General features: G+C 65.0%; 49 protein-coding genes, 1 pseudogene and 1 riboswitch (2 of these 51 only partly in view). Of the genes and pseudogenes, 20 read left to right on the forward strand and 30 right to left on the reverse strand.

What is annotated here, in order from left to right; translation table 11 throughout:
- The 12 genes from CLU85_RS22260 to CLU85_RS22315 all read right to left on the reverse strand — a co-directional run.
- Positions 1 to 2884 carry the 5' portion of a molybdopterin cofactor-binding domain-containing protein gene (locus tag CLU85_RS22260; protein ID WP_100412177.1) on the reverse strand. 848 nt of this gene lie to the left of the window's left edge, so 2884 of the gene's 3732 nt are visible here — the first part of the coding sequence; its start codon is at positions 2882 to 2884; its stop codon lies off the left edge, out of view.
- Positions 2881 to 3393, reverse strand: coding sequence for a (2Fe-2S)-binding protein (locus CLU85_RS22265; protein ID WP_100412178.1), 513 nt, complete (start codon positions 3391 to 3393; stop codon positions 2881 to 2883). The genes CLU85_RS22260 and CLU85_RS22265 overlap by 4 nt, the downstream gene beginning before the upstream one ends.
- Before the next feature lie 17 nt (positions 3394 to 3410).
- A complete protein-coding gene (locus CLU85_RS22270) occupies positions 3411 to 4583 on the reverse strand; it encodes an ABC transporter substrate-binding protein (protein WP_198509232.1) in 1173 nt (390 codons plus the stop codon).
- Positions 4584 to 4703: 120 nt separating this feature from the next.
- Entirely contained in the window at positions 4704 to 5435 is a 732-nt protein-coding gene (gene pncA, locus CLU85_RS22275) for a bifunctional nicotinamidase/pyrazinamidase (protein ID WP_100412179.1), read from the reverse strand.
- Positions 5436 to 5507: 72 nt separating this feature from the next.
- Positions 5508 to 6254 (reverse strand): ABC transporter ATP-binding protein, encoded by a 747-nt coding sequence (locus CLU85_RS22280; protein WP_100412180.1) that lies wholly within the window; start codon positions 6252 to 6254, stop codon positions 5508 to 5510.
- A complete protein-coding gene (locus CLU85_RS22285) occupies positions 6251 to 7042 on the reverse strand; it encodes an ABC transporter ATP-binding protein (RefSeq protein ID WP_100412181.1) in 792 nt (263 codons plus the stop codon). Before CLU85_RS22285 ends, CLU85_RS22280 begins: the two co-directional genes overlap by 4 nt.
- A complete protein-coding gene (locus CLU85_RS22290) occupies positions 7039 to 8946 on the reverse strand; it encodes an ABC transporter permease (RefSeq protein WP_100412182.1) in 1908 nt (635 codons plus the stop codon). Before CLU85_RS22290 ends, CLU85_RS22285 begins: the two co-directional genes overlap by 4 nt.
- 174 nt (positions 8947 to 9120) lie before the next feature.
- Positions 9121 to 10326 carry an ABC transporter substrate-binding protein gene (locus tag CLU85_RS22295; RefSeq protein WP_100412183.1) on the reverse strand — a complete coding sequence of 402 codons (1206 nt, stop codon included), beginning with the start codon at positions 10324 to 10326 and terminating at the stop codon, positions 9121 to 9123.
- 75 nt (positions 10327 to 10401) lie between these two features.
- Complete coding sequence (locus tag CLU85_RS22300; RefSeq protein WP_100412184.1) at positions 10402 to 10986, reverse strand: amino acid synthesis family protein; 585 nt, start codon at positions 10984 to 10986, stop codon at positions 10402 to 10404.
- Positions 10987 to 11030: 44 nt separating this feature from the next.
- Positions 11031 to 11672, reverse strand: a complete 642-nt coding sequence (locus CLU85_RS22305; protein WP_100412185.1) for an amino acid synthesis family protein — start codon at positions 11670 to 11672, stop codon at positions 11031 to 11033.
- A 20-nt stretch (positions 11673 to 11692) separates the two neighbouring features.
- Entirely contained in the window at positions 11693 to 12616 is a 924-nt protein-coding gene (locus CLU85_RS22310) for a UPF0280 family protein (protein ID WP_100412186.1), read from the reverse strand.
- Positions 12617 to 12629: 13 nt separating this feature from the next.
- Positions 12630 to 14261, reverse strand: coding sequence for a 6-hydroxynicotinate reductase (locus CLU85_RS22315; RefSeq protein WP_100412187.1), 1632 nt, complete (start codon positions 14259 to 14261; stop codon positions 12630 to 12632).
- Between the two features lie 175 nt (positions 14262 to 14436).
- Here CLU85_RS22315 and fdxA point away from each other — a divergent pair, with 175 nt between their 5' ends.
- The 4 genes from fdxA (at position 14437) to CLU85_RS22335 (ending at position 17640) form a co-directional block, all read left to right on the forward strand.
- Complete coding sequence (fdxA, locus tag CLU85_RS22320; RefSeq protein WP_100412188.1) at positions 14437 to 14766, forward strand: ferredoxin FdxA; 330 nt, start codon at positions 14437 to 14439, stop codon at positions 14764 to 14766.
- 65 nt (positions 14767 to 14831) lie between these two features.
- Entirely contained in the window at positions 14832 to 15608 is a 777-nt protein-coding gene (locus tag CLU85_RS22325; protein WP_100412189.1) for a ferredoxin--NADP reductase, read from the forward strand.
- A gap of 58 nt (positions 15609 to 15666) precedes the next feature.
- Complete coding sequence (locus CLU85_RS22330; protein WP_100412190.1) at positions 15667 to 16383, forward strand: TetR/AcrR family transcriptional regulator; 717 nt, start codon at positions 15667 to 15669, stop codon at positions 16381 to 16383.
- A 69-nt stretch (positions 16384 to 16452) separates the two neighbouring features.
- The gene (locus tag CLU85_RS22335; RefSeq protein ID WP_100412191.1) at positions 16453 to 17640 is read left to right on the forward strand and encodes an amidohydrolase family protein; all 1188 of its coding nucleotides are present in this window, start codon (positions 16453 to 16455) and stop codon (positions 17638 to 17640) included.
- Positions 17641 to 17709: 69 nt separating this feature from the next.
- Here CLU85_RS22335 and CLU85_RS22340 read toward each other — a convergent pair whose 3' ends face one another.
- Entirely contained in the window at positions 17710 to 18510 is an 801-nt protein-coding gene (locus CLU85_RS22340; protein WP_100412192.1) for a glycine zipper 2TM domain-containing protein, read from the reverse strand.
- A gap of 256 nt (positions 18511 to 18766) precedes the next feature.
- Positions 18767 to 19746: pseudogene (locus tag CLU85_RS22345) on the reverse strand (YihY/virulence factor BrkB family protein).
- A 346-nt stretch (positions 19747 to 20092) separates the two neighbouring features.
- Between CLU85_RS22345 and CLU85_RS22350 the strand changes: the two are divergent.
- The 5 genes from CLU85_RS22350 to CLU85_RS22370 all read left to right on the forward strand — a co-directional run bounded on the left by CLU85_RS22350 (position 20093) and on the right by CLU85_RS22370 (position 25942).
- The gene (locus CLU85_RS22350) at positions 20093 to 20866 is read left to right on the forward strand and encodes an SDR family oxidoreductase (RefSeq protein ID WP_100412193.1); all 774 of its coding nucleotides are present in this window, start codon (positions 20093 to 20095) and stop codon (positions 20864 to 20866) included.
- Positions 20867 to 20881: 15 nt separating this feature from the next.
- Entirely contained in the window at positions 20882 to 22108 is a 1227-nt protein-coding gene (locus CLU85_RS22355; RefSeq protein ID WP_100412194.1) for an acyl-CoA dehydrogenase family protein, read from the forward strand.
- Positions 22109 to 22171: 63 nt separating this feature from the next.
- Complete coding sequence (locus tag CLU85_RS22360; RefSeq protein ID WP_100412195.1) at positions 22172 to 23869, forward strand: long-chain fatty acid--CoA ligase; 1698 nt, start codon at positions 22172 to 22174, stop codon at positions 23867 to 23869.
- A gap of 108 nt (positions 23870 to 23977) precedes the next feature.
- A complete protein-coding gene (locus CLU85_RS22365; RefSeq protein ID WP_100412196.1) occupies positions 23978 to 25129 on the forward strand; it encodes a serine hydrolase in 1152 nt (383 codons plus the stop codon).
- A gap of 258 nt (positions 25130 to 25387) precedes the next feature.
- A complete protein-coding gene (locus CLU85_RS22370; RefSeq protein WP_100412197.1) occupies positions 25388 to 25942 on the forward strand; it encodes a shikimate kinase in 555 nt (184 codons plus the stop codon).
- Positions 25943 to 26082: 140 nt separating this feature from the next.
- Here CLU85_RS22370 and CLU85_RS22375 read toward each other — a convergent pair whose 3' ends face one another.
- From CLU85_RS22375 to CLU85_RS22390, 4 genes are all read right to left on the reverse strand, one after another.
- A complete protein-coding gene (locus tag CLU85_RS22375; protein ID WP_100412198.1) occupies positions 26083 to 27267 on the reverse strand; it encodes a GGDEF domain-containing protein in 1185 nt (394 codons plus the stop codon).
- Positions 27268 to 27401: 134 nt separating this feature from the next.
- A complete protein-coding gene (gene metH / locus CLU85_RS22380) occupies positions 27402 to 30140 on the reverse strand; it encodes a methionine synthase (RefSeq protein ID WP_100412199.1) in 2739 nt (912 codons plus the stop codon).
- A 29-nt stretch (positions 30141 to 30169) separates the two neighbouring features.
- A riboswitch (S-adenosyl-L-homocysteine riboswitch) is annotated at positions 30170 to 30272 on the reverse strand.
- A gap of 18 nt (positions 30273 to 30290) precedes the next feature.
- Positions 30291 to 31031 carry a hypothetical protein gene (locus CLU85_RS22385; RefSeq protein WP_100412200.1) on the reverse strand — a complete coding sequence of 247 codons (741 nt, stop codon included), beginning with the start codon at positions 31029 to 31031 and terminating at the stop codon, positions 30291 to 30293.
- A 101-nt stretch (positions 31032 to 31132) separates the two neighbouring features.
- Complete coding sequence (locus tag CLU85_RS22390; RefSeq protein WP_100412201.1) at positions 31133 to 31603, reverse strand: PACE efflux transporter; 471 nt, start codon at positions 31601 to 31603, stop codon at positions 31133 to 31135.
- Positions 31604 to 31678: 75 nt separating this feature from the next.
- Between CLU85_RS22390 and CLU85_RS22395 the strand changes: the two genes are divergently transcribed.
- The gene (locus CLU85_RS22395) at positions 31679 to 32614 is read left to right on the forward strand and encodes a LysR family transcriptional regulator (protein ID WP_100412202.1); all 936 of its coding nucleotides are present in this window, start codon (positions 31679 to 31681) and stop codon (positions 32612 to 32614) included.
- 40 nt (positions 32615 to 32654) lie between these two features.
- Here the strand turns inward: CLU85_RS22395 and CLU85_RS22400 are convergent, their stop codons facing one another.
- Complete coding sequence (locus CLU85_RS22400) at positions 32655 to 33491, reverse strand: MBL fold metallo-hydrolase (protein WP_100412203.1); 837 nt, start codon at positions 33489 to 33491, stop codon at positions 32655 to 32657.
- A 110-nt stretch (positions 33492 to 33601) separates the two neighbouring features.
- On the opposite strand from CLU85_RS22400, the gene CLU85_RS22405 reads away from it, so the two are divergent.
- Positions 33602 to 34603: a GlxA family transcriptional regulator gene (locus tag CLU85_RS22405; RefSeq protein ID WP_232727902.1), complete on the forward strand. Its 1002-nt coding sequence runs from the start codon at positions 33602 to 33604 to the stop codon at positions 34601 to 34603.
- Between the two features lie 51 nt (positions 34604 to 34654).
- A complete protein-coding gene (locus tag CLU85_RS22410) occupies positions 34655 to 35545 on the forward strand; it encodes a PPK2 family polyphosphate kinase (RefSeq protein ID WP_100412204.1) in 891 nt (296 codons plus the stop codon).
- Between the two features lie 58 nt (positions 35546 to 35603).
- Here the strand turns inward: CLU85_RS22410 and CLU85_RS22415 are convergent, their stop codons facing one another.
- Positions 35604 to 36809, reverse strand: coding sequence for a zinc ribbon domain-containing protein (locus CLU85_RS22415; protein WP_100412205.1), 1206 nt, complete (start codon positions 36807 to 36809; stop codon positions 35604 to 35606).
- A gap of 49 nt (positions 36810 to 36858) precedes the next feature.
- On the reverse strand, positions 36859 to 37791 hold the full coding sequence (locus tag CLU85_RS22420) for a zinc ribbon domain-containing protein (RefSeq protein WP_100412206.1): 933 nt from the start codon (positions 37789 to 37791) through the stop codon (positions 36859 to 36861).
- A gap of 295 nt (positions 37792 to 38086) precedes the next feature.
- On the opposite strand from CLU85_RS22420, the gene CLU85_RS22425 reads away from it, so the two are divergent.
- Complete coding sequence (locus CLU85_RS22425) at positions 38087 to 39394, forward strand: Glu/Leu/Phe/Val dehydrogenase (RefSeq protein WP_100412207.1); 1308 nt, start codon at positions 38087 to 38089, stop codon at positions 39392 to 39394.
- Positions 39395 to 39525: 131 nt separating this feature from the next.
- On the opposite strand, the gene CLU85_RS22430 is transcribed toward CLU85_RS22425, so the two are convergent.
- Complete coding sequence (locus CLU85_RS22430) at positions 39526 to 40647, reverse strand: hypothetical protein (RefSeq protein WP_100412208.1); 1122 nt, start codon at positions 40645 to 40647, stop codon at positions 39526 to 39528.
- Positions 40648 to 40907: 260 nt separating this feature from the next.
- Positions 40908 to 42548 (reverse strand): argininosuccinate lyase, encoded by a 1641-nt coding sequence (locus CLU85_RS22435; protein ID WP_100412209.1) that lies wholly within the window; start codon positions 42546 to 42548, stop codon positions 40908 to 40910.
- A 223-nt stretch (positions 42549 to 42771) separates the two neighbouring features.
- Between CLU85_RS22435 and CLU85_RS22440 the strand changes: the two genes are divergently transcribed.
- Positions 42772 to 43668: a LysR family transcriptional regulator gene (locus CLU85_RS22440; RefSeq protein WP_232727903.1), complete on the forward strand. Its 897-nt coding sequence runs from the start codon at positions 42772 to 42774 to the stop codon at positions 43666 to 43668.
- Positions 43669 to 43762: 94 nt separating this feature from the next.
- Here CLU85_RS22440 and CLU85_RS22445 read toward each other — a convergent pair whose 3' ends face one another.
- From CLU85_RS22445 to CLU85_RS22460, 4 genes are all read right to left on the reverse strand, one after another.
- Positions 43763 to 44407 (reverse strand): hypothetical protein, encoded by a 645-nt coding sequence (locus tag CLU85_RS22445; RefSeq protein ID WP_100412211.1) that lies wholly within the window; start codon positions 44405 to 44407, stop codon positions 43763 to 43765.
- 104 nt (positions 44408 to 44511) lie between these two features.
- Entirely contained in the window at positions 44512 to 45948 is a 1437-nt protein-coding gene (gene yegQ / locus CLU85_RS22450) for a tRNA 5-hydroxyuridine modification protein YegQ (protein ID WP_100412212.1), read from the reverse strand.
- Between the two features lie 50 nt (positions 45949 to 45998).
- Positions 45999 to 46937: a tRNA 2-thiocytidine(32) synthetase TtcA gene (ttcA, locus tag CLU85_RS22455; protein WP_100412213.1), complete on the reverse strand. Its 939-nt coding sequence runs from the start codon at positions 46935 to 46937 to the stop codon at positions 45999 to 46001.
- A gap of 181 nt (positions 46938 to 47118) precedes the next feature.
- The gene (locus tag CLU85_RS22460; RefSeq protein WP_100412214.1) at positions 47119 to 48183 is read right to left on the reverse strand and encodes a homocysteine S-methyltransferase family protein; all 1065 of its coding nucleotides are present in this window, start codon (positions 48181 to 48183) and stop codon (positions 47119 to 47121) included.
- 381 nt (positions 48184 to 48564) lie between these two features.
- On the opposite strand from CLU85_RS22460, the gene CLU85_RS22465 reads away from it, so the two are divergent.
- The 4 genes from CLU85_RS22465 (at position 48565) to CLU85_RS23490 (ending at position 52195) form a co-directional block, all read left to right on the forward strand.
- Complete coding sequence (locus CLU85_RS22465; RefSeq protein WP_100412710.1) at positions 48565 to 50133, forward strand: class I adenylate-forming enzyme family protein; 1569 nt, start codon at positions 48565 to 48567, stop codon at positions 50131 to 50133.
- Between the two features lie 30 nt (positions 50134 to 50163).
- Positions 50164 to 51159, forward strand: a complete 996-nt coding sequence (locus CLU85_RS22470) for a tripartite tricarboxylate transporter substrate binding protein (RefSeq protein WP_100412215.1) — start codon at positions 50164 to 50166, stop codon at positions 51157 to 51159.
- An 11-nt stretch (positions 51160 to 51170) separates the two neighbouring features.
- Positions 51171 to 51638, forward strand: coding sequence for a PaaI family thioesterase (locus CLU85_RS22475; RefSeq protein WP_100412216.1), 468 nt, complete (start codon positions 51171 to 51173; stop codon positions 51636 to 51638).
- Positions 51639 to 52006: 368 nt separating this feature from the next.
- Positions 52007 to 52195, forward strand: coding sequence for a hypothetical protein (locus CLU85_RS23490; RefSeq protein ID WP_232727904.1), 189 nt, complete (start codon positions 52007 to 52009; stop codon positions 52193 to 52195).
- 66 nt (positions 52196 to 52261) lie between these two features.
- Here CLU85_RS23490 and CLU85_RS22485 read toward each other — a convergent pair whose 3' ends face one another.
- The 3 genes from CLU85_RS22485 to CLU85_RS22495 form a co-directional block, all read right to left on the reverse strand.
- Positions 52262 to 53245, reverse strand: a complete 984-nt coding sequence (locus CLU85_RS22485) for a tripartite tricarboxylate transporter substrate binding protein (protein ID WP_100412217.1) — start codon at positions 53243 to 53245, stop codon at positions 52262 to 52264.
- Positions 53246 to 53289: 44 nt separating this feature from the next.
- Positions 53290 to 54444 (reverse strand): acyl-CoA dehydrogenase family protein, encoded by a 1155-nt coding sequence (locus CLU85_RS22490; RefSeq protein ID WP_100412218.1) that lies wholly within the window; start codon positions 54442 to 54444, stop codon positions 53290 to 53292.
- 72 nt (positions 54445 to 54516) lie between these two features.
- Complete coding sequence (locus CLU85_RS22495; RefSeq protein ID WP_100412219.1) at positions 54517 to 56076, reverse strand: AMP-binding protein; 1560 nt, start codon at positions 56074 to 56076, stop codon at positions 54517 to 54519.
- 206 nt (positions 56077 to 56282) lie between these two features.
- Between CLU85_RS22495 and CLU85_RS22500 the strand changes: the two genes are divergently transcribed.
- A complete protein-coding gene (locus tag CLU85_RS22500; RefSeq protein ID WP_100412220.1) occupies positions 56283 to 57461 on the forward strand; it encodes a thiolase family protein in 1179 nt (392 codons plus the stop codon).
- A gap of 65 nt (positions 57462 to 57526) precedes the next feature.
- On the forward strand, positions 57527 to 57671 hold the 5' end (the start) of the coding sequence (locus tag CLU85_RS22505; protein ID WP_100412221.1) for an SDR family NAD(P)-dependent oxidoreductase. Its footprint extends 623 nt past the window's final position; 145 of the gene's 768 nt are visible here — the first part of the coding sequence; it begins with the start codon at positions 57527 to 57529; its stop codon lies off the right edge, out of view.

Here is a 57671-nt window from a genome sequence, read left to right on the forward strand (position 1 = left end):
CGGCCCGCACGGCGGGCTGCGCCATCAGGTAGGCGTACAGCGCGGTCAGGTCGTCGTCGCTCATCTTGGCAAACGACGTGTAGGGGAACGCGGGGTAGAGGTGTTTTCCGTCGCGCGAAACGCCTTCGCGCAGGGCGCGCTGGAAGGCGCTGAACGACCACTGGCCGATGCCGGTCTCGGCGTCGGGCGTGAGATTGGTGGTGTAGACGGTGCCAAAGGGCGTGTCCATGGCGCGGCCACCCGTGTTGGGCGTGCCGCCCGGTGCGGTGTGGCACACCACGCAGTCGCCCGCCGCCGCCAGCAGCCGCCCGCGTTCGATGGTGGCGGCGTTGTAGACCGAGGCGCCCGTTGTTGTCTGCACCACCGGTGCGATGGAGGGGCGCCAACCCAGCAGCGCGGCCCCCATGGCCAGGCCCCCGGCGGCCAGGGCCAACGCACGCGCCCAGGGGGTGCGCTGGCGCGGCCAGGTGGCGCTGGCGGGCACGGCTGGCGCTGGCAGTTCCAGCGTCGGCAGCACTTCCGCGGGGTCTGCGGGTTGGCTCCCGCCCGCACCGGCATCGCCCGCGCTTCCTGCACCTGGCAGTGGGTTGAGCCCCGCACGCACCACCTCAGGGGTGAAAGGCGGCGCGCGAAACCGCACGCCCGTGGCATCGAAGATCGCGTTGGCAATCGCCGCTGTACCTGGCACCGACGATGACTCGCCCGAGCCCAGCGGGGCTTCGTCCTGCCGGGGCATGTGCAGGACCTCGATGACCGGCACGTCGCGAAAGCTCAGGATGGGGTAGCTGCCCCATTCGCAGTTGTCCACGGCCTGCTTGACCGGCTCGAATGTGACCTGTTCCTTGAGCGCGCGGCTGGTAGTCTGCAGCACGTTGCCGTGCACCTGCTGCTCCACGCCCGCCGGGTTGATCATGAGGCCCGCGTCGTGCCCCACGACCACACGGCGCACATGCACCTCACCGGTCTTCTTGTTGACCTCCACATCGGCCACCCAGGCCGCCCACGCGGCGCCGAAGCCCGGCCATTTGCTGTGGATGTAGCGCGCGTAGGCAAAACCCTGGCCCTGCACCCAGTCGCCATCTGCCTCGCCATCCAGCCCGCGCTGCTGCGGGCCGGTGCGGCGCAGCCAGCCCGCCTTCTCGGCCGTCGCCTGCACCAGCTCGGCCGCACGCGGGTCACTCAGCAGCTGCAGGCGGAAAGCGACCGGGTCCACACCGGCAGCAGTGGCCAGCTCGTCCACATACGACTCGTGTGCAAAGGAGTTGGGCAGCGCCGACACACCGCGCAGCCACGAGGCGCGCACGATGGGCGCCATGTCGTTGACGGCGACGCGCAGGTTGTCGTAGTCATACGGCGGGCGCGCCGTGCGGTCGCCCATCTCGTAGGCCTGGGCCACGGGTTCGATGGTGCGCGTGAGCAGCAAGGCCAGTGTGGGCGCGCCGTTGGAGGGGTACGAGGTTTCGAAGTCGTACGCCGCCACAGAGCCGTCGGCGTTGAGCCCGCCACGCACCTGCATGAGCTGCGCGGTGCCCTTGGGCTCCCACAGGTGCTCCTGCTCGCGCGTGAGTTGCACACGCACGGGGGCACCCACGGCGCGCGACAACAATGCGGCGTCGGCGGCCACATCGTCGGCGCCGTTGCGGCCGTAGCAGCCGGCAGCCTCCATGCGGATGAGGTCGATGTCCACATCGGCCAGGCCTGTCAGGCGGGCCAGGTCGGCGCGCAGCACGTGAGGGTTCTGCGTGCCTGCCCACACGGTCATGCGCGGTCGGCCTGCGCTGTCGTCGCTGTGCCAATCTGCCACCGCGCAGGACGGTCCGATGGATGCGTGCATCTGGTAGGGCCACACATAGGTGCGTGGCATGCGCTGATCGGCTGCAGCCAGGGCGGCGTCCACATCGCCTTCGTCCACCAGGCGGCGCAGCGTGGCGGGGTTGGCTCGGATGGCTTGCTCCAGCGCCTCGGTACTGTCCTGGCGCGGGAAGCCCGGCCAGTCCTTCCAGCGCACGGTCAGTTCGCGCAGGGCCTGTTCGGCCTGTTCCTCACGTTCGGCCACGATGCCCACGAAGTCGCGGATCACCACCACCGCGCGGATGCCGGGGATGTGGGCGATGGAGGACGCGTCCACCGCTTCGAGCGTGTTGCCGATGAAGTCGCCGTGGTCGGCGCCCGCATAGGGTGGCCGCACCACACGACCATGCAGCATGCCGGGCACGCGCATGTCGTGCACGAAGACCAGTTCACCACGCACCTTGGCCGGGATGTCCACGCGCGGGACCGACTGCCCGACCACGGTGTAGTCCGCCACGGGTTTGGTGGGCGTAGCGTCCGCCAGGTCCAGCACGGTGTGGGCGTTGCCAAGCAACGCGCCATAGGTCACCTGGCGTGAGGTATCGGAGGTGTCTTGCACCGCTCCCGCCTGTACATGCAGTGCAGCGGCGGCCACGCCCAGATGGTCTGCGGCCCGCGCCACCAGCCATTGGCGCGCTTGCGCCGCCGCCGTACGCAATGGTTTGGCATGGATCTGGATGGAGGCACTGGCAATGGTGGCGCCCTGGTTGGGTGCACGCGTGGTGTCACCCAGCACCATGTTCACCTGGACCATGGGCACATCGAGTTCTTCCGCCACGATCTGTGTCAATGCGGTGCGGATGCCGGTGCCCAGGTCCACATGGCCGTTGAGCGCGGTCACGCTGCCGTCGTCCCACACCGCCAGCAAAATCTCCACGCCCTCGGCAGGGTTGCCTGCCACCAGCGCGGGCTGGCCCTTGACCGGCGGCGGCGCGGGTGGGGGGTTGCGCACCACCAGCAGCACACCCTGGGCGGCATGGAAGTCGGCGCGTGTCAGCGCGGCGTGGGCACGCAAGGGCCGTGTGTTGCTCATACCTTGGCCTCACGCATCAGCACTGCAGCGCGCAACACGGCACGGATGATTTCGACATGGGTGCCACAACGGCACAGGTTGGCCGACAGCTCGCTGCGGATGGTGGCTTCATCGGGGTCAGGGTTTCGCTCCAGCAAGGCCACGGCCATCATCACCATGCCGTTCAGGCAGTAGCCACACTGCGCGGCCTGCTCCTCCACAAAGGCCTGCTGTACGGGGTGCAGCACAGCGCTGCCACGCCCACCGCCGCAGCGGGATGGCAGGCCTTCGAGCGTGGTGACTTGGCGCCCCGCCATGCCCTGGGCAGGAATCACGCAAGCCCGCGCGGCCACACCGTCCACCAGCACCGTGCAGGCGCCACACTGCCCCAGGCCACAACCGAACTTCGGGCCGTTGAGCGCCAGGTCATTGCGCAGCAAATGCAGCAAGGTGACCTGCGTGCCAGCGGCAGGCAGCGCGCAAGCCTGACCATTGACGACAGCAGAGTGATGCGGGGTGGGGGCGTTCATGTCTCTTGTGGGTGTCCTCAGCGCCGCAGGCTGCCGCTGCGCGTGTACATCTCCAGGTCCACGAAATTGGAACCGTTGTGGTTGTTCGCGCCGTATTGCAGCGGAAAATCACCGATCTTGGTCGTTCCCATGTCTTCCATGGCCTTGATGAACCCTTCACGGCTGAGGTTGCGCCCCGCGCGCTTGAGGCCTTCCACAAACACGCGCGCAGCGATGTAGCCCTCCAGCATGGTGTAGCTGTCGATTTTCTCGCCCGCATCGCTGCGATCCTTGCGGTAGTCCACGGCAATGGGCAGGCGGCTGGCTTGGGGCGATGGCACGATGCTGGCGGTCACCAATCCTTCGATCCCCCCGTTGAGGCGCTGCGCGGACCCCGGCGCATCGGTGATGCCGACCGAGATGGTGTACAGCGGCGCAGCGCTGCCACTGGCGCGGTAGTCGCGCAGGAACACCTCCACCATCTTGCCGGCCATGATCATCACCACGGCACCGGGCTGTGCCTTGGTGAGTGCTGCAGACTGTGCCTTGGCGTCGGTGGCAGCGATCTCCATGGGCACGGACTCCACCACCTTGACCTTCAGGCCCTGCGCAATCTGCAGGCAGGTATCGAGGTTGGACTTGCCAAACGCACTGTTCTGGTAAATGACCGCTATGTTTTGGATGCCCAGGGTGGCCAGATGTCCCACGATCTTGCGCAGCTCGGTTTCGTAGCTCGCGCGCACATGGAACAGGAAATGGTTGTGGGTGGTGCGAAACGATGTCGTACCCACCAGCGGCGCAAACATCGGCACCCCGGCCTTTTCGGCGATGGGCATGGCGGCGATCAGGTTGCCCGTGGCGACATAGCCAATGAGGGCGAACACCTTGTCTTCCTCAATGAGGCGCGTGGTGTTCTCGGCGGTTTTCTTGGGCTCGTAGGCGTCATCGTGCGAGACAAGCTCCAGCGTACGTCCCAACACGCCACCGGTCTTGTTGACCTTGTCGAACACCAGCGTGATGCCGGCCTTGTAGTCCACCCCGAAATCCTTGGCGGGCCCGGTGAAAACGGCCGACTGCCCCACCTTGATGCGGGTGTCGGTCACCCCGGTCTCTGCGGCTGCAGGCCAAGCCGCCGCCAGAGCTGCAGCCGCCAATGTCGTCAGCATCTTCCGGCGGCCCATGCCACCTTCCTCCATCCCACGAAATTTCATGAAACGCTCCTTACATCAAATGCGCAAGTTTCCCTGCAAGCGGAGCGGGTAGGCAACCATTTCTGCGGGGTGTTGTGAATCTGTCAAACCCTGGTGCCGAAGCACCAGAGCGGTGCGCCGTCAGGCAACATCCATGTCGCTGGACTGGATGCGTTTGACGCCTCTGGCCTTCATGTTTTTCCAGGCGGCGTCGAGCGATCCGTTGAGATCGATGGCGCGGCAGGCATCTTCGACCACGTAGGTTTCAAAGCCCAGGCGTTTAGCATCCAGCGCCGTCCAGGCCACGCAGAAATCGGTGGCCAGCCCGGTGACGAACACGGTCTTGATACCGCGCTGTTTGAGGTAGCCCGCCAGGCCCGTGGAGGTCTTGCGGTCGGCCTCTTCAAACGCCGAATAGCTGTCGACATGCTGATGAAATCCCTTGCGCAAGATCACCTGGGCGGTGGGCAATTTGAGATCCTTGTGCAGGGCGGCATCCTCGGTGCCCTGCACGCAGTGGTCGGGCCAAAGCACCTGCTGACCGTAGCTGAGCTTGGCCGTTTCAAACGGCTTCTTGCCCGCGTGGGTGCTGGCAAAGGAGGCGTGGCCCTGGGTGTGCCAGTCCTGCGTGATCACCACGTTCTCGAACGCCGTGGCAATGCGGTTGATGATGGGCACGACCTCTTCACCCTTGGCCACGGGCAAGGTTCCACCGGGGATAAAACAGTTCTGCACATCCACCACGATGAGCGCAGCCCGCTCACCCGGCTTGATCTTTGCTGCCGCCCATGCAGCAGGAAAACTGGCACCGACACTGGCGAGCGAAAAGGCAGCCGACTGAAGAAGAAAGCGACGACGTTGGGCAAGTTGCATGGTGAACACTCCGGTTGGGAACGCACTGACACATCGGCCATGGCCCGATAAGGCCTTGGCCGGGGAACTTCTTCACACGCTGAGGTAGGCGCGGCGCACCTCTTCATTCGCCGACAGTTCGGCCATCGTGGCCTGGTAGCGGATCTGGCCCTTTTCGAGCACATAGGCGCGGTCGGACACCAGCTCGGCAAAGTGCATGTTCTGCTCGGACAACAGAATGCTCACGCCCTGCTCTTTCAGCTCCAGAATCATGTGGGCCATCTGCTCGACGATCACGGGGGCCACGCCTTCAGAAGGCTCATCGAGCAACACCAGGTAAGGGTTGCCCATGAGGGTGCGGGCCACGGTCAGCATCTGCTGCTCGCCCCCGCTCATGCGGCCACCGGGGCGCTGGGGCATCTCGCCCAGGTTGGGGAAGAGCTTGAAAAGGCGCTCAGGTGTCCACAGCGGCGCCGCCGTGCCATCGGGCCAGCGGCGCTCAGGCTGGCGGCCCACTTCGAGGTTCTCCATCACCGTGAGGTCGGTGAACACGCGGCGGTCTTCGGGCACAAAGCCCAGGCCCAGGCGCGCGGCATCGTGCGGATCGGTCTTGGACAGGTCTTTGCCCATGAACGCAATGGTGCCCTTGCGCTTGGCGAGCATGCCCATCAGTGTCTTGAGCGTGGTGGATTTACCCGCGCCGTTGCGCCCCATCAGTGCCACAACTTCGCCCCGGCGCACCTCCAGGTCCACGTCATACAGGATCTGCGCCGCACCGTACCAGGCCTGCAACCCCTTGGCCTGCAGCAGCACCTCTTTGGATTCACTCGTCATGGTCATGCGGTCTCCGCAGCGGCGGCGGACGCCGCTGTTTTCTTCTCAAAGGTCTTGCCGGTGCCGAAGTAAACCTCCTGCACCTTGGGATGATCGCGCAGCTCCAGTGGCTTGCCTTCCGCAATGAGGCGCCCGCGCGCCAGCACGATCATGCGGTCGGCATAGGCAAACACCACGTCCATGCTGTGCTCGGTGAACAGCACGGCCATGCCCCGGTCGATCACGAGCTGCTTGGTGAGCGCCATGAGTTCGTTGCGCTCCTTGGGCGCCATGCCGGCGGTGGGCTCGTCCATGAGCAGCAGCTTGGGACTGTTGGCCATGGCGATGGCCAACTCCACACGCTTCACATCGCCATAGGCCAACACGCTGCAAGGGCGATCGGCCTGGGCTTTCATGCCCACCTGGTCCAGCAGCGCCAGGGCTTCATCACGCTTGTGGTCGGCCGCCTTGCGCCACATCGCAAACAGGCGGTTGTCGTTGGAGATCAGCGCCATTTGCACGTTCTCCACCACCGTGAGCGAGGCAAAGGTTTCGGCAATCTGGAACGTGCGGCCCACGCCCATGCGCCAGATGTCGCGCGGCTTGCGACCCACCAGCTCCTGACCGTTGAGCTGGATCGATCCCACATCGGCGGGCAACTGGCCGTTGACCATGTTGAAGGTCGTGGACTTTCCCGCGCCATTGGGGCCAATCAGGGCCAGCAGCTCGCCGGCCGCCAAATCGAAGTGGATGCCATCCACGGCCTTGACGCCGCCAAAGGATTTACCCAGGCCAGTGACTTTGAGGAGGCTCATGCCTGGCCTCCCTTCGTGTTCTTGGCTTCGCGCTGGTTGTCAAAGAGCTGCTTGATGGCGCCTGCAATGCCCTGTGGGAACAGCAGCACCAAAATCAGAATGATGGCGCCCAGCATGGCGCGCCAGTAGTCGGTGTTGCGTGCGACGGTGTCGTGCAACCAGGTGAAGGTGACGGCACCCACCACCGGGCCAGCCAGCGTCTGTATGCCGCCCAGCAGCACCATGACCAGGCCGTCCACCGAGCGGCCCACATGCAAGGTTTCGGGCGAGATGCTGCCTTTGGAGAACGCAAACAACGCGCCTCCCAGCCCTGCAAACAACCCGGCAATCACAAACGCGGTCCACTGCATGCGCTTCACGTCAATGCCGATGGCATCGGCGCGCAGCACCGAGTCACGCCCGGCCCGCAACGCGTACCCAAACGGCGAGAACAGCACGCGACGCAGAAGCAGCACGGCGCCCACCACGAGTGCCAGCGTGAGGTAGTAGTAATTGCGCTTGTCCGACAGCCACTCGGCGGGCCACACGCCTGTGAGGCCATTGCTGCCGCCCGTGAAGCCATCCCACTGGTAACAGATGGCCCAGGTGATCTGCGCAAAGGCCAAGGTCAGCATGGCCAGGTACACACCCGAAAGACGCACGCAAAACCAGCCGTAGAGCAACGCACCGGCGGCCGCTGCGAGCGGTGCCAGAACCAGCGCCAGTTCCATGGGTATGCCAGCAGAGCGCACGAGCAATGCCGCCGCATAGGCGCCCAGGCCAAAGTACGCGGCATGGCCGAAAGAGTGCATGCCCGCCGGGCCCATGATGAAGTGCAGGCTGGCCGCAAACAGCGCGGCGATCAGCAGGTCAATCATCAACACCGTGAGATACGGCGAGCCTGTGGTGAGCAGCGGCAGCAGCACCAAGGCAGCGACCAGCGCAGCCCCGCCGATTTTGAACCAGCGTTCAGGTTCGCGCAGCGGCGCTTCGGGCAGACCCGTGTTGCGGCTGGTGCTCTGCGGCCTGCCCATCAGCCCCCAGGGGCGCACCACCAGCACCACGGCCATTACGAGAAATTCCACCACCAGCGTGAGCTTGGAGAACGAGACGCTGTAGCCAAAAATCTCCACCACACCAAGCCAGATGCACACGGCCTTGATCTCGGCAATGAGCAAGGCGGCCACATACGCGCCCGGGATGGAGCCCATACCGCCCACCACCACCACCACGAACGCTGCGCCGATGGTGTTGAGATCCATCTCCAGCGTGGCGGGCTCCCGTGGAAGCTGCAACGCGCCGCCCAGACCCGCCAGAAGGGCACCGAGAGCGAACACCGCCGTGAAGAGCCATGCCTGGTTCACGCCCAGCGCACTCACCATTTCGCGGTCTTGCGTGGCGGCGCGCACCAGCGTGCCCCAGCGCGTGCGGGTGAGCAGCAGCCACAAGAGGCCCAGCACCACCGGCCCGACAACGATCAAAAACAGGTCGTAGGACGGGAATTGCCGCCCCAGGATATTGACGGAGCCAGAGAGCCCCGGCGCACGCGGGCCGAGCAGCTCTTCAGGGCCCCAGAACCACAGCGCGGCGTCCTTGATGACCAGCACCAGCGCAAAGGTGGCCAGCAGCTGGAACAACTCAGGTGCCTTGTAGATGCGGCGCAGCAGCACCACTTCCACCAAAGCCCCCAACGCCCCCACCACCACGGCCGCCAACAGCAACGCGGGCCAGAAGCCCAGGCCCGTGCCCAGCTTGGCCACCAGCGAATAGGCGACGTAGATGCCCACCATGAAGAACGAGCCATGCGCAAAGTTCACGATGCGCGTGACGCCGAAGATCAGCGAGAGCCCGGCCCCCACCAGGAACAGCGAGGAAGCCCCCGCCAGTCCGTTGAGCAGCTGAACGATAAAACTCGAAAAACCCATCTCTGGTCTCCACGGCACGAACTACGCACCGCCCACAAGCATTGATACTGACGCGACCTCAGCGAGGGCCGCCACGCAAGGGCCGCCCCGCCGCGCTGGCGGCGTACCCCTGCTCTCGCCACGCGCAGCGTGGCGGGCAGGGGGGAAGGCCCGCAGGGCCTCAGGGGGGGTCACTTATTCAGGACGCATCTTCTTGACGTCGTCGTTCGAAGGCTGGACCTTGGCGCCATCCACATAGCGGTAGTTCACCATCACGCCCTTGCCGCCCTCATTTTTGGTGCGCCCCACATAACCGCCCATGGTGGACTGGTTGTCTTCGGGACGGTAAGTGATGGTGCCAAACGGTGTGGGCACTTGCAGGCCCTTGAAGGCGACGACCAGCTTCTCGGTATCGGTGGAGCCGGCCTTCTTCATACCCTCTGACAGGGACTTGATGGCGCTGTAACCCACGATGGAGCCCAGGCGCGGATAGTCATTGAACTTGGCCTGATAAGCGGCCTGAAAAGCCTTGTGCTCAGGCGTCTGGATGCCGTACCAAGGGTAGCCTGTGACGATCCAGCCGTTGGGCGCTTCATCCTTGAGCGGGTCCATGTACTCGGGCTCGCCGGTCAGCAAGCTGACCACTTCACGGCCCTGGAACAGGCCCCGGGTGTTGCCTTCGCGTACGAACTTGGAGAGGTCGGCACCGAACAGCACATTGAAGATCGCATCGGGTTTGGCGTCGGCCAAGGCTTGCACCACGCTGCCCGAATCGACCTTGCCCAGCGGCGGCGCCTGCTCGGCCACAAACTCCACATCGGGCTGCGCGGCCTTGAGCAATTGCTTGAACGTGGCCACCGCCGACTGGCCGTATTCGTAATTGGGGTACACCAGGGCCCAGCGTTTTTTCTTGAGCGCTACGGCCTCGGGCACCATCATCGACACCTGCATGTAGGTGGAAGGGCGCAGGCGGTAGGTATAGCGGTTGCCGTTCTGCCAGACGATCTTGTCGGTCAGTGGTTCGCCCGCCAGGAAGAAGAATTTCTTTTGCTTGGCGAAGTCGGTCAATGCCAGTCCGATGTGCGAGAGGAACGAGCCCGTGAGCACATCGACCTTCTCGCGCGAAACCAGTTCTTCGGCAGCGCGCACGGCATCGCCTGGGTTCGCGTTGTCATCGCGAATGATGAGCTGGACCTTCTTGCCCAGCACCCCGCCCGAGGCGTTGATCTCATCGACCGCCAGCTCCATGCCTTTCTTGTAGGGCTCCAGAAAGGCAGGTTGTGCCTTGTAGCTATTGATCTCGCCAATCTTGATGACATCCTGGGCGTACACCACAGGGGCCAGCGTGAGGGCCAGCGCGGCAGCGGCCGTGGCACGCATGAGGTTTCGTCGCATCGTCATGGGGAAACTCCTGAAAGGTGGGGTTGGGAGGGGAGATCGTTGAGGGGTGGGTGATGGTAGTGCGGCGGACAGCGCTCAGCGCAACCCGTCCACGCCCTGGATGTCAGAGGCCTGGAGGCCACCGATGCGCGCCAGGGGGCGGCCGCTGTCGGTCACGACAATGGCGACCACAATTTCGTTGGCCCGCGGTGCATCGGCCACGCGGGCTTCCATCGCGTCGAAGTGGCTGCGCACATAGGCAGCATCCTTGTGGCCCAGGGGCACGTCGATGGCTGTGCCCAGGCCGCCGATCTTCTTGCTGGACGGCACCAAGGCGGCGCCCTTTTCAACGGCCACGCGCAGCGGCGCGCCGAGTTTGGGGTGCAGAATGGCGGCGGCATGCTCCAGCTCGCCCGCCTCGCCCACGATGGCGGCCTTGCCGTAGCTCTGTGCCTGGCCGGGTTCAATGCCCAGGGCCGCAACGCAACGGGCACCCAGCAATGCGCCCAGCTCTTCACCGATGGCCACCAGCTCGTCGAGGTTCTCGACATAGCGGCCGGCGCAGGGGTTTTCGATCACGGCCATGGCCAGTGCCTTGCGCACCGGGGGCTGCACCTCGCGCCCCATTTCCACGCGCACCTCGTCGGTCTGAACGATGATTTTCCGGATCTTGGCGGACATGTGCGGGTACTCCTTGTGTCTTGTGTTTTATGGTTCTTCGGGATTCAGCGCAGGCCGTCCCACTGATTGATGTCGGCGGCCTTGAGCCCCCCCACGCGGGCATGAATGCGCGAGCCCGTGGACATGGCCAGGATGAAGACCACCTCATCCGCCAACGGTGCGCCGGGCACGCGCACTTCGATGGCATCAAAATGGCTGCGCACATAGCTGGCGTTGATGTGGGTGAGCGGAACATCCAGAGCGGCCCCGGGAGCACCCACCTTTTTGGTGGAGGGCACGATGGACAGCGCATTGGCGGGTTGCCCGGTCTTCTTTTCGGCCTGGCCTTTGGCATAGGCATTGCGGTCACCCTTCCAGCCCAGCAGCTCGCGCATGGCGTAGCCGCCTGGCACATGCCACAGGGCGCCATGCTCCAACTCGCCCGCCGATCCCACAATGGCACCCTTGCCGTAGGTCTCGATGCGTTCGGCGGGCACGCCCATGGCCGCAAGCAGGCGTTGGGCCATGTCCAGTCCCACGTCCTGAAGGGCATCCATCATGGGGAGGATGTCTTGCTCGTACCGGCCCGCGTAGGGATTGGTCAGCACCGCACCAATGGCACCGCGCAGCAGCGGCACATCAGCCACCGGCCCAAATTCGTGCCTGATTTCCTCAAGATGGGTGAAAACGCGTCGTATCTGGATCATTTTTGGACCTGTGCAATTCGTTAAGCAAATACTGAACCAACTTCTGTTTCGATGGCGTCGGTTTTAACGGCCGGAGCGCCCGCCAGTTCCCCGCACGGTGTACGGGTGACCGCAAACCGCCCCTGGCAGGCGAGCAGCGCAAACCAGAGCAACCCTTGCGCTTGTAATTCTTGCGCCTTTTGCAGCCCGTGCTGCAACGCTTGCTGAACCTGCTCCTGCGGCAAGGCGGGCACATCCACGGTGACGAGGATGGCTCCAAGATCACTGTCATCACGCACCTGGCACGCCGGCATGCGGCCAATGCGCGCATCCTGCACATTGACGGCATTGGCCACGATGGTCGCTGCTGCATCGGCCTGCGCTGCCGTGCGCGCCAGCACGGTGACGCTGTCGGCAATACCCAGCGACTGGCTGCGCCCACGCCAACCACTGGTGGCCACACCGCGCACCGGCATAGCGCTGGTGATGCCGATCTGCCCATCCAGTACCAGCCCGCTGTGCAGTTGCACAGCAGTCAGCGCCGCGATGTCAGCGTACACCCCCACCGTGACGGACTGGCCGGGCGCCAACTGCAGGGCAATGTCGCCCCCGTTATTGACCCATGCACGGTCAATGCCCTCCTGGCCGTAACACGCCAGAATTTCCTGCGCCACAGAACCAGCCACCGCAGCCATCGGCGTAATGAAGCCTGCACGATAGGGCGCACACGCATCCCACATGCGACGGGCCACCACTCCCTGCAGCACACAACGGGCGCCCACTGGCGCCCGCAAGTCAGGCAGTTCATTCACCAGTTCTTGCAGCAGCCCTTCAAAGCGGTGCCAGGCGCGCTCGTGCGCCTGCGCGACGACGCCGCGCTGCCCCTCGGCCTGGATGACAAGATCCATCGGCCCATGCTGAAAATGCCAGCGGCCATCGGGCAGGGGCTTGCGGCAGGCGCTCATCGTGCGAACCCGATCAGCCCAAGAGGGGCGGGCGGCCCAGCGGCCAGGGATTGGCAGCGGGCAGCGTCTGCCACACGCGCGCCTGGGGCGCTCCATCGTTGTGCCATGCACCACGCTCCAACACATCGCGCAGGCTGCGAATCTGACTGGTGTGCCCACCCAGTGCCTCATAGTCTGCGCGGCGCATGCTGAACTCGATCGGTGCCACGATGGCGGGGGTGGGCACCGTGCCAAAACTGTTGTCCGGCATGCGCAGCACATCCGCCATCACCGTGATGCCGCCGCCGGGCCACACATAGGCAGGGGCACCGCCGCAGGTCACGTTGACCAGCGCATTTTTGATAGAGCGTGTGAGCAGCACCGGGTTTTCAGTGACCCCCGCACGCAGGCTGCCGCCCGCACCGCCCAGGAACAACACCGAGGCCAGCGAGGGTTCGCAGTTTTCACCGATGCGGTCCACGATGCTGCGGATTTCGGCAGGCATCGCAGCCTCTACGGGCACCAGAGATTCGTCAAGCACGTACCAGCTGGCATGTTCTCCGGTGGTGGAAGTCATCAAGAGCCGCAGTCCCGGCCACGCGACGGCCTCGCCCCAACCCTCGATGATGGACAGAGGGTCTGCAATATCGGTGCCGCCCCAGCCCGTGCCGGGGTTGGCCACCTGAAAGTAGCGGCCCGGCGTGGACTTGCGCCCGCGCATCTGGATGCCCGAGGGCTTCATATCCAGACAGCGACCCGCCTGGTGCTCAGTGAGGACCCCGGTGATGTGGTCATCGACCACAACCACCTCGTCCGCGTGGCTGTAAAACTGGCGCGCAAAGATGCCGATGGCCGCCGAACCGCAGCCCACGCGCATGCGCTGCTCTGCCACGCCGTTGACGATGGGCGCGCGGCCCGCCTGGATCACCAACTGCGCACCACCGTCAATGGTGAACTCGACCGCCTGTTTGTTGCCCAGCAACTGCATCATCTCGGCAGTGACGCGGCCTTCTTTCTTGGTGCCGCCCGTGAGGTGGTGCACACCACCGAGCGACAACATCTGCGAGCCATACTCTGCCGTGGTCACATGGCCCACCACCTCACCCTTGCAGCGCACGTTGGCCTGCTCAGACCCGAGGAAACGGTCGGTATCGATCTTCACCTTGAAGCTGCAGTAGCTGAAGATGCCCTCGGTGACCACCGTCACCATGTCGACGCCATCGGTTTGGGAGCCCACGATGAACGGCGCGGGTTTGTAGTCAGGATAGGTGGTGGAGGAACCCACACCCGTGACGAACACCTCTTCCGACAACAGCAGATCCCCTGACCAAGGGGAAGGTGCAGCGACAGGCTCTGTCTCCACACCCTCCTGCGCCTCACCCGCCGCCACGCGGCCCACAAAGGGCACCAGCGTGGCCTCGCCCGCCTCCAGGGTCTTGCGCAGCAACACCACCGGATCGAGTCGCACCAGCACACCCGCATGGTTGGCGTAGCGGTCACAGGCCCCGGCGCGGCCTTCCGATATCTGGCACAACACAGGGCACGCGTTGCACTCGACCTTGGCGACGTTCATGCGCTCGTTGCGAGGCCTGGCGCGCTCCAGCACCTGCGGCAACTCTGGCGCATCCATACCCGGCAACCCATCGGTCTTGGTGTGTTCAGTCATCGTGGCGACCTATTCATTGCATTGTTGCAAGTGCTTGTATGCGCATTGCATTTTGTGTAGCATTCACTTAACTTAAATGTTGTGATCACTACATTTATCGCGAATGTAGCGCAATCGTTCATGGTCCGCAATGGTGTTTTTGCGCCCCCAAAAATGGTGCACGAGGAGCCCCAAAATGACGCACGTAGTGACTGACGCCTGTATTCGGTGCAAGTACACCGACTGCGTCGATGTGTGCCCGGTCGACTGCTTCAAGGAGGGGCCGGAGTTTCTGGTCATCGACACTGATGAGTGCATCGACTGTGCGGTGTGCATCCCCGAATGCCCCGTCAACGCCATCTATGCGGATACAGACCTTCCCGCCGAGTTCGCATCCTTCCTTGAATTCAACAAAAAACTCGCCCCCGGCTTGCCCACAATCACCAAAAGAAAGCCCCCGCTCCCAGATGCGGAACAATGGAGGGTTGTGAGCCACAAGCTTTCCGGCCTGGATATGGGGCTTTAGCGCCCCCGGAGCCCGGACTTCAGCCAGTTTTTTCCTGTTTTTTCAACTTTGTCGACCCAAACACCATGAGCGCCTTTCTCGAAGAACGCGTCCTGACTGTCCACCACTGGACGGACCGCCTTTTCTCCTTCACCACCACCCGCGATACCGCGCTGCGTTTTTCCAACGGGCATTTCACGATGATCGGCCTGCGTGGTGAAAACGGCAAACCCCTGCTGCGCGCCTACAGCATCGTGAGCCCCAACTACGAAGAGCACCTGGAGTTCCTCTCCATCAAGGTGCCCGACGGCCCACTGACCTCGCGCCTGCAGCACATCAAGGTGGGTGACACCATCGTGGTCGGCAAAAAGCCCACCGGCACCCTGCTGATCGACTACCTGCTGCCCGCCAAGCGCCTGTACATGCTGTCCACCGGCACGGGCGTGGCCCCGTTCCTGAGCCTGATCCGCGACCCTGAGACCTACGAGAAATTCGAGGAAGTCATCCTGGTGCACGGCGTTCGTGAAGTGAAGGAGCTGGCCTACCACGACTACCTCACGCAGGAACTGCCTCAGCACGAGTTTTTGGGCGAGATGGTCACCAAGCAGCTCAAGTACTACCCCACGGTGACACGCGAAGCGTTCAAGCACCAAGGCCGTGTGACGACCGTGATCGAGAACGGCCAGATGGCAAACGACCTGGGCCTGCCTGCGCTGAACCCTGTGGAAGACCGCGTGATGATCTGCGGCAGCCCCGAGATGCTGCGTGACCTCAAGCACATGATGGAAGTGCGTGGCTTCAAGGAAGGCAACACCACCAAACCCGGCGACTTCGTGATCGAACGCGCTTTCGCAGAGCAGTGATCACCGGCCAGCCCCAGGCACTTGCGCTGCGGGCTGGCTCCACCCAACAGGACCCGCCATGTCTGCCACCCCCACCAAGACCCGGACTGCGTCCACCCGCTCACCGTCCACCCGCAAAACGGGTGTGCGCGAACAGGCGGCACAGACCACGCGCGACAACATCCTGAAGGCCGCGACCAAGGTGTTCGCGCGCTATGGCTACGAAGGTGGCAGTGTGGAGAAGATATCGAAGGCCGCCAAGTCCTTCGACCGGATGATCTACTACTACTTCGGTAGCAAGGAAGGTCTGTTCATTGAGGTGCTGGAAGAGATCTACCGGCGCATGAACGATGCCGAGTCCAAACTCGCTCTGAACGTGGACAACCCGGACGAGGCCCTGCAGGCAGTGATCCGCTTCGTGGTGGGGTACTACCGCAAGAACCCCGAATTCATCACCCTGCTCAACACGGAAAACCTGCACAAGGGCAAACACATTTCCAAGTCGATGCGGGCCCGCGAATATTCGTCGCCCGCCATCGAGGTGATTCGTCGGGTGCTCGAAAGTGGCCAGGCGCAGGGCGTTTTCCGACAGGATATTTCCGCGAGGGATGTTTACCTGCTGATTGCGGCCACGGGCTATTTCTACATGTCCAACCGGCATACGCTGTCGGCCTTCTTGGGCGAAGACCTGGAGACCCCCGATGCGTTAGCGCACTGGGAGATTTTTGTCATCGATAGCGTGCTGCGCACCGTAGCGCCCGGCCCCAGCCTGCCTCTCGCGCGCAAGGCCGCCTGACCGGACCCTGTTTCACCCACAGAGCCCGGCGCCGGGCTCTGTCAACCACCACCCCCAGGAGGAGTAACCATGGCAGAAGCAGCAGCCGGCGGCAAGTCGGGCAAAGTCGTTATCCAGAACATCGGCCTCTTGCTCTCTGGCGACCTGGACCATCCCATTCTGGACGCCGACACCATCGTCGTGAACGATGGCCTGATCGTGGCTGTGGGCCGCTACAAGGACTGCGACACCGAACACGCACAGACCGTGATCGACGCCCGCCAGACCTGCGTGGCGCCCGGCCTCATTGACAGCCATGTACACCCCGTGTTTGGCGACTGGACACCGCGCCAGAACCAGATCGGCTGGATCGACTCGACCATGAACGGCGGCGTGACCACCATGGTCTCGGCGGGCGAAGTGCACCTGCCCGGCCGCCCCAAGGACATCGTGGGCCTCAAGGCCCTGGCCATCACGGCGCAACGCTCGTTCGACAACTTCCGCCCCGGTGGCGTGAAGGTGATTGCGGGCGCACCCGTCATCGAAAAAGGCATGACTGAGCAGGATTTCAAGGACCTGGCCGATGCGGGTGTCACGCTGCTGGGCGAAGTGGGCCTGGGCTCGGTCAAGGCGGGCTACGAGGCCCAGCAGATGGTGGCCTGGGCGCGCAAGCACGGCATCCAGAGCACCATCCACACGGGCGGCCCGTCGATCCCGGGCTCGGGCCTCATCGACAAGGATGTGGTGCTGGAGGCCGATGCCGACGTGATCGGCCACATCAACGGCGGCCACACCTCGCTGCCCTGGAAGCATGTGTGCGAGCTGTGCGAGAAGTCATCGCGTGCCATCGAGCTGGTGCACAACGGCAACGAAAAAATCGCCATCCAGGCGGCACGTGCAGCCATCGAACTCAAGTGCCCACACCGGGTGATTCTGGGCACCGACGGGCCAGCGGGCTCGGGCGTGCAGCCACTGGGCATGCTGCGCATGATTGCACTGATATCGAGCTTTGCCGACATCCCTGCCGAGCTGGTGTTCTGCTTTGCCACCGGCAACACGGCGCGCATCCGCAACCTCAACTGTGGCCTCATCGAGGTGGGCCGCGCGGCCGACTTCGTGTTCATGGACCGCGCCCAGCACACGGCCGGCGCCACGCTGCTGGAGAGCGTGCAGCTGGGCGACATCCCGGGCATCGGCATGGTGATGATCGACGGCCTGGTGCGCTGCGGCCGCAGCCGCAACACACCGCCTGCGACCGAGATTCCGGTGGTGCTTTAACTCGTACCGAGGCGATAAAAAATCAAAAGCCCGCTTTCGCGGGCTTTTGATTTTCAGGGACTCGCAGGCTCAATAGGTGTCCGACACCCGCACCGCGCCAGGCTGCGACTGGGGGTAAGGGTCTGCAGCGCGTGCTGAACCGCCCTGGTCTACCCGGAAGCCCTTGCCCTGCAGCACCACCGGCGTGCCCACCGCCGTGGCCTCGGCACGCTGGAAGTGACGCACCGAGCCGTCCTCCATGCGCACCGCGATCTGGTAGACCGTGTGGGTGCGGCTTCGCTCTTCCACCTTGTGGCCCACATACCCGCCGCCCACAGCACCGAGCACCGTGGCGGCCGTGCGGCCACTGCCCTTGCCAATCTGGTTGCCCACCACGGCACCCAGTACCCCGCCAGCCACAGCACCCACCCCCGTGGCGGGTGCGGCCTGCTGCACCGCCTGCACGGATTCAACCCGTCCGCAGCTACGGCACACCGGTGTCGCCCCCCGCAGGGGCTGCGCGGGCCCCGCGCCGGTGGGCGCCATCTGACCTCCGACCATCTCGCCGGGGCGGCCGACACCTGCCGTCGCTGGTGGACGCAAATTTGCTCCACTATTCATAGCTGCCTGGGAAGAACTGGAAAGCGCTTGCGGCCGTTTTTCGTCAATGATCTCTGACTCTGGGGTGCGCGGGGCCGCCAACCTCTGCGCTGGCGCCGAAGCTTCGGGCATCCCGGAGGGTGTGCGGTTCTGCACCACCAGAGTGGCCCCCAAGGCCAGCACGCTCACGCCCAGCACACCGATGGCGACCCACATCCATTTCATGGCGAGGCCCGTCGGCGGTACCGCCACACCAGCGGCGGGGGTCGGAGGTTGTACGGTGAGATTCATGGTGATTTCCTTGTATTTTGATGAGCGGTTGGGGCAAAGGGAAGGGAGTGGCCCCGCACGCGGGACATACCGTCAATGGTTCAAACGCCGCGGTGGCCCGAAAGGTACACATGGATCGACCCTTGCACTCGGTCGCTTTGTAAGCGGCGGTAAGCGTCTGTTGCATTCTTTTTTGGCCCCAAAACGTTCATCCAGCGCAAAGGGGGCGCCACCGAGGCTGCGCGCCCATCTCACCCAGCCGGTCGGTTGCCAACATTTACAGCCCCGGCACCCGCGCGCGGGCCGACGCGGCCCACAACGCCCAGGCCGCCGGGCGCCGGGGCCCCGGATGCAGGGCATCTTCCAGTGCCTGTGCGCAACTGGCAGAGAACAGCAGGATGGCCGACGAAAAATAGATCCACATGAGCAGCACCACCAGCGAGCCGGCGGCGCCATAGGCCGACACCACGGCGGCGGTGGACAGGTACCAGGCCAGCATCTGCTTGCCCACAGTGAACAGCATGGCCCCCACCGCGGCGCCCATCACCAGATAGCGCAACGATGGCTTGGGGCCCACGCCAATGCGCATGAGCCCCACAAACAAGGCGACAGCGAACCCAAAGGCCACCGCTTCATTGACGATCTGCAGCAAGGGTGCCCAGGGAGCGAGCGGCGCCATGTGCGCTGAAGCCAGCTGCGCCCCGGCCCAGCCCGCCAGCAGGTGAATCAGCGTCGAAAGCGCCAGCGACACCATGAGCAAGAAACCCAGCGCCAGCACATAGGCCAGCCCCCGCAAGCGCAGCGAGGCCATGCGCCACCAGGCGGCACGCTGTGGCGGTGCAAAGCCGTCGCGGCGCCACAGGCGCTCCAGCGCCGACTGCAACTCCACAAAAACCCCGGTGGCCCCGAGACCAGCACCATAAACCCCACAAGAGACGCAAGACGCCCCTCGGCGGGTGCGCGTGCGCTGGTCAGGGCCTGCCGCACCACATCGGCCACCTGCTGACCCATCACCGACTGCACCTGGGTGACCAGGCTGGCCTCCAGGTAACTGCGGTCCATCCACCAGCCCAGCACGCCCACCAGAAGCAGCAGCAGCGGCGCCAGGCTCAGCATGCCGTAGAACGACATGGCCGCACTCATGCGCAGCCCGTCGGCGTCCAGCCACATTTGCACGGCACGCCAGAAGGGCTGCACCAGGCGCCACAAGGGAGCCAATGGTCGGATCAGGCGATGAAGCAGCGGGGGAACGGTCATCCCACAAGCCTAAGGCCCGTCCGCACTGCCGTCCATCCTCCTTTCCCGGCACAGCGGGTAGGCGCACTCCCACAGGGTGGCTGCTTAAGCCCCACAAAACCAGCGCGCACGCCGGTACGGCCTCTCCACAGCCCGCGCATGGGGCCGGTGCGATGGGGCCGCAGAGTTTCGCAGGTGACAGCGCAGGTTTTACACGGGGCATCGCCACGACTAGCATGAAGCGCTGATGTTCTTGCACCGCAAAACAGCCCTCGCCCCTTCACCGGTCACGCACCTTCGCACCCTGTCCTACCGCTGCACTGCAGCGGCGACCCGTCCCTTCTTATCCCCCACGAAAGCTATTTCCATGAGCGTCAAGCAACTCTTCGATCTCACCGGCCAGGTTGCCCTGGTCACCGGCGGCTCGCGCGGCCTGGGCCTGCAGATGGCCGAAGCCTTGGGCGAAATGGGTGCCAAGCTCGCCATCACGGCGCGCAAGGCCGATGAACTGGCCGAGGCCAAGAAGCACCTGGAGGGCCTGGGCTACGAGGTCCTGACCGTGGTGAACGACCTGCAGAAAACCGAGGACATCCCCGGCCTGGTGGACCAGGTGGTTGCGCGCTTTGGCACCATCGATATCCTCGTCAACAACGCGGGTGCCACCTGGGGCGCCAAGGCAGAAGACTACCCCGATGCCGCCTGGCACAAGGTGATGGACCTGAATGTGAGCGCACCGTTTTTCCTGTCCCGCGAAGTGGGCAAGCGCTGCATGATCCCGCGCGGCAAGGGATCCATCATCGTCACCGCCTCGGTGGCCGCGCTCAAGGGCACCCCTCCGGGCATGAACACCATCGCCTACAACACCTCCAAGGCCGCAGCCCTGCACTTTGCGCGCACGCTGGCTTCTGAATGGGGGCACTACGGTATCCGCGTCAATGCCATCTGCCCCGGATTCTTCCCGAGCAAGATGGCCAGCGGCCTCATTGAAAAACTCGGCCCGACCATGATCGAGCGCACACCGCTGCGCCGCATCGGTGGTGAAGAAGACCTCAAGGGTGCCGTGGTGTTCCTGGCGTCCAACGCCTCACGCCACATCACGGGCGAATCCATCGTGGTGGATGGCGGCGCCAGCCTGATTTGACCCCAAGGATTCCCCATGGATTTCACCTACACCCCCAAAGTCATCGACCTGCAGCAGCGCCTGACGGCGTTCATGGAAGAACACATCTACCCCGCCGAATCGGTGTACCACCACGAGGTGGCCAACAACCGCAAGGCCGGCAACGTCTGGCAGCCCACGAAGGTGATGGAAGACCTCAAGGCCAAAGCCAAAGCCGCCAACCTCTGGAACCTGTTCCTGCCCGAGTCGAACCTGGGCGCGGGCCTGACCAACCTTGAATACGCGCCGCTGTGCGAAATCATGGGCCGCTCGCACATTGCGCCCGAGGCCTTCAACTGCTCAGCCCCCGACACCGGCAACATGGAGACGCTGGCGCGCTACGCCACCCTCGAGCAGCAACAGCGCTGGCTGCTGCCGCTGCTCGACGGCACCATCCGCTCGGCCTTTGCCATGACAGAGCCCGACGTGGCATCGTCCGACGCCACCAACATCGAAGCCCGCATCACCCGTGATGGCGACCATTACCTGATCAACGGCCGCAAGTGGTGGACCTCGGGTGCGCCCGACCCACGCTGCGAGATCCTGATCTTCATGGGCAAGACCGACCCTGACCATGCCAACCGGCACCAGCAGCAATCGATGATCCTCGTGCCCATGGACACGCCCGGCGTGACCATGGAGCGTGCCCTGCCCGTGTTCGGTTATGACCACGCGCCGCACGGCCACGGCGAGGTGAACTTTGTGAACGTGCGCGTGCCCGTGGCCAACATCCTGCTGGGCGAAGGACGCGGCTTCGAGATCGCCCAGGGCCGCCTCGGCCCCGGGCGCATCCACCACTGCATGCGCCTCATCGGTGTGGCCGAGCGTGCGCTGGAGCTGATGTGCCAGCGCGCCCTGGGCCGTGTGGCGTTTCACAAGCCGGTGGCGGACCAGGGCGTGACACGCGAGCGTATTGCCAATGCCCGCATCCTCATCGACCAGGCCCGTTTTCTGGTGCTCAATGCCGCGCAGATGATGGACACGGTGGGCAACAAGGTGGCGCGCAAGGAGATCGCGATGATCAAGGTGGCAGCGCCCAACATGGCCTGCCAGGTGATCGACTGGGCCATGCAGGTGCATGGCGGCGGTGGTGTGAGCGATGACTTCCCGCTGGCAGCCGCCTACGCCCAGGCCCGCACCCTGCGTTTTGCCGACGGCCCCGACGAGGTGCACCGCAATGCCATCGCCAAGGACGAACTGGCCCGCCACCTCAAGCGCGCATGATCGCAACTGTGTACCCTGCGCGAACGCCGATGTCTGAAGCCCGCCCCCCAGGAACCCCGCCGCATGTCTGACCGCCACCAGGCCCACTGGCCCCCGGGGCTGCCCCGCCACCTCACGTTGCCGCAGACCCACCTGTTCCACAACGCCGAGGTGTCCGCTGCGCGCTACCCGGACAAGCCCTTTCTGGTGTTCTACGACACGCAGGTAAGCTTCCGCCAGTTCCAGCAACAGGCCGAGCACATCGCGGGTTTTCTGCAGCAGGTGTGTGGCGTGAAGGCGGGCGACCGGGTGCTGCTCTACATGCAGAACAGCCCGCAGTGGATCCTGGCGTTCTACGGCATCCTGCGCGCCAATGCCGTGGTGGTGCCGGTGAACCCCATGAACCTCACCGACGAACTGCGCCACTACGTGCACGACAGCGGCGCCACCGTGGCCTTTGTGGCGCAGGACCTGCATGCACAGGCCCAGCCGCTGGTGGCGGCGGGTGATGAATGCAGTGCGGGCAAGCTCCAGCACCTCATCGTGGCCGCCTACAGCGACTACCTGCAGGTACCCACCGACCTGCCCGTCCCCGCATTGGTCAGCGCGCCGCGCCAGGCGATCGATGCCCCGGGCGTCACACTGTGGAGCAACATGCTGGCGCAGCAGCGCGCGCCCGGCCCCATCACCACCGGACCCGACGACCTGTGCGTGATGCCCTACACCTCGGGCACCACAGGCCATCCCAAGGGCTGCATGCACACCCACCGCAGCGCCATGAGCACGCTGGTGGGCGGCGCGCAGTGGTTTTCGCGCACGCAGGATTCGACCTACCTCGCGGTGCTGCCGCTGTTCCACGTCACGGGCATGTCGGGCAGCATGAACGGGCCGCTGTTTGTGGGCGCCACCGTGGTGGTGCTGCCGCGCTGGGACCGCGACGCTGCAGCCCAGCTCATGCAGCGCTACCGCATCACCATCTGGCAGGCCATCTCGACCATGGTGGTGGACTTTCTGGCCAACCCGCGCATTGGCGACTACGACATCAGCAGCCTGCAGGCCATTCGGGGCGGCGGCGCCGCCATGCCCAAAGCCGTGGCGCAGCGCCTCAAGGCGCTGACAGGACTCGAATACGTGGAGGGCTATGGCATGTCCGAGACCATGGCCGCCACCCACATCAACCCGCCGCACCGCCCCAAACCGCAGTGCCTGGGCATCCCCGTGTTCGACGTGGATGCCCGCGTGGTGGACCCGGCCACGTTCGCCGAGCTGCCCCCGGGTGAGATCGGCGAGATCGTGGTGCACGGCCCGCAGGTCATGCAAGGCTACTGGAACAACCCGCAGGCCACGGCCGACAGCTTTGTGACGCTGGACGGCAAACGGTTTCTGCGCACCGGCGATCTTGCGCAGGTGGACGAGGACGGCTACTTCTTCATGGTGGACCGGCTCAAGCGCATGATCAACGCGTCGGGCTTCAAGGTCTGGCCCGCCGAGGTCGAGGCCATGATGTACGCCCACCCTGCCATCCAGGAGGTGTGCGTGATCGCCGCGCACGACGAACACCGGGGCGAGACAGTGAAGGCCCTGGTCGTGCTGCGCGACGCCTTCAAAGGCCAGGTGAGCGAGCAGTCCATCATCGACTGGAGCCACGACCACATGGCTGCCTACAAAAGCCCGCGCATCGTGCAGCTGGTGGACAGCCTGCCCAAATCGGGCACCGGCAAGGTGCAATGGCGCGAGCTGCAGGAGCAGGAACGCAGCCGCGCCGCAGGCATCGCGGCATGAGGCGCCCTGCCCTGTGGCGCTGCAAAATGCTCTTATTTTGATAGCTATTCGCGCTTGATTTTATTGCGCTTGCGGCCAAAAATTCTCAAAACCTCTCGTCAGGCACCCATGAACCCCACCGCGCTCGCCCGCCTTCGCTCCGTGCTGCAAACCCAAGTGGACCAGGGCCTTCTGCCTGGCGCAGTGGCCCTGGTGCACCACCGCGGCCACACCGTACTGCACGCGGCCGTGGGCCAGCAGCGCCCGCCCTCCGCCGAGGCGGTGGTGCCCGCCATGGCGCCCGACACCGTGTTCCGTATCTACTCCATGACCAAGCCCATCGCCTCGCTGGTGGCGATGATGCTCATGGAAGAAGGCCGCCTGCTGCTGTCGCACCCCGTGGCGCACTACCTGCCTGCGTTTGCCGGGCAGCAGGTGTATGACCCCGCCAGCGGAACCACCACACCCGCCGGACGCGAGGCCACCGTGCACGACCTGCTGCGCCACACCGCCGGCCTGAGCTACGCTTGGGAGCTGGGCACCGTGCCCGACGCCTACCGCGCTGCGCGCATCGGCTCGCGCCGCCACAGCAATGCCGAGCTGGCCGCCGCACTGGGCCCGCTGCCACTGGTGCACGCGCCCGGCAGCTGCTGGGAATACAGCCGCGCCACCGACGTGCTCGGTGCGGTGCTGGAGGTGATCGAAGGCGCGCCTCTGGGCGCCATCCTGCAACGCCGCGTGTTTGACCCGCTGGGCATGCACGACACGGGCTTCTCGGTGCCCCCAGCGCAGCAACATCGCTTGGCCGAACCCTTCGCGCGCGACCCGCAGACCGGCCTGAATGTGGCACTGATCGACGTGACTGCACCACCCGCGTTCGAGTCGGCAGGCGGCGGGCTGGTCTCCACCGCCAGCGACTACGCGCGTTTTCTGCAGCTCATGCTGGGCCGGGGCACCGCTTCGGGGCCCAACGGCCCTGTGCGCCTATTGGGACGCGCCACGGTGGACTTCATGACCGCCGACCACCTGGGCAGCCTGCCCGTGGCCGGTGACATCCTGCCCACGGGCTACGGCTTTGGCCTGGGTGTGGCCGTGCGCACCGCCAACGGCCAGGCCACCCGCACGGGCTCGGCCGGGCACTACAGCTGGAGCGGCCTGGGAGGTACCTTCTTTTTTGTGGACCCCGCCGAAGACCTGTTTGCCATCTTGCTCACGCAGGCGCCCGGTCAGTTGCGGTACCTGTGCGAGCTGTATCCGGCGCTGGTGTACGCGGCGCTGTGATTGGGACACCCCCCTGAGGAGCTTCGCTCCTTCACCCCCGCTCTCGCGCTGCGCGCGGGCAGGGGGACGACGCCCTCGCTGCGGGGCGGCCCTTGCGCGGCGTCTCTGGCTAGGGTCGCGCCAGTGTCATCGGCCACTTACGCTGCATAGCACCAGAGGTTCCGACGACCCAGGCTTACACTCCACGCTCAGTCACGGCACGCAGCACAGCCCCACCCGCAGTACGCTGGCCCTCCTCCAGACCTCTTTTTTGAACCTATGCAGATTCGCTGCGCACTGGTCGGCATGCCCGGCTCGGGCAAATCCACCGTCGGCCGGCAACTGGCCCACCGGGCAGGCGTGCCCTTCATCGACCTGGACCATCGGTTGGAACAGACCCTGGGCACCACCATCCGCAGCTTCTTCGAGGCCGAAGGCGAAGCGCGTTTTCGTGACCTCGAAGCCCAGGTACTGGCTGAAGTGGCCCAGCAGCCTGGCGGCATGGTCCTGTCCACCGGCGGCGGCGCCGTGCTGCGCCCCGAAAACCGCCAGGTGCTCCACCAGTTTGGCAACGTGCTGTACCTGCGCGCCTCGCCCGAAGAAATCTACAAACGCGTCAAACACGACAAGACGCGCCCCCTGCTGCAAGGCGGCAACCCCATGGACAAGCTGCGCGAGCTTTACACCCAGCGCGACCACCTGTACCGAGAGACGGCCCACTACGTGATCGAGACCGGGCGGCCGTCGGTGCATACCCTGGTCAATATGGTGATGATGCAGCTGGAGATGGCGGAGAGTGCGGGAGCCTCTGGTACGCCAGACACATCGACCTGAGACCTCACGTCCGCCACGTTGTGCAGTCCATGGGCTGCAAACGGACGCTATCCCTCGCCACGCCATTGACAAGACAGGCCAGACGGCAAACCGCTCCACATCCCGCCATACCAGGCCGCAAGGGCGGGTCCAGCGCCACCTCAGATGGGCAACTCCTGGGCCTGCGGCGCCTGCGCCCACACCACGCGATTGCGCCCCAACATCTTGCCCCGGTACAGCGCGGCATCGGCCTGCTGCAGGCTCTCGTCCAGCGCTTGTGCGCTGGCAAACCGCGCCGAAACACCCATGGTGACAGTGCAATGGATGGCCCCGTGCTCGCTTCCTCCGGACACCTGGCTGCGCTCAATCGCGTCGCGCACACGCTCTGCCAGTTGCATGGCACCGGCGCCGTCCATATCCAGGGCGATGACCACAAACTCCTCACCGCCCAACCGGCAGGTAAGGTCACCCTGGCGGGCAGTGCGTTGAAGGACCTCAGCGACACTGCACAACACGAGATCACCGACTTTGTGGCCGTAGGTATCGTTGATGCGCTTGAAATGATCGATGTCCACCATCAGCAAATGCGCCATGGCAGCTGGACGCGAACGGAAATGCGCCTCCAGCGCATCCGCCAGGCCGCGCCGGTTGAGCAAGCCGGTGAGCGGGTCATGCACCGCCATGACACGCAAATCATCCGTCAGGCGGTGCAAGACCAGCCACACCACCGCCGGCGGAAGCACCGTCCCGAGGAACGACATGTAGATGTAGAACGCCGTCTGGAAATGGTGACCCATGTCGAGGTTGCCGAGCCCGCCCGAGAGAATCAACACACACTTCGCCGCGTTCATGGCCCCGAGGCCCCCGATCAGAGTGGCAAACACGGCCATTTCAGTGCGCAGATGCCTTGCAAATGTGCGGGTGCCATAAAGCAAGACCCCCGCCATCGCCACAAACAGCACAGCGCATGCAGCGGCTAGCAGTGCATAGCGGGCCTCCGATCCGAGCATTGTTTGCACCAGCCACTGCGCGGCGGTGTAGACCCCGGCCAAGGCGAGCAACGGGCGCGCCACGGGAACCGGTTGATCAAAAAACCGGGCAGCGCCGAGCCCATAAGCCACAGGGGCGCAGAGCGTCAGGGTGTGGTTGACGATGCTCATCAACCCCCAGGTCGCGGGGCCGTCCAAAAGCTGCAACACGTATGCGAAGCCCAGCAGGAGACTGCCGATGGCAAACACATCGGTCCCCATCTTTCTGCCACGCAACCGGGTGCTGATCAGCATGAACATCACGCTGAAGCACAGAAGGTGCACGCAGAGCATGCTGAGGACAACGGTAGCGACCATGGATGAGCGCAGACTAGGAAATAGCGACAGCAGCCGCAACGCCAGAGTAACAGCGCAGCAATGCCACCGCTACCAGCACGGAGGTCCGAAGCTGCCCCTGCACCAAACAGCCATGCGATGTTGCCGGAGCAGCACTACAAGTTCGGCGCCAAAAGCCGCTCCAGCACCTTCTCGTCCATGCCCCGCCGCTGGGCCATGTCGTGCAGCTGGTCTTCACCGATCTTGCCGACATTGAAGTACACCGCATCAGGGTGGCCGATGTAGAAACCGCTCACGCTGGCGGCGGGCATCATGGCCAGGCTTTCCGTCAAGGTCATGCCCACCTCTTCGCACTGCAGCACCTCGAACAGCGCGCTTTTGGCGCTGTGGTCGGGGCAGGCAGGGTAGCCCGGGGCAGGCCGGATGCCCTGGTACTTCTCGCCGATCATGTCGTCGTTGCTCAGCTGCTCGCTGGCTGCGTAGCCCCACAGGTCGGTGCGCACGCGGTGGTGCAAGGCTTCGGCAAAGGCTTCGGCCAGGCGGTCGGCCAAGCTTTTGAACATGATGGCCGAGTAGTCGTCCAGCGCGTCGATGAAGGCCTTTTCCTTCTTCTCTATCCCTAAGCCCGCCGTCACGGCGAACAGGCCCGCGTAGTCAGCGATGCCGCTACTCTTGGGCGCGACGAAGTCGGCAAGGCAGCGGCTCGGGCGCGTCACGCCGTCGATGGTGTGCTTTTCGGTCTGCTGGCGCATGCCGTACCACGTCATGGCGACCTGGGTGCGGGTGTCGTCGGTGTAGAACTCGATGTCGTCGTCGTTCACGCTGTTGGCCGGGTACAGGCCCATCACACCGCTGGCGGTGAGCCAGCGGCCTTCGATGATCTTCTTCAGCATGGCCTGCGCATCGGCGAACACGCGCGTAGCCTCCACGCCCACCACCTCGTCGGTCAGGATGGCGGGGTAAGGGCCGGCCAGGTCCCAGGTCTGGAAGAACGGGCCCCAGTCGATGTAGCGGGCCAGTTCGGCCAGGTCGAAGTTCTTGAACACGCGCCGGCCCAGCGCGCGCGGCACCGTAGGCCGGAAGACCGCCCAGTCCACAGGCGTCTTGTTGGCGCGGATCTTGGCCAGCGACCACAGCGGGGTCTGCTTCTTGTTGGCGTGCTGGGTGCGCACCTTGTCGTAGTCGGCGTTGAGCTCCTGCACGTAGTGGTCCACACCATCGCCCAGCAGGCTCTGGGCCACGCTCACGCTGCGCGAGGCATCGGGCACGTAGACGACAGGGCCTTCGTAGTGGGGCGCGATCTTCACGGCGGTATGCACGCGGCTGGTGGTGGCACCGCCGATGAGCAGCGGGATCTTCTTGATGCGAAAGTGCTCGTCCTTCTGCATCTCGCCGGCCACGTACTGCATCTCTTCGAGGCTGGGGGTGATCAGGCCCGACAGGCCCACGATGTCCGCCCCCTCAACCTTGGCGCGCGCCAGAATCTCATGGCAGGGCACCATGACGCCCATGTTCACCACCTCGAAGTTGTTGCATTGCAGGACGACAGTGACGATGTTCTTGCCGATGTCGTGCACGTCGCCCTTGACGGTGGCGATGATGATCTTGCCTTTGCTGCGCACGTCGCGCCCGGCCAGCTCGTCCTGGCGCTTTTCTTCTTCGATGTAGGGAATCAGGTGCGCCACGGCGGACTTCATCACGCGCGCGCTTTTCACCACCTGTGGCAAAAACATCTTGCCCGCGCCGAACAGGTCGCCCACCACGTTCATGCCGTCCATCAGTGGGCCTTCGATGACATGCAACGGGCGGCCGCCCTTGGCGAGGATGGCCTGGTAGGCCTCTTCGGTGTCTTCGGTGATGAAGTCGGTGATGCCGTGCACCAGCGCATGCGACAGGCGCTCGCCCACCGTCTTGGGGTGCTCGGGCGTGCCGCGCCATTCGAGCTTCTTGCTCTCGTCCTTGGCGCCGCTCTTCGCGGTTTCGGCAATCTCGACCAGGCGCTCACCGGCGTCGGGGCGCCGGTTGAGCACCACGTCTTCCACACGCTCGCGCAGCACGGGCTCCAGGTCGTCGTACACGCCCACCATGCCCGCGTTGACGATGCCCATGTCCATGCCCGCCTGGATGGCGTGGTACAGGAACACGGTGTGGATGGCCTCGCGCACCGGGTCGTTGCCACGGAAGCTGAATGACACGTTCGACACGCCGCCCGACACCTTGGCGCCCGGCAGGTTCTGCTTGATCCAGCGCGTGGCCTCGATGAAATCGACGGCGTAGTTGTTGTGCTCTTCAATGCCGGTGGCCACGGCAAAGATGTTGGGGTCGAAGATGATGTCTTCGGGCGGGAAGCCCACTTCATCGACCAGGATGCGGTAGGCGCGCTCGCAGATTTCGATCTTGCGCTCGTAGGTGTCGGCCTGGCCCTTTTCGTCAAACGCCATGACCACGGCCGCCGCGCCGTAGCGGCGCACCAGGCGCGCCTCGTGCTTGAACTTGTCCACGCCCTCCTTCATGGAGATGGAATTGACGATGCCCTTGCCCTGCACGCAGCGCAGGCCGGCCTCGATCACCTCCCACTTGGAGCTGTCGACCATGATGGGCACGCGCGCAATGTCGGGCTCGGAGGCAATCAGCTGCAGAAAGCGCACCATGGCGGCCTTGCTGTCGAGCATGGCCTCATCCATGTTGATGTCGATGACCTGCGCGCCGTTTTCCACCTGCTGGCGGGCCACGGCCAGGGCCTCTTCGTACTGGCCGTTCAAGATCATCCGGGCAAATGCCTTGGAGCCAGTGACGTTGGTGCGCTCGCCGATGTTGACGAACAGGGTGCCCTCGCCAATGGAGACGGGCTCCAGGCCAGAGAGTTTCATGGGGGGCAGAGATACAGCGGACATAGGACTCACCTGTGCAGGGGCAGCAGAAAAACAGGTGAGCGTCGTTGCGGTGGGGCTTAGAACTTGTTCTTATGTACCCAAGCCTGACGGCCCCGTCGTGGTGAGGGGGCCGCTGCAACGCTCCTTGGGCAAGTGCCGGATTTTACCGGCTCAGCGCACCGGCAGAAACTGCAAGAACGTGCCGCCCACAATCCCCTGCACATAGCTGATGGCAGCGCGGCGGTACTTTTCGGTGGTGAAGGCGGCCAGCAGATCCAGCCGCGCAATGATCTTGCCAAACTCGCGCTCAAAACTCAGGTTGCGGCCCTGCGCACCGATCTCGTCGGCCAACAGCAGTGGCTGGCCCTGGGCATTGCGGCGCTGGGCCAGCAGCCACACGGCGCTTTCCACGTTGCGTGCGGCGTTGTAGAGATGCTGCGCATCCACGCCATCGAGCAAGAAAAATTCGGTCTTGCCACCATGGGCCGTGATGATCATGTCGGCCGTGGCGTGGATGAACGCGGCCACTCGGTCACCGGCGAACTCCGGGGCCAGTGCCAGGCCCATCGCGGCGATATCGCGGCGCCCCTGCAGCGGCGCCCAGGGCTGGCGCTGGATGACCGCGACACGCACCTGATCGATGGCCTGCTCGCGGCTGGCAACGCCGCCCTTGCGCCATTCGGCGGGGTTGCGGCGGTAGAGCTTGTCCATCAGGCGGAACAAGCCCTCCAGGTTCTCCTGCATGGCCAGGCTGGCCATGCGGTTGGTGTCGGACTGGGCCAGTTCGCCGGGCGACGCGGATGCGCCCTTCACCTCGCCGCGCGGAGTGGGTGCATGGCCAGCGCAGCCGGCCAGCACGGTACACAACAGCGCCAGACACAGCGCACGGGAAGAGGAAAAAAGCCCACACATCGTGGCGCCATTATCGGCAGCGCAGGGGCCGCCCAGATCGGCCTTCGCACAGGGTTCACACGGCGTGACGGTTGCGCAGAGAGAGGCCCGTGGCCCCGCCCTCAGGCCGTGGCGACCTGCACAGGGGCCATGGCCGAGGCCGGGAGGCCAAAGAGGTGGTCGAACACCCAGTTGAAGACGAAGGTGTAGCAAAGAAAAAACACGATCAGGCCCAGGTCCATCACGAACGCCTGCCACAGGCTGATGCCGAACCACCAGGCAAACAACGGCACCAGAGTGAAGACCAGACCGCCCTCAAAACCGATGGCGTGCGCCACGCGCCGCGCCACGCTGCGACCACGCACGGCCTGGCGCGACTCCCAGCGCTCGAAAGCCCAGTTGAAGACAATGTTCCAGACGATGGCGATCACGGAGGCGCCCACCGCCACCACACTGGAATGACCCGCACCCTGGCCCGTGAGCAATGCCAGGCCTGCAGTGGCTGCCACGATGGCGATCAGTTCGTACAGGCTCACGTAGATCAGTCGGCGCTTGACGCCTTGCAGGCCAAACAGAGTGGGTTTCTTGTCCATGGGGGCGACTTTATATTCGCCCGACTGACATATAAAGTCAGCTTATTTCAGTTTTTTTGATAGATCATTCGCGCCATGGCCTTCCATTCCGACAGCGTGCAGGTCTTTCTGGCGGCACTTGACCACGGCTCGTTCTCGGCGGCTGCGCGCGCGCTGTCGCGCGTGCCGTCGGCTGTGAGCATGACCATTGCCCACCTGGAGGCCGAGCTGAACGTGCAGCTATTCGACCGCAGCGGTCGCGAGCCCCGCCCGACAGCCGCAGCCCGCGCGCTGGAGCCCCAGGCCCGGCTGCTGGCAGGGCAGTTGCAGCAGCTCAACGCCCAGGCTCTGGCCCTGACGCAAGGGCTGGAAGAGCGCCTGACACTGGCGATAGCGCCTGAGCTGCTGGCCGCCCGCTGGACGGGGCCTCTGGCCGCCCTGGCGCAGGAGTACCCGCTGCTGCAGGTGGAGGTGCTGACGGCCCCGCAGGTGGATGCGCTGGCACTGCTGCACAGCGGGCGCGCACAACTGGCGCTGGTGTTTGAGCGGCCCAGCATCGACGGGCGCGAGGGTTTTCAGGAGGTGGGCACCGAAACCCTGGTAGCCGTGATGGCGCCGGACCATCCGGTATTGCAGGTCGCCCGTGCCTCGGCCCTGGCCCGTGGCGAGGCGCCCGAGCGCGCGATTCTGCGCGAAGAGCACCTGACCACCACGCGCCAGATCGTGGTGGCCAGCCGCGACCTGGCGCAGACCGACCCGCGTTTTGTGTTTGCCCGCCACCACTGGCGCACCGACAACCACCTGGCCGCGCTGGGCATGATTGAAGCGGGCCTGGGCTGGGGCTGGCAGCCGCGCGCGCTGGTGCAGTCGCGCATCGAGGCGGGACGGCTGGTGGAGATGCCTTTTGAGAACCTGAGCAACGGCACGGCGCTGTGGGTGGATGTGGTGTGGTCCAAGGAACGGCCCCTGGGCCTGGGTGCTGCACGTTTTGTGGCGCGAATGCGCGAGAGCGTCGCCGCGCAGCACGGATGAGGTGAGGGTTTGAATGGAAACAGCGTCATGCGCTTATATTTCAAGCGTCTGCAGCTATATTATTCATAGCGAAATTGACGACATCAGCGCGCCAGAACTCCCGCGCCTCGCCATCCTCTGGCACCCACAGGCGATGCGCCCAGCCACCCTGCTGCCCCAGCGCCCGCACCGATGCACGCGTCGTGGGGCAATGGTCCAACGCCTGCAGGTGGTTCACCACCAAGGTGCCATGGGCCAGCTGCGCCGCTTCTGCCATGTCGGCTGCGTCCATCAGGATCTCTGCACCCACGTCAAAGCGGGCGCCGCCAGCGGGCAACACCGCCACGTCGGGCTGCAAATGCGCCAGGCAGTCGCGCACGGTGGGCGTCATCACCGTATCGCCCGCCAGATAGATGCTGGGCTCGCCCGGCAACTCCAACAGATAGCCATGGCCGTGTTCCATGAAGCGCCCGACCCAGCCTGTTCCGTGCACGCACGGGATGGGCGTGACATGGCCGCCCAGCGCCCAAGGCTGGCGACCCGGCCCCGCCAGGGCTTGCACTTGCAGCCCTCTCTGCGCCAGATAGGCCGCATCGCGCGGCATGCACAGCACGGGTATCTGGCGCTCGCGCAGAAAGCGCTTGCCCCAACGGTCCAGGTGGTCGAAGTGGCCACGCTGGCAATGCGTGATGAGTGCGTGGGTCACGCGCTGCAGGCATTGGTCTGAGCCATCGGGCAGCTCCACGATGGGGTTGCGCTGGCGCCCCACGCCCAGGTAGCGCAGCGCGGGCAGGCTGCCCCTGGGAGCGAGCATAGGGTCCACCAGCAGCCCCACGGGGTGGCCTTGTGAGACGAACTCCAGAAGGAGGGTGGCGTTGCGCAACTGGGTGATCAACATGGTGAAACGGCTCCGAAAGCAATGGGATGCCCCGAATTGTCGAGAGGACGGCATCCAACGAGAATGTCTGCATCTGACAATTTCTTTCCATTTCAAGCCACAACACCGCCGTGAGCAAACCCCGTGCAATCAACCCTATCGCACCACCTCTGCGCCTGGCACTGCTGCTGTACCCCGGCTGTATGCCTGCGGGTCTGTTTGCCACCGCCGACATGGCACGTGCCGCCCATCTGCGCGCGCAGCGCCCTGTCATCAACACCTGCTGGGCGGGTGTCGACCTGCAGGCCGTGCCCACCTGGCAAGGCCCGGCCCTCGCCCCCACGGTGACCCTGGCGCAGGCCGAGGTGGACGCCGTGCTGGTGCCAGGCCTGTGGTTGTCTTCGCCCGACGGGCTGCAGGCACCGCCGTTACAAAGGCAGCTGGCACCCACCATTGCGGCACTGCGGGCACTGCCACGCCGCACCCAGGTATGGAGCTACTGCGCGGGCGTGGCGCTGGCCGCAGGCAGCGGCCGTTTGCACGGGCGCGCGGCCACGGCCACCTGGTGGCTGCAGGCCGCCCTGCAACAGCAGTTTCGCGCGGTGCAATGGCGCTTTGACGAGCCCCTGGTGGAAGACGGCGCCATCACAACGGCCGCCGGCGCCAACGGCTATCTGCCCTTGATGCTGCACGCCCTGGCTGCGCGCCTGGATGCCGCAGCGCTGGGCGACCTGCAATCTCTGCTGATGCTGCCCCGCCCACGCAGCAACCACCCCGCCTTTGCCGGGCACGACCTCATGGCGGTCACCGATGCCGAACTGCGCCGCGCCATGGTGTGGGTGCAGCACAACCCCGCCACCGCGCTGCGGCTGCCCTTGCTGGCGGACGCACTGGGCGTTTCGTCGCGCACGCTGGCGCGCCGGGTACAGGCGCATACAGGGCTTTCTGCAGCGCACTGGATGCGGCGCATCAAGCTGCGCCAGGTGAGCGAGGCACTGTGCGACACGCCGCAGCCGCTCAAGCGCATTGCCGAAAACCTCGGATTTGCCAGCGAAGCCGGTCTGCACCGCGCTTTCCGGCAGGCGACAGGCCAGACGCCACTGGCCTACCGCACGGCCCACGGCGCGCGCTGAGCGCTGTTACCCTCGCCACCACCATCGACCCGCCGCCACCAGGAGCCACGCATGCCCCTCACTCACCACACTGCCCCGTACTTCGACGCCCGCGACAAGGCGCTGGCACAACGCTGGGCACATTGGCAACCCGGCCTCCCCAGCCTGCCCGGTCAGGCGGCAGGCAAGGCGCCCACACTGGACCATTTCAACCCCGGGGACAAACCGTTCTCGTTGGGCAACAAGGCCGATGACAAGGCCGCCGTAGAAGAGTTGGCCGTGGAACTGGACGCCCTGCAAAACCTGTTCTACGCCGACAAGCGCTACAAGCTCTTGGTGGTGCTGCAAGGCACCGACACATCCGGGAAAGACGGCACAATCCGGGGCGTTTTCGGGCGCATGAGCGCACTGGGCGTGCATGCCGTGGGCTGGAAGGCGCCGACCGAGGCCGAGCGTGCACGCGACTACCTCTGGCGCATCCACGAACAGGTGCCGCAAGCAGGCGACATCACCGTATTCAACCGCAGCCACTACGAAGACGTGCTGGTGCCGGTGGTCAATAGCTGGATCACGCCCGAGCAGCACCAGCAGCGGCTGGCCCACATCAACGACTTTGAACGCATGCTCAGCGAAACGGGCACCATCGTGCTCAAGTTCTTGCTGCACATCAGCCCGCAAGAGCAGCGCGAGCGCCTGCAAGAACGCCTGGACGACCCGGCCAAACACTGGAAATTCAGCATGGGCGACATCGAGGTGCGCAAGCAATGGTCCGACTACCGCAAGGCCTACAACACCCTGCTGGCGGCCACCCACACCCCCTGGGCGCCCTGGACCATCGTGCCTGCCGACTCCAAGACACACCGCAACCTGATGGTGGCCACGTTGCTGCGCGAGGTGCTGCACAACCTGGACCTGAGCTACCCCACCGGAGACCCCGCCCTACAACACTTCACGGTGGTGTAGCCGTCGCACCGGCGGGCCACACAGAGGCCCCACGGGGGGCGTCCCCCGGGGACCGCGCTTACAGCGCGTGGCCGCAGTGCTCGCAAAACCGGTCACCCACATGCACGGCGCCCGCGCAGCGGGGGCAATGCAACGAAGCATGGGCGGCTGCAGGCGCAGGCGCGGCAGCGGCACCCGCCAATACCGCTGCAGTCGCAGTCGCCACTGGCGCAGCCTCAGGCGTTGCAGCGGCTTCCGCCGCAGGAGCCACCGGCGCCTGGGCGACGGCACTGGGCTCGACGGCGGCAGAAGCTGCGGGCGCAGGCCCTGCCACTGGCGGTGTGTGGGCCTTCTCCTTCATTTCGGCCATCTTGGTGTTCACATCGTTCAGGGTCTTGTCCGTGCTGCTGCGGATTCCACCCAGGTCCACCTTGTCAGAAAACTCGCACCAGGTCAGCACGCCCACCATCAAAGGCAGCAGGAACACAAAGGCCGATGCGGTGACAAACACCAGCGCATAACCAATGCCAGCGCCCACCCAATGGCTGTTGCCGTAGCCCCCCATCAACGCACCCATGTCAAAACCCATGCCTGTGCCGATGATGGGCGCAGCCATGCCCCCCACGATAGCGCTGGAGACACCGATCAGGCCGAACAGCATGGCGGCAAAGATGCCCGACAGCAGCAAACCGCCGACGATCTTGCCGATGGCAGCAAACGGGTAATTGCGGGTAATGCTCCAGGTGATGGACAGCGCGTGCATGACGCGCTCACCATCCCAGATCGCGGGGCCCACGATGGACACCGCCACGTAATACCCCAGCAGCGCGAGCGCCACCGTGAGCACCAGCAGCGGCACCGCTACCACCAGCAGCACGGGGCCGATGCCCGGCAGCTTGCAGACCAGCAGCACCAGCGCCGCGCCCAGCAGCACCGCTCCGTACAGCAGCAGCATCAACAGCCCAGCGCCCAGCAGCTTGGGCAGGCTGAACAGGCCCGCCACGCAGTAGCTCACAACGCCACGGTAAGGCCGCCCGCGCGCCAGATCGGTCAGGCACACACCAGCACCGCTGGTGCCCGCGATCACCAACACCAAGGCCAGCAGCCCCAGCAACACGGTGAAGACGATGGACATGTGGCCCATCATGCTGCCCAGGGCGACCAGCAGCCCAGCGCCCAAGTAGGACGCACCCATCACGGACACGGCCTGCCAGCAGGTCAGGGCCTCAGGCAAGCGGAAGATCGAATACTGATGGTCACCGGCCAGAAATCGGTGGTTGTTCATGGTGAATCCCTCTCGTTTTGTGTTGTATCTATGTGTGGGTAGCGCGCGGTCATTGGCCCGTCGGGCACTCGGGGATGCGGCCCCAGGCGTCGCCACAGAAGTTCTGCCGGGTGCGCGCCAGACAGGTCCCGCGCGTCAGCTCATTGCCCATGGCCGCGCACTGGGCCAGCGCTCCGCGCAAGCGGGCCAGGCTGTCGCCGGGCGACGGCGCGGGCCGCGCCGCAGGGGGCCAGGGCGCGTCCTCGGGGGCTGCTGCAGGCCGTGGTTTGGCTGCGCCGGTCGCCGGCGGGGCCGCATCGGCCACGCGGGGCACGGTGACAGGTGTGAATGGTGGCTCTGCAACGGGCGGTGTGGATGCAGGCACAGCGGTGGCTTCGGCAGATGCTGCCGCCGCAGGACGCGCGCGCTCGGATTCAATGATTTCCTCCACCGGCTCGGCAAGGGTGGGGGTAGCGGCAGGCGCCGCAGTGACAGGGGTAGGCTGTACGGGCAGCGCGGTCGGCGCGGCGTCGGGGCGGGCCAGCAGATACCAGGCCGCAGCGCCCGCCACGGCCAGCAGGGCCACCACGGCCAACACAGAGGCCACTACGGGGCGCTGGCGGGCCGGTGGTACAGCAGGGCGATCATCGTCATCAAACACAAAGTCCATCGGCGCTGCTGCTACGGGCGCCAATGCAGGAGTGGCCGGTGGCTCTGGGTATGGAGGGGGTGCGGGCACTGGAGCGGAAGCGGTTGCCGCCACAGACTCGAAGACGGGCTCAACCACAGGGTCGGCGACAGGGTCGGTCACAGGCACGGTCACGCCCTGCTTGGGTGCGTCCTCCTGCGCCAGGTGGTGTCCGCACTGTGCGCAAAACCGCGCTGCGGGCTTGTTGCGGGCCTGGCATTGCGGGCAGGCATGGGTCAGCTCAGCGCCACAGGTGGTGCAGCAGCGGGCGCCGTCACGGTTGACACCGTGGCAGGCAGGACATGTCACGCTCATAGGAATCCCTCTCTCTCTTCAAAATTCAGGGTGTCCGGTGCAGGGCCCGGCGCAGCGCCCGGTTCGATGCCAGGCTGGCCGAGTCTATGGGCAATCGGTGGCTCAGAGATGACCGGGTGGCTGGGCGCAGACGGCAAGGCAGGGTCCGTCTGTGTTTCGCCGCATCGCAGCATGAAAACCGCGCCCGACCCATGTATGCATTAAATGCATAACCCACAAACACACTGGCCTTGGACAGTGCCCCGGGCCAGGCATAAGCTTCGCAGTCTGAACCGATCCCACAAGGAAATTCACCATGTCGCACCCCGTCGGCACCCCCAACCTCCCATCCCACCCCCTGCCCTCCTACCTGCAGGCCGACCACCTTGGCCCCTGGGGCAACTACCTGCAGCAGGTCGACCGCGTCACCCCGTATCTGGGCAGCCTGGCCCGTTGGGTGGAAACGCTCAAGCGCCCCAAGCGCATCCTGATCGTGGACGTGCCGATCGAGCTGGACAACGGCACCATCGCCCACTACGAGGGCTACCGCGTACAGCACAACCTGAGCCGTGGCCCCGGCAAGGGCGGCGTGCGTTTTCACCAAGACGTGACGCTGTCCGAAGTGATGGCCCTGTCGGCCTGGATGTCGGTCAAGAACGCGGCGGTGAACGTGCCCTACGGCGGTGCCAAGGGCGGCATCCGCGTCGACCCCAAGAAGCTGTCGATGGGTGAACTGGAGCGCCTGACGCGCCGCTACACCAGCGAGATCGGCCTGCTGATCGGCCCCTCCAAGGACATCCCTGCGCCCGATGTGAACACCAACGGCCAGATCATGGCATGGATGATGGACACCTATTCGATGAACACCGGCGCCACCGCCACCGGCGTGGTCACCGGCAAGCCCGTGGACCTGGGCGGCTCGCTGGGCCGCGTGGAAGCCACCGGCCGCGGCGTGTACACCGTGGGCGTGGAAGCCGCCAAGCTGACCGGCCTGGCGCTGGACGGCGCCCGCGTGGCAGTGCAGGGCTTTGGCAACGTGGGCGGTATTGCCGCCAAGCTGTTTGCCGAAGCTGGCGCCAAGGTGGTGGCCGTGCAAGACCACACCGGCACCATCTTCAACGGCCAGGGCGTGGATGTGCCCGCCCTGTTGGCCCATGTGAAAACCCGTGGCGGCGTGGGCGGCTTTGCAGGCGCCGATGTGATGAAAGCCGAGGAGTTCTGGGGCGTGGACTGCGAGATCCTGATCCCCGCCGCCCTCGAAGGCCAGATCACCAAGGACAACGCGGGCCAGATCAAGGCCAAGCTCGTGATCGAAGGCGCCAACGGCCCCACGACCACCGAGGCCGACGACATCCTGCACGACAAGGGCGTGCTGGTGCTGCCCGACGTGATCGCCAACGCCGGCGGCGTGACGGTGAGCTACTTTGAATGGGTGCAGGATTTCTCCAGCTTCTTCTGGAGCGAGGACGAGATCAACGCCCGCCTGGTGCGCATCATGCAAGAGGCCTTTGCGGGCATTTGGCAAGTGGCGCAAGAGCACAAGGTGAGCCTGCGCACCGCCACCTTCATCGTGGCCTGCCAGCGCATCCTGCACGCCCGCGAAATGCGCGGCCTGTATCCATAAGCCCGGCGCAAACGCCTAAAGCTGTTGCAACCCCCGGCCACATCGCGCCGGGGGCCTGCCCTGAAACCGCCAGATGCCGTGACCCGGCCCTGGCGGCTTTTTTTGCGCGGCGAAGCGCCGGGCCGGGCAGGTCAGGACAGCGGCACGGGCCCCACAGGCTCGGGCGGCGGAACGCCGCGCTGGGCCAGGCAAAACGGCTGCACGCACGCAGCCCGCGCGGCATACGGGCAGCCCACGGTTTCGCACAGGCCCGATGCGCCATTGCGCGCACGTTCGTCCTCACGCGGCACCTGGCCGCTGGCCTGCAGCACGGCCATCTGCGTCCACGGGTCCAGGCGGCCTGTGGTGGCCTGTTGCAGCATCTCGCGGCCGTAGACGGCGGCGGCAAGTTGCGGTTGCAGGTCCAGCACCAGCAGCGCACTGGTGCGCGGTGCGGCGGCGTCCATGCCCTGCAGCACCAAGGCCATCACGCCCGATTGCAGCGCCTGTCCGCCTCCGGCGAAAGGCACCTGCAGCGCCCCCGCCGCGTTAGCTTGTGCCGCGCCGGCCACTGCGGTCGTCGCCTGCTGCGCTGCGAGCCACGGCACCGGCGCACGCAAAGTCAGCGCCATGCCTCGCGGCCCCTCGGGCGTCAGCACCACGCCCTGGCGAACCAGCCAGGTCTGCAGCGGCGGCTGGTCAGCGTCCAGCGCACCGCTCTCCAGCGCCTGCGCCATGCCAATGGGCCAGGGCTGGGCGGCCACCACGCGCTGCGGAACGCCTGCTTGCGCCGTCACCTGTGCCACCAGCGCGTTGACCAATCGCAGCAGCGGTGCACCCAGCCCCGATGTGGGCCAAGCCGCACCGCCCACGCCCGAAGAAGCCGCTGATACCGCCGCACTGCCGGGTGCTGCCGGGGCGCCACTGGGCAGCGCCGGTGGCGCAGCGCGCAACGCGCCATCACCCGGCGTGCCATGCAAGCCGCCATTGGCCGCGCCACCCCGCGGATCAAAACCCGCCGCCAACTGTTCACGCGCCTGGGGCGAAATGCTGGCCTTGTCAGCCGGTGTGGGCAGCGGCCCGGCGGGTGGACTGGGTGATGAAACCGATGGCGGCGGCGCGCTGGGGTCGGCACCAGGCAGCGGTGCGGGGGCCGCGGCAGGTTTGGGTTTGTCCAGCCCCAGCAACGCCGACTGCCGCTGCAGCGCCGCCTCGGCCAGGAACTGGGCGACGGGCGGCAGCGCGCTGCGGGAAGGGTCGATAGGGAGGGACATGCCCGGCGTTCAGTGGAATGAATGCCCGATTCTGTAGCCATTCGCACGGCATGAACAGCGCGTGTCAACGCTTGGCACACCAAGCCTTCGCGCCGCGCCATGCCTTCCGTCATGCGATCACAGCGGGAGCGACTGGCAATGAATCACTTCAAAATATATAGCTGCATGTCCAATAAAAATAAGCGCTAGAAGCCTCTTTCGCTCAAATCCCCACCCAACGGCCCGGGCGACCGAACCGCTGAGGTCCCCGCGAATCGTGGTTACGGCAACGACTTCACACCCTCAAACGCCGCGTTCAATGCGGCCTCTGCGGCCAGCAAACGCTGCCGCGCTTCGCCCGACCAGGCGCGGTCCTTGGCGAGGACATCCTTGGCAACAGCCGCCATGCGCGTGACCTCCTGGGGTTGGGGCCCACCTGTGCCGGTGCGGGTGGCCACCATTTCGGCCGGAGACAAAGCGCGGCGGAATGCAGTTTCTCTTAGCGGCAGGCGCGGGTCCTTGAGGTCGTATTTCTTGCCCGCTTCGCGGTAAATGCGCACGGCTTCGGCGTACGGAAAATCCTTGGGGCGAATGTTGCGCTCCTTGGCAAACACCACCACGTCTGACGCAAAGTGGTGGCCCACGCGGAACGGCACACCATGGCTGCGTTGCAGGGCCTCGGCCAGTTCCATCGAGGTAGTCCACTCGGATTCGAGTTCGTCCAGCGCGCGTGCGGGGTCAATGCGCAGCGAGTCCAGCACATCGTCAAACTGTCTGAGCATCTCGACCCCTTGCACGAACGTCTTTGCGCTGGCCGGACTCCAGGTGTTCTTGTAGTCGATCATTCCCGGCGTCACGTTATGCGCCCGCCACAGTGACGCTTGCGCGGAAGCCACCACATCGCTGGCCTTGGCGCGGGTGTTCTGAATGATGCCGGGGTTGGCCTTTTGCGGCATGGCGCTGCTGGTGTAGGTTTTGGAGCTGGCCAGCAGCAACCAGGGCCGGGTCTGGTGGTACTGGGTGTGCACGTCCTGCATGAAAGCACCCACGCGGATCGCCGTGGAACTGGCAATGGATGTGGCCTCAATGGGAATGTCGTACGTACTGATCTGCCCCGCGTCCAACGAGTTCACGATGAGGCCGTCAAACCCCAGCAGCTGCGCCAGGCGCTCGCGGTTGATGCCCCAGCTGGAATTGGCCAGCACCGCCGTGCCCATGGGGCTGAGGTTGATGCGGGCATAGGCCTCGCGAATGCGTGCCGAGTCGCGTGCGAACGAGTCGGCAAACGCCAACAGGTAGTGCCCGTAGCTGATGGGCATGGCCTGCACGCCATTGGTGTAGGCGGGCACATAGGTGGCCGTGTGGGCCTGCGCCGTGGTGATGAGCCGTGCGCGCACCTGGTCCAGCGCATCGGCAAAGTCCAGCATCTCCAGGCGCAACTGCGCGGCGTTCAGGGTGGCGTGGATGTCCTGGCGGCTGCGCCCGGTGTGGATCAGCGTCGCTTCGGGGCCCACGGCATCGGTGATGATTTTTTCGACCTGCAGCACATCGGTGGGGCGCTTGCCGCCGGGCGTGGTGGCCTGGGTGATCGACAGCTCAACGCCGCGCGCAATGCGACCGGCCTGGGCCTTGGGGATGATGCCCTGCTCGGCATTCACCACGGTCGACGCCATGTTGATGCGGCCAAACCAGTAGAACGTGTCTTGGGACTTGGACAAGGCGCTGGTGGCGTCCCCTTTGACCACGCCCTGAATCTTGGCGACCTGCGCCTGGCACTCGGCCGTGGTCTTGCACGCGGTGTCCAATGTATCGGCGGCGTTGGCCTGGCCCATGGCGAAGATGGCCGCCATGACCGGGGCGAGGAGGACACGGGACGGGCGCGAAGGGGTCTTACCCAAAATTGAGCGCTGAAGTAACGGCATGGGTTTTGTCTCCTGATTTCCTGCATACGGGTTTGCGCCCCGTGCGGGAATAAGATTCGTTAGTTGAATGACCCGAGGGAAGGCTTGCTGCCAACCGAAGGCACGCGATAGTTGCACGGCATAGGGCGCAGGGCCAATACTTCTTTTCCAACGTGATTCAAATTTTGAATAATCGATGCCAGACCTGACCCCCTCTGTCCTGTTCAATCGCATCCTGGGGCGCGTGCGCCTGAAGCACCTGCAACTGGCGATTGCGATTGCCGACCTGCAAAGCCTGCACCGCGCGGCGTCTGCCATTGGCTTGAGCCAGCCTGCCGCGACCCACGCGCTGGCAGAGCTGGAGAACTCGCTGGGCGGCCCGCTCTTTGAAAGGCACGCCAAGGGCATGCGCTTGACGAGCCTGGGGGACGCGGTTCTCCCCTTGCTGCGCGCTTCGCTGATTCCCCTTCAAGCGGCGGCAGGCAATGCCGCCTTGATGCAGCAAGGGGCTGCGTCCGCGTTGATCCGCATCGGCAGCATCGCGGCGGGCATCAACGGGGTGCTGGCGGCCGCCATACCGTCCTACTGCGCCCTGCACCCGAACGCTGCGATCGATGTCCATGAAGTCACGATCGACAACCTGCTGGAGAGCATGCAGGAAGGCTCGTTGGACATGGCGATCTGCCGCGAGCCGACCCCGCTGCCGCAGGGCTTCGAGTTTCATGCCACGCTGCCCGATGAATTCGTCATCGCATGCCGCCCGGAGCACCCGTTGGCGCAACAGACAACCGTCACAGGTGCTGATCTGCTGTCACAACGCTGGCTGGCCCCGCCACTCACGGGGTTGGGCCCCCAACAGGTGGATAGCCTTTTTGACGATCTGGGCGGCGTACCGGAGCTGTGCCGAGTGTCGAGCCGCTCGACGGAAATCATCTACGCCATGCTGGCGGAAAGCGACATGCTGGTCTGCGTGCCAGCGAGCCTTGTACGGCCGTTGGTGCAGCGAAAGGATCTGGGCGTTTTGTCGTGGACGCCGCAGGGGGTCGCCCCGCTGGGGGTGTTGGTCAAAGCGGAGGTGTTTGCGAATGGCGCGCATCCTTGTCGTGCGTTTATCGGATGCGTGCTTTCTATGCGGGGGTGACGATGGTTGAGGGCTTATCGGAGAAAAAATATAAAGTCCGTTGTCGATGTTTCTTCAACTCTTCTTTCGCTTCATACGACTTTCACAGCAGATATCAATTCTCAGGATCACCGATCCCTACAGCTTGATGGTCACCCTTGATTTGAGAAGCCAAGACAGAGAGCAATGTTGATATAAATTTCGTCATAGTATTCGCTGCTTTTTCAACCACTTGAAATTCAACTGAATCAATTGCAGCAAGGTAAACGGTCAGGTCAGGATCATAGTGCCCACCTGCCCTGTTTCTCACATCTCTGAAATCGCCAATATCTTTCAATTCAGCAGCAAACTGCCGCCTAACTTCTCCAAGTTTCGCACTATCAATGACAATCCCTTTACCCCTCAAAAGACTTTCTATCTTTTTAAAATAGGTCTTGGAAAACATTAGATCAAATTCATACAGTTTATGAAGTGCATTTTTATAGTGGACATTTGCAACAAACTGCCCTTTCCCTTGAAATCCCAACAATAACTCATATCCCAATTCATAATTGAAGACAGCCAGGAGCAGGATGAATTCGTGTAGTTCTTTATCGAAATCCGATTGTGCATGATCCAAATTAATTTTGGAGTTCATGACCATATCTCTGAAAACATCAACCGTATTTTTCTTAGATTTTAAAACAGCCTGCAATGTCGGGTTGCGATGCAATTCATCCAGCTTCCTCGTGGCTTCTGCGATTTGATCTTTAATATCCACATCAACTCCTGCAGGGCAGCAAAATTTAAACCCATTATAGAGCTTGCAATCGCTTATTAATCAATTATTGATAGTAATTTCGACTGAAAACAAAATGACTGCACTTATGCCACCACTGGTTCTGAGTGCAGTCCGATAACCGCCCCCTCCACCACCCGCGCCAACAACGCCCCGCTATACAGCCCAGCCAGCGGAATCCACACCCGCACCGGATTCCCCTGCGCCACCTGCACGCTCTGGCCCAGCACGTCGCGCATCTGCTCCAGCCGCACCGTGATATTTCCACTAGGGTGCACCACCTCCATCAGGTCACCCACCGCAAAGTGGTTCTTGGTCTCCACCAGCACCCAGTCGCCTTCCAGCCCCACGTCGGCCTGGCCTTCGGCACCCAGCACCTCGCCCGCGAACTGGCTGCGCTGCGTAGCCGAGTGGCCGCTGATGTAGTTTTGATAATCGTTGGCCGGGCGGCGCTCCAGCAGGCCGCCGGTGTAGCCGCGGTTGGAAAGGCCTTCCAGCTCCAGCAGCAGCTCGGGGTTGAAGGGGCGGCCGGCCACGGCGTCGTCAATCGCGCGGCGGTAGACCTGGGCGGTGCGGGCCACGTAATACAGGCTCTTGGTGCGGCCTTCGATCTTGAGCGAATCGACGCCGATCTGCGTGAGGCGCGCCACATGCTCTACCGCACGCAGGTCCTTGCTGTTCATGATGTAGGTGCCGTGCTCATCTTCCATGATGGGCATCATCTGCCCGGGGCGGCCGGCCTCTTCGATGAGGTAGACCTTGTCGGCCTTGGGGTGGCGCTCGCCGTTGCCCAGGGTGGACGTGAAGGCTTGTTCTTCCTTTTGCTGCGCGGCCTCGAAGTTGAAATCGCCTTCCATTTTTTGCGCAATGGCTTCGCCCGTGGTGGGGTCGATGTCGGCGTCGTGGGTGGCGTAGTTCCAGCGGCAGGCGTTGGTGCAGGTGCCCTGGTTGGGATCGCGGTGGTTGAAGTAGCCGCTGAGCAGGCAGCGGCCCGAGTACGCAATACACAGCGCACCGTGCACGAAGACTTCGATCTCCATGTCGGGGCATTCCTGGCGGATTTTTTCGATCTCGTCGAGGCTGAGTTCGCGCGAGAGGATGACGCGCTCGACACCCATCTTTTGCCAGAATTTCACCGCCGCCCAGTTGGTGGTGTTGGCCTGCACCGACAGGTGCACCACCTGCTCGGGCCACTTCTCCTTGACCATCATGATCAGGCCCGCGTCGGCCATGATGAGGGCGTCGGGTTTCAGCTCGATCACGGGCTCGATGTCGCGCAGGTAGGTGCGGATCTTGTCGTTGTGCGCAATCAGGTTGCTGGTCACAAAGAACTGCTTGCCGCGTGCATGCGCCTCGCCAATGCCCTGGCGAATCTGTTCGAGCTTGAACTCGTTGTTGCGCGCACGCAGGCTGTAGCGCGGCTGGCCTGCGTACACGGCGTCGGCGCCAAAGTCGTAGGCGGCGCGCATCTTGTCGAGCGAGCCAGCGGGCAGGAGCAGTTCGGGGGCTTTGAGCGTGGTCATGGGGTGGCCCAATCTAAAAATCGTTATCGGTGTCAGCAGGTTCGGCAGATTCAGCGGGGCATAGCGGGCATCAGCGGCAAACCCGCGAGCATGCCCACGGCCTGCGCGGGGAATTCTTCCGCGTCAAACGCCTTGTCCCCATCGGCGTCCTGCACGCCATTGGGCACCATGCCCTTGAAGTCGAACTGGCGCGGGTCCATGAAGTGCGAAGGCACCAGGTTGCGCAGCGCCACGGCCATGTTCTCGATGCGGCCGGGGTACAGCTGCTGCCAGTCGCGCAGCATCAGGCCGATCTGCTTGCGCTGCAGGTTCTCCTGGCTGCCGCACAGGGTGCACGGGATGATGGGAAAAGCGCGGTGCTCGGCCCAGCGGCTCAGGTCGTCTTCGGCCACATAGGCCAGCGGGCGGATGATGAGGTGGTCGCCCCGGTCGCTTTGCACCTTGGGTGGCATGCCCTTGAGCTTGCCGCCAAAGAACATGTTCAAGAAAAAGGTTTGCAGCATGTCGTCGCGGTGGTGGCCGAGCGCTATTCTTGTGCAGCCCAACTCGTCGGCCACACGGTACAGGATGCCCCGGCGCAGGCGGCTGCACAGGCTGCACATGGTTTTGCCTTCGGGGATGTGCTCTTTGACGACGCTGTAGGTGTCTTGCGTTTCGATGTGAAAGGGCACGCCCACCTTCGTCAAATATTCGGGCAACACATGGGCCGGAAAGCCGGGCTGCTTCTGGTCGAGGTTGACGGCGATCAACTCAAACCGGTTGCCGTTGCGCTGCTGCAGCATGCGCAGCACATCCAGCATGGCGTAGCTGTCTTTGCCGCCCGACACGCACACCATGACCTTGTCGCCGTCTTCGATGAGGCCGAAGTCGCCAATGGCCTGGGCCACCTGGCGCACCAGGCGCTTTTCAAGCTTGAGCGCGGAGTGGGCGGCGGCTTTTTCGATGCCCTCAGCAACAGGGGTGTCGGGCAAGGTGGCAGTAACGGACATGGGAAGCAGGCGTGGGTGCTAGCAAGAGTGCAGGCGAAATTTCAACGGAGAGGCGTAAGGGTGCCGCAGACTCACCCGCCCGGCAATGCGCTACCGCAGAGCAGCGATGGTTTGATTGCTACGTTTTATATAGCTGCCAGCGCTTATTGGATAAGCGCCAGAGGCCAATTTGAATCAGATTTTACGCTTCGGCAGGGTAGAACATCTTGCGTGTGGGCACACTCTCGACGGCCTTGGCGATGGCGCCAATGTGGTCCGGCGTGGTGCCGCAGCAGCCACCCAGGATGTTCACCAAGCCTTCGGCCGCGAATTCATGCACCAATCGGCTGGTGATTTCGGGCGTTTCGTCAAAGCCGGTGTCGCTCATGGGGTTGGGCAGGCCGGCATTGGGGTAGCAGCTGATGAACGTGTCTTCGGCCACGCGGTTCAGCTCCTGAATGTAGGGACGCATCAACGTGGCGCCCAGCGCGCAGTTCAGGCCGATGGCCAGCGGGCGCGAATGGCGCACGCTGTGCCAGAAGGCCGTCACGGTCTGGCCGCTCAGGATGCGGCCCGAGGCGTCGGTGACCGTGCCGCTGATGATGAGCGGCAGGCGCTGGCCGCTGTTTTCAAAGAACTCGTCGATGGCGAACAGCGCGGCTTTGGCGTTCAGCGTGTCGAAGATGGTTTCGACCAACAACAGGTCCGAGCCACCTTCGACCAGCGCCTCGACCTGCTCGTAATACGCTGCACGCAGCTGCTCAAAATCGACATTGCGCGCGCCGGGGTCGTTCACATCCGGGCTGATGCTGGCGGTTTTTGGGGTGGGGCCCAGGGCGCCCGCCACAAAACGGGGCTTGTCGGGCGTGCTGTATTTGTCGCAGGCGGCACGCGCCAGCTGGGCCGAGCGCACATTCATCTCGCGCGCCAGGTGGGCCATCTTGTAGTCCTCTTGCGCCACGGTGGTGGCGCCGAAGGTGTTGGTTTCAATGAGATCGGCGCCAGCGGCCAGGTAGCGCTCGTGGATATCGCGGATCACGTCGGGCCGCGTGATGCTGAGCAGCTCGTTGTTGCCCTTCACATCGCGCGGGAAGTCCTTGAACCGGTCGCCTGCCGCATCGGGGCCGGTATAGCCCTCGCCCCGGTACTGCGCCTCGCCCAGCTTGAAGCGCTGGATCATGGTGCCCATGGCGCCGTCCAGGATGACGATGCGTTGGGCGAGGATGTCGGGCAGTTGCGCGGCGCGCGTGTAGTGGAGGGCTTGCATAGGGCGCTATTGTAAGAAACCGGGATGCGCGGGCCGTTGGTCCAGTGGCTGATCAGAACCCGCAAGCGGCTGATCGACAGCGACAAGGTGTGCGGCGACTGCTTGTGGGTCCCTGCGGGCGCAAGCACCTGGCAAACAAGGGTTCGCCCCGTTCGCCGCAAGCCACGCGCAGCGCCGATGGACCCAGTCCAGGCCCCCAAGAACCAACGGAACAAGCGCCGTTTGAGGCGCCTGCACGAGACCAACCCCGGGCAGGACGGCCCACGGACACCACCGGCGTCCCTGCTTTCTGGGCACGAAAGTGGGGGTTTTCCAAAGGCAAAGCGATTCGCTCCCAAACCCTAGGTACGGATCGCGGCAGGCTTGGCTATGGTGAATCCCATGCACCAAGACATTGAACATCTGCTGGCGCAGCCCTTCGGATCGCTACCCGAACTGATCGCGCAGCAAGCCGTGCACCGCCCCCACCACACCGCCCTGGTCCTGGACGGGCGCAGCCTGGACTACACCGCCTTGTGCGCTGGCATGGACCGCGTGGCCACCAGCCTGCAGCAGGGCGGCCTGCGGCCCGGCGACGTGGTCGCCCTCTGCGCCGGGACCTCCATCGAATATGTACTGGCTTACCTGGGCGCTTTGCGCGCTGGCATGGCGGTGGCACCGCTGGCCCCCTCGGCCACGGCCGAGCACCTGAGTGCCATGCTGGACAACTGCGGCGCACGCCTGGTGCTGCGCGATCATGAGATCGCCACGCAATGGCCGCTGCACGCGGGCACCGCACTGCGCTGCGTGGCCCTGGATGACGCACCCGAGGCAGGCGAGCCTTGGGGGCACTGGTTGGCTGCGCCAGGGGCCAACCCCGCACCCATAGCCCCCGCGCCCGACTGGCCGTTCAACGTGATTTATTCATCGGGCACCACGGGCGTGCCCAAGGGCATCGTGCAGTCGTGGGCGATGCGCTGGGCCCATGTGCGCCGCGCCGCCATCAATGGCTACGGGCCCGATGCCGTCTCGCTGTGCGCCACGCCGCTGTACTCCAACACCACGCTGGTCGCGGCATTGCCCACGCTGGCGCTGGGCGGCACGCTGGTGCTGATGCGCAAGTTTGACGCGGCGCAGTATCTGGCACTGGCCGAGCGGCATGGCGCCACCCACACCATGCTGGTGCCCGTGCAATACCAGCGGCTGATGGCCTGCCCTGCGTTCGACGCCACAGATCTGAGCCGGCTGCAACACAAGTTCTGCACCAGTGCGCCTTTCAGCCCCCAGCTCAAGGCCGAAGTGCTGAGGCGCTGGCCCGGCCGGCTCATCGAGTACTACGGCCTGACCGAGGGCGGCGTGCGCTGCGAGCTGCATTGCCATGCATTTCCGAACAAGCTGCACACCGTGGGCCGCCCCGGCGAAGGTGCCGACATCCGTTTCATCGACGAGCAGGAGCGCGAGCTGCCCACGGGGGCCCAGGGTGAGATCGTGGGCCGCTCGGCCGGCATGATGAGCGGCTACCACCGCCTGCCCGACAAGACGCGCGAGGCCGAGTGGTTCGACAGCCAGGGCCAACGCTTCATCCGCAGTGGCGACGTGGGCCGGTTGGACGAGGACGGTTTTATCGTGCTCGGCGACCGCAAGAAGGACATGATCATCACGGGCGGCTTCAACGTCTACCCAAGCGATATCGAGAGCCTGCTGTGCCAGCACCCGCAAGTGGCTGAGTGCGCCGTGGTGGGGGTGCCTTCCGAGCAGTGGGGTGAGACCCCCGTCGCCTACGTGGTGGCGCGGCCCGGCTCACAGCCCACGGCCGCAGAGCTGCGCGAATGGCTCAACGCCCGCGTGGGCAAGACCCAGCGCGTGGCCGACCTGCAACTGATCGAACGCCTGCCGCGCAGCGAGATCGGCAAGGTGCTCAAGCGCACGCTGCGCGAGCAGTACCTGCAGGTCGCCCGCATGACCGACTGACTTTTTCCCCACCCCGACCCGGAGACCGCCATGCCCATGTCCCACTCCACCCGGCTGCGCCGCGCCGTGCTTGCCAGCCTGGCGCTGGGCGCCACCGCCCTGCTGGCACCCGCTGCCCAGGCCGCAGATCCGTGGCCCGCCAAGCCCATACAGCTGGTGATTCCCTACCCGCCCGGTGGCAGCGCCGACCTGCTGGGCCGGCCGCTGGCCGTGCAGCTGCAGCAGCAGCTGGGGCAGACCGTGGTGCTGGAATACAAGCCCGGCGCGGGCGGCACGCTGGCTTCGCAGTATGTGGCGCGGGCCAAGCCCGATGGCTACACCGTGCTGATGGTGCTGGCCGCGCATGCCATCAACGACAGCCTCTACCCCAAACTGCCCTACGACACGCGCAAGGACTTCGCGCCCGTGTCGCTGGTGGCCAACCTGCCGATGGTCGTGGCGGCCAGTGGCAAGCTGCCCGCCAAGAATGTCCAGGAGCTGATCCAGGCTGCCAAGGCCGCACCCGGCAAGCTCACTTTTGGCTCGGCAGGCAATGGCAACACCGGGCACCTGGCCGCCGAATATTTCAGCAGCATTGCCGGGGTCAAGATGACGCACGTGCCCTACAAGGGCAGCGCGGGCGTGGTCAATGCCATGCTGGCGGGCGACATCGACCTCACGTTCGACAGCATCTCCACCTCCATGCCGCACATCCGTGGCGGACGCATGCATGCGCTGGCCGTCACCAGCCCGCAGCGCTCGGCACTGGCGCCCGAAGTGGCGACGGTGCAGGAGCAGGGCATCGCCGGCTTCGACGTGACCGGCTGGTATGCGCTGATCGCACCGGCCGGCACGCCGCCAGAGGTTACCCAGCGTCTGAGCCGCGAGATCGCCACTGCGTTGCGTCAGCCCACGCTGCAGGCGCAGCTAGCCGCTGGCGGTTACGAACCTGTGGGCTCCACGCCCGAGGCGCTGCAAACGCACATCGAGCGCGAGATCACCCGCTGGGCCGCCGTGGTCAAGTCCACTGGCGCCAAGGTGGACTGACCATCACCGCCATGTCCATTCCGCTTTCCCCCTCCATCGACATGCCCTCAAGCCCCTTTGAACACGAAGCGCCCGACATGCTTTTCGGGCTCCCCATGCCCATGGCGCGCGCCATGGCACTGCGCGGCGAGCGTATCGGTGATGACATGGCCCAGGTGCGCATGGGCTTTAAACCGGACCAGGCCAACAGCCGTGGCGATGTGCATGGCGGCGCCATTGCTTCGCTGCTCGATTGCGCACTGGCCTCGGCCGTGCGCGCCCATGATCCGGCCGCCTATGGCGTCGCCACCATCGATCTCACGCTGCACTTCGTGGCGGCTGGCAGCGGCGACATGGTCGCCACGGCCCATTGCGAGCGGCGCGGGCGTTCCATCAGCTTCGCACGGGGCGAGGTGCGCGCCGCAGACGGCACCCTGGTGGCATTGGCCACGGGCACCTTCAAGCTGATGGCGCGCACGCCAGCGCATGCAGGGGTATAGGCACCGACGGGCGGCAAGAAAACGGCAGCGCGGCGCACGCCCGCAGCTTGCAGCAAGCGGCCCCAGATCGGCGCCGCCAACGCCCACAGCCGGGCGAATTTTTCGGGGCGTCGCTATCCACCGGCATGAAGCGCGCGGCGACGATATGTGCCATGCCATCACGGCTGGCCATGCGAGCCGACGCCGTAGCAGCCGCAGGACAACTTGCCCTTGTGATCCCGCATCCAGGCCCCGAACTCCTGCAGGTTCTGCGAGCGTGAGTCGGCCGTGACCCCCCGGGTAATCGGTGCCAGGCCACACGCACCAGCGGGGTCAGGTCGGTCGACCGACCGTAGGGCGTCTTCTTGTACAGGTACAGGTTGGGCAACATGGACGAGGTATTGCCCAGCAGCGTCGTCATGCCACCGGGCGGGGACTTACCCACTGCATCACCCGCGATCGATCAGGCCAGCGGCACCGGGCCTGTTGTCGACCACCACCGAATGGCCGAAGCGCTGCGCCATGCGCTCACCCCGCTCACGCGCAATGGCGTCGGTGGCACCACTGGCTGGCACTGACTTCATCCAAGGGGGTTGGCGTCGCGAGGCATCGCGCGTCTCCTTGTATTAGAAGGCTGAGGCCCATCAGTCCATCGATATCTGTGCCGCCTCGGCCACGCTCTTCCAATGCGTGGCATCCCTGTCGATCTGGGCCTTGAACTCATCGGGCAGCGAGCCCACGGCAATCAGCCCCATCTCGGTCAGGCGTTTGTTCAGCTCGGGGGTCTTGACGATGGCCGCCACCTCGGTGCCCAGCCTGTCCACGATGGCCTTGGGCGCCGTGGCGGGCAGGAACATGCCGAACCAGCCATTGGCCTCCAGGCCAGGGTAGCCCGCCTCGGTCATGGTGGGCACCTGTGGCAGGGCCGGATGGCGCTGGGCGCCCGTCACGGCCAGGATGTTGATCTTGTCCGACTTGATGTGCGGGTAGGCGGCCGTGGCATCGACGAAGGCCAGCGTCAGCTGCCCCCCCAGCATCGCCGCCATCTCCGGCCCCGAGCCCTGGTAGGGGATGTGGGTGATGTCGATGCCGGCCTTTTGCTTGAAGCGCTCGCCGTTCATGTGCGACGAGGTGGCGTTGCCATAGCTGCCGTAGTTGAACGTGCCGGGCGCGGCCTTGGCCTTCTGAACGAACTGTTCGAGCGTGGTCACGCCCGAGCTGCGCGGCACCATCAGCAAGTCTGCCGACTTGGCCACCTGCGACACCGGGGCCAGATCGCTGAGCTTGTAGGGCACCTTCTTGTACAGCGCCGGGATCTGCACCACGGTGGTGATGCCCATGAGCACGGTGTAGCCATCGCCGGGCGCCTTGGCCACGGTGTCGTTCCCCAGGATGCCGCTGGCGCCGGGCTTGTTCTCCACCACCACGGGCTGGCCCAGGCGCTGGGACAGCTGCACGCCGATCAGTCGGGCGATGATGTCGGTGCCGCCGCCGGCCGGATAGGGCACGATGACGCGGATGGGTTTGCTGGGGTAATGGTCCTGTGCCTGGGCGCTGCCGATGCCGCAGGCGGCCAGAGCGATCAGGGGTAGCCATTGGCCCAGGGTCTTGCGCCGGGTGAATGCCATGGTGATGTCTCCTTGAATGTTGTGTAGGGAACGGATGGCTCGGGCTACAGCGTGCGGGCGATGATTTCCTTCATGATCTCGTCGCTGCCGCCGTAGATACGACCGATGCGCGCATCGGTCCAGGCGCGGCCCACCTGGTATTCGGTCATGTAGCCGTAGCCACCATGCAGTTGCAAGAACTCGTCGAGCAGGCGGTTTTGGAGCGCCGTGGCATTGAGCTTGACCATGGCGGCGCGCTCGGGCGACAGCTCGCGCTTCATATGCAAGGCGATGCAGTCGTCCACGAACACGCGCAGCATGGTGGCCTGGGCCTTCGCCTCTGCGAGCTTGAAGCGCGTGTTCTGGAACTCGAACACCGTCTGGCCAAAGGCCTTGCGCTCGCGGGTGTAGTCCACCGTCTTTTTCAGGAAGGTCTCGATGTTCGTGGCCGCGCGCACCGCCACCACCAGGCGCTCCTGCGCCAGCTCGTGCATCAGGTATTTGAAGCCCATGTTTTCTTGGCCCAGCAGGTTGTCCACCGGCACCTTGACGTTGTCGAAGAACAGCTCGGAGGTGTCCTGCGCCATGAGACCGATCTTTTCCAGCTTGCGGCCCTTGCTGAAGCCCGGCGTGCCCTCCTCCACCACGATCAGCGACACGCCCTTGGCACCCAGCTCGGGCGCGGTCTTGGCCACCACGATGACGATCTCGCAGTTGATGCCGTTGGTGATGAAGGTCTTGCTGCCGTTGAGAAGATAGTGGTCGCCCTCGCCGCTCTTGACCAGCGTGGCCGTGGTGCGCACCGATTTCAGGTCGCTGCCCGCGCCGGGCTCGGTCATGGCGATGGCGCCGATCAGCTCGCCCGCCGCCATCTTGGGCAGCCAGCGATCCTTTTGCGCCGTGCTGCCGTAGGTGTTGATGTAGGGGGCGACGATGTCCGAGTGCAGCGGAAACCCCAGGCCCGTGGCGCCCGTGCGGCCCACTTCCTCGATCAACACTGCAGCGTGGCCGAAGTCGCCGCCGCCGCCGTACGGCTCAGGCAACATGGTGTTCAGCAGGCCCTCACGGCCCGCCTTGCGCCACACCTCCTTGGGCACGATGCCCTGGCGCTCCCACTCGGCATGAAAGGGCACGACTTCCTTGTCGAAGAAGCGGCGCACCTGCTCGCGGAAATGTTCGTGGTCTTCACGGTAGACAGTGCGCTGGATCAGGTCTTGCATGGTCGGTATCTCGGAATAAAAAGGTCAAATCTGGCTCTAGCGCTTATCTGTAAAGCACCAGCAGCTATGGTTTCAGGAGTCGCGCAGGGCAAAACCCGCCTGCGGCTCCTCGCGAAAGCGATCCTTGAGCTTGCGGCGCAGCAGCTTGCCGGTCTCCAGGCGCGGCAAGGTATCGACGAACACCATGCGCTGGGGCAGCTTCATGCGCGCCAGCACGTCGGCCGCCTGGGCGGCGATAGCGCGGGCCGTTGCGAGAGATCCGTCCGCCCCGCGGCGCAGCACCACAGCCGCCAGGGGCTGCTCGCCAAAGTCGGGGTGGGGCACGCCCACCACGGCCACCTCTTGCACGTCGGGGTGGCGCATCAGCGCGTTCTCGATCTCCTGTGGGTACAGGTTGACACCGCCCGAGAGGATCAGGTCGGCGCGGCGGTCGCTCAAATACAGATAGCCCTCGGCATCGACATGGCCGATGTCTCCATAGGTGATCCAGCCGCGCTCGTTGATGGCCTGGCGGGTCTTCTCCGGGTCGTTGAGGTAGCTGAACTGGCCGCCGCCCGAGAAATACACCTGACCGATCTCGCCCACGGGCAACTCCTGCCCGGCGTCGTCCACGATGTGCAGCTGGCCCGCGGTGGGCCTGCCCACTGAGCCGGGGCGCAAGCGCCATTCCTGCGACGAAATCATCGTGGTGCCGCAGCCCTCGGAGCCCGCGTAGTACTCCATCAGGATGTCGCCCCACCAGTCCAGCATGGCGTGCTTGACATGTACCGGGCAGGGCGCCGCGGCATGGATGGCCACGCGGTGGCTGGACAGGTCGTAGCGCCGGCGCACCTCTTCAGGCAGCTTGAGCAGGCGGCCGAACATGGTGGGCACCCACTGGCTGTGGGTGACGCGGTGGCGCGCGATGAGGGCCAGGGCGGTTTCCGCGTCAAAGCGCTCCATGATCACGGCCTGCCCACCGAGTTCCAGCACACGCAGCGTGTAGCGCAGCGGCGCCGCGTGGTACAGCGGCGCAGGCGACAGATACACGGTGTGTTCGTCCATGCCCATGAGGCGGCCCGTGCCCAGCGCCTCGGGGTCGGTCTGGCCACGCAGGTGGCTTGGCTGCAGGGGCTTGAGCACGCCCTTGGGCCGGCCCGTGGTGCCCGATGAATACAGCAGGTCGCGCCCCAGCGGGCGGTCCGCAAAGTCGGCCGGCGGGCCCTGCAGGGCCTGCAGCGCGGCCCGCAGCGACTGGGCCTGCGGTGTGGCGTCGTCCACGGTCCAGCAGGGCAAGGGGTGGGCCGCCTGCGACTCCGCCAACTGGGGCAAGGTCTTGTGCGAGGCCACGACCAGCCGTGCGCCGCAGTCCTTCACGATGTAGGCCACCTCGGCAGGCATCAGGTGGGTGCTGAGCACGGCGGCATACAGGCCCGCCTGCCGGGCCGCCAAGGCCAGGGCCAGGATCTCGACGCGGTTTTCCAGCACCACCGCAAAGCGCTCGCCCGCCTGCAACCCCTGGGCATGGAGCCACTGCGCCATCTGCAAGGCGCTGTGCGCCACTTCGCCAGCAGTGTGGTGCGTGCCGGTTTCGGCCATGACCAGTACCACCCGCTCGGGAGCCGTCGCCGTGCGGCCGAAAAAGTCCTGCATACCTGTCACCTGTTGCTCCTTGGCAAGGCGCCGTGGTGAAGAAGTCCACCAAAAGCAAAATGCCTGTCTCACAAAACCGATGTGTTGACCGATTTTTTCAGGCTGATGCCGTAAAAAATACCGGGTAAACACGGTCTTCAGCACAAACTAACGCGCACAAAATCATTTTTAATGGATCATAAGTCTCATAAACACATGGAGTGAGCATGAATATTCCTGTCATCGTCGATGCCATCCGCAGCCCCATGGCCCGGGCCAAGCCCGACGGCGCACTGGCCGAGGTCCACCCCGTGGACTTGCTCTCCCAGGTGCTGGAGCAACTGGTGGCCCGCAACCGGCTCGATCCCGGCACTGTGGACGACGTGATCTGCGGCTGCGTCAGCCAGGCGGGCGAGCAGGCCGGCACCCCCGGGCGCCTGGCCTGGCTGGCTGCCGGCCTGCCCGCGCATGTGCCCTCCACGACCATCGACCGCAAGTGCGGCTCCAGCCAGCAGGCCGTGCACTTCGCGGCCCAGGCCATCATGGCCGGCACGCAGGACATCGTGATCGCCTGCGGCGTGGAGTCGATGAGCCGCGTGCCCATGGGCAGCTCGCGCATGGGCAAGAACACCACCGGCCCGCGTTTTGACGCGCGCTACGCCCCGGGCCTGGTGGGCCAGGGCGTGTCCGCCGACCTGGTGGCCGCCAAATGGGGCCTGTCGCGCGCCGACCTCGACGCGTACGCCGCGCGATCGCACCAGCGCGCCCACACCGCGCAGTCCGGCGGCCAATTCGAGCGCGAGATTGTCGGCATTGATGCGCCCTCCGGCCGCGTGCTGCAGGACGAAACCATCCGCTCCGGCACCACGGTGGAAAAGCTCGCTGGCCTCAAGGCTGTGTTCGAGAGCGCGGAGCTGACGGCGCGCTTTCCGCAGATCCAGTGGAGCACCACGGCGGGCAACGCATCCCAAATGACCGACGGCGCCAGCGCCATGCTCATCATGAGCGAAGCGCGCGCGCTGCAGCTGGGCCTCACGCCCCGCGCGCGCTTTGTGGCCTTTGACGTGGTGGGCGACGACCCGCTGTACATGCTGACGGCCCCCATTCCAGCCACGCAGCGCGTGCTGGCCAAGGCGAAGATGACGCTGGACGACATCCAGCACTACGAGATCAACGAGGCTTTTGCCAGCGTGCCCATGGCCTGGCAAAAAGAGCTGAAGGCCGACGGCGAGCGCCTGAACCCGCGCGGTGGTGCCATTGCCCTGGGCCACCCGCTGGGCGCCTCGGGGATCCGCCTCATGACCACGATGCTGCACGCCCTGGAAGACAGCGGGCAGCGCTACGGCCTGCAGTCCATGTGCGAGGCTGGCGGCATGGCCAACGCCACCATCATCGAGCGCCTTTAACTATCAATTTAATAGCTAATAGCGCTTGATAAACGGGCGCTAGAGACCTAAATGAAGGAAAAACAATGAAACTGCAACAAGGAATGACCGCCCTCGTCACCGGCGGCGTCTCGGGCCTGGGCGAGGCCTCGGCCATCGCGCTGCTGGAGCGCGGGCTGAACGTGGTGGCCGTGGACCTGAACGACGAGCGCGGCGCCGCCATGGAACAGC

The organism is Acidovorax sp. 69, from assembly GCF_002797445.1.
In the GTDB taxonomy this organism is placed as follows: domain Bacteria; phylum Pseudomonadota; class Gammaproteobacteria; order Burkholderiales; family Burkholderiaceae_C; genus Acidovorax.

What these genes read in the sequence shown, in the direction of transcription:
- CLU85_RS22375 (WP_100412198.1), bottom strand. Translation starts at nt 27,267, where the DNA reads ATGGTCGCTACCGTTGTCCTCAGCATGCTCTGCGTGCACCTTCTGTGC.
- CLU85_RS22295 (WP_100412183.1), bottom strand. Translation starts at nt 10,326, where the DNA reads ATGACGATGCGACGAAACCTCATGCGTGCCACGGCCGCTGCCGCGCTG.
- CLU85_RS22490 (WP_100412218.1), bottom strand. Translation starts at nt 54,444, where the DNA reads ATGCAAGACCTGATCCAGCGCACTGTCTACCGTGAAGACCACGAACAT.
- pncA (WP_100412179.1), bottom strand. Translation starts at nt 5,435, where the DNA reads ATGCAACTTGCCCAACGTCGTCGCTTTCTTCTTCAGTCGGCTGCCTTT.
- CLU85_RS22415 (WP_100412205.1), bottom strand. Translation starts at nt 36,809, where the DNA reads ATGAACAACCACCGATTTCTGGCCGGTGACCATCAGTATTCGATCTTC.
- CLU85_RS22300 (WP_100412184.1), bottom strand. Translation starts at nt 10,986, where the DNA reads ATGTCCGCCAAGATCCGGAAAATCATCGTTCAGACCGACGAGGTGCGC.
- CLU85_RS22315 (WP_100412187.1), bottom strand. Translation starts at nt 14,261, where the DNA reads ATGACTGAACACACCAAGACCGATGGGTTGCCGGGTATGGATGCGCCA.
- fdxA (WP_100412188.1), top strand. Translation starts at nt 14,437, where the DNA reads ATGACGCACGTAGTGACTGACGCCTGTATTCGGTGCAAGTACACCGAC.
- CLU85_RS22425 (WP_100412207.1), top strand. Translation starts at nt 38,087, where the DNA reads ATGTCGCACCCCGTCGGCACCCCCAACCTCCCATCCCACCCCCTGCCC.
- metH (WP_100412199.1), bottom strand. Translation starts at nt 30,140, where the DNA reads ATGTCCGCTGTATCTCTGCCCCCCATGAAACTCTCTGGCCTGGAGCCC.
- CLU85_RS22475 (WP_100412216.1), top strand. Translation starts at nt 51,171, where the DNA reads ATGTCCATTCCGCTTTCCCCCTCCATCGACATGCCCTCAAGCCCCTTT.
- CLU85_RS22285 (WP_100412181.1), bottom strand. Translation starts at nt 7,042, where the DNA reads ATGAGCCTCCTCAAAGTCACTGGCCTGGGTAAATCCTTTGGCGGCGTC.
- CLU85_RS22270 (WP_198509232.1), bottom strand. Translation starts at nt 4,583, where the DNA reads ATGAAATTTCGTGGGATGGAGGAAGGTGGCATGGGCCGCCGGAAGATG.
- CLU85_RS22435 (WP_100412209.1), bottom strand. Translation starts at nt 42,548, where the DNA reads ATGCCGTTACTTCAGCGCTCAATTTTGGGTAAGACCCCTTCGCGCCCG.
- CLU85_RS22325 (WP_100412189.1), top strand. Translation starts at nt 14,832, where the DNA reads ATGAGCGCCTTTCTCGAAGAACGCGTCCTGACTGTCCACCACTGGACG.
- CLU85_RS22355 (WP_100412194.1), top strand. Translation starts at nt 20,882, where the DNA reads ATGGATTTCACCTACACCCCCAAAGTCATCGACCTGCAGCAGCGCCTG.
- CLU85_RS22335 (WP_100412191.1), top strand. Translation starts at nt 16,453, where the DNA reads ATGGCAGAAGCAGCAGCCGGCGGCAAGTCGGGCAAAGTCGTTATCCAG.
- CLU85_RS22350 (WP_100412193.1), top strand. Translation starts at nt 20,093, where the DNA reads ATGAGCGTCAAGCAACTCTTCGATCTCACCGGCCAGGTTGCCCTGGTC.
- CLU85_RS22395 (WP_100412202.1), top strand. Translation starts at nt 31,679, where the DNA reads ATGGCCTTCCATTCCGACAGCGTGCAGGTCTTTCTGGCGGCACTTGAC.
- CLU85_RS22365 (WP_100412196.1), top strand. Translation starts at nt 23,978, where the DNA reads ATGAACCCCACCGCGCTCGCCCGCCTTCGCTCCGTGCTGCAAACCCAA.
- CLU85_RS22360 (WP_100412195.1), top strand. Translation starts at nt 22,172, where the DNA reads ATGTCTGACCGCCACCAGGCCCACTGGCCCCCGGGGCTGCCCCGCCAC.
- yegQ (WP_100412212.1), bottom strand. Translation starts at nt 45,948, where the DNA reads ATGACCACGCTCAAAGCCCCCGAACTGCTCCTGCCCGCTGGCTCGCTC.
- CLU85_RS22280 (WP_100412180.1), bottom strand. Translation starts at nt 6,254, where the DNA reads ATGACCATGACGAGTGAATCCAAAGAGGTGCTGCTGCAGGCCAAGGGG.
- CLU85_RS22500 (WP_100412220.1), top strand. Translation starts at nt 56,283, where the DNA reads ATGAATATTCCTGTCATCGTCGATGCCATCCGCAGCCCCATGGCCCGG.
- CLU85_RS22290 (WP_100412182.1), bottom strand. Translation starts at nt 8,946, where the DNA reads ATGGGTTTTTCGAGTTTTATCGTTCAGCTGCTCAACGGACTGGCGGGG.
- CLU85_RS22420 (WP_100412206.1), bottom strand. Translation starts at nt 37,791, where the DNA reads ATGAGCGTGACATGTCCTGCCTGCCACGGTGTCAACCGTGACGGCGCC.
- CLU85_RS22410 (WP_100412204.1), top strand. Translation starts at nt 34,655, where the DNA reads ATGCCCCTCACTCACCACACTGCCCCGTACTTCGACGCCCGCGACAAG.
- CLU85_RS22310 (WP_100412186.1), bottom strand. Translation starts at nt 12,616, where the DNA reads ATGAGCGCCTGCCGCAAGCCCCTGCCCGATGGCCGCTGGCATTTTCAG.
- CLU85_RS22265 (WP_100412178.1), bottom strand. Translation starts at nt 3,393, where the DNA reads ATGAACGCCCCCACCCCGCATCACTCTGCTGTCGTCAATGGTCAGGCT.
- CLU85_RS22330 (WP_100412190.1), top strand. Translation starts at nt 15,667, where the DNA reads ATGTCTGCCACCCCCACCAAGACCCGGACTGCGTCCACCCGCTCACCG.
- CLU85_RS22370 (WP_100412197.1), top strand. Translation starts at nt 25,388, where the DNA reads ATGCAGATTCGCTGCGCACTGGTCGGCATGCCCGGCTCGGGCAAATCC.
- CLU85_RS22430 (WP_100412208.1), bottom strand. Translation starts at nt 40,647, where the DNA reads ATGTCCCTCCCTATCGACCCTTCCCGCAGCGCGCTGCCGCCCGTCGCC.
- CLU85_RS22340 (WP_100412192.1), bottom strand. Translation starts at nt 18,510, where the DNA reads ATGAATCTCACCGTACAACCTCCGACCCCCGCCGCTGGTGTGGCGGTA.
- CLU85_RS22305 (WP_100412185.1), bottom strand. Translation starts at nt 11,672, where the DNA reads ATGATCCAGATACGACGCGTTTTCACCCATCTTGAGGAAATCAGGCAC.
- CLU85_RS22385 (WP_100412200.1), bottom strand. Translation starts at nt 31,031, where the DNA reads ATGTGTGGGCTTTTTTCCTCTTCCCGTGCGCTGTGTCTGGCGCTGTTG.
- ttcA (WP_100412213.1), bottom strand. Translation starts at nt 46,937, where the DNA reads ATGTCCGTTACTGCCACCTTGCCCGACACCCCTGTTGCTGAGGGCATC.
- CLU85_RS22470 (WP_100412215.1), top strand. Translation starts at nt 50,164, where the DNA reads ATGCCCATGTCCCACTCCACCCGGCTGCGCCGCGCCGTGCTTGCCAGC.
- CLU85_RS22460 (WP_100412214.1), bottom strand. Translation starts at nt 48,183, where the DNA reads ATGCAAGCCCTCCACTACACGCGCGCCGCGCAACTGCCCGACATCCTC.
- CLU85_RS22400 (WP_100412203.1), bottom strand. Translation starts at nt 33,491, where the DNA reads ATGTTGATCACCCAGTTGCGCAACGCCACCCTCCTTCTGGAGTTCGTC.
- CLU85_RS22495 (WP_100412219.1), bottom strand. Translation starts at nt 56,076, where the DNA reads ATGCAGGACTTTTTCGGCCGCACGGCGACGGCTCCCGAGCGGGTGGTA.
- CLU85_RS22465 (WP_100412710.1), top strand. Translation starts at nt 48,565, where the DNA reads ATGCACCAAGACATTGAACATCTGCTGGCGCAGCCCTTCGGATCGCTA.
- CLU85_RS22390 (WP_100412201.1), bottom strand. Translation starts at nt 31,603, where the DNA reads ATGGACAAGAAACCCACTCTGTTTGGCCTGCAAGGCGTCAAGCGCCGA.
- CLU85_RS22485 (WP_100412217.1), bottom strand. Translation starts at nt 53,245, where the DNA reads ATGGCATTCACCCGGCGCAAGACCCTGGGCCAATGGCTACCCCTGATC.
- CLU85_RS23490 (WP_232727904.1), top strand. Translation starts at nt 52,007, where the DNA reads ATGGACGAGGTATTGCCCAGCAGCGTCGTCATGCCACCGGGCGGGGAC.